51 protein-coding genes (1 of these 51 running past the window's edge) are annotated in these 57,671 nt (G+C 67.5%); 21 read left to right on the forward strand and 30 right to left on the reverse strand.

The features are described from left to right. Positions 1 to 110 precede the first annotated feature (110 nt). A complete protein-coding gene (locus LGY53_RS41605; RefSeq protein WP_225732186.1) occupies positions 111 to 818 on the reverse strand; it encodes a hypothetical protein in 708 nt (235 codons plus the stop codon). After that, positions 806 to 1,699, reverse strand: a complete 894-nt coding sequence (locus LGY53_RS41610) for a hypothetical protein (protein WP_255665062.1) — start codon at positions 1,697 to 1,699, stop codon at positions 806 to 808. The genes LGY53_RS41605 and LGY53_RS41610 overlap by 13 nt, the downstream gene beginning before the upstream one ends. A gap of 139 nt (positions 1,700 to 1,838) precedes the next feature. On the opposite strand from LGY53_RS41610, the gene lspA reads away from it, so the two are divergent. The 3 genes from lspA to LGY53_RS41625 are packed head-to-tail and all read left to right on the forward strand — an operon-like array spanning position 1,839 to position 4,049. After that, on the forward strand, positions 1,839 to 2,429 hold the full coding sequence (gene lspA, locus LGY53_RS41615) for a signal peptidase II (RefSeq protein WP_225732236.1): 591 nt from the start codon (positions 1,839 to 1,841) through the stop codon (positions 2,427 to 2,429). After that, positions 2,426 to 3,352, forward strand: a complete 927-nt coding sequence (locus LGY53_RS41620; protein ID WP_167473869.1) for an RluA family pseudouridine synthase — start codon at positions 2,426 to 2,428, stop codon at positions 3,350 to 3,352. Before lspA ends, LGY53_RS41620 begins: the two co-directional genes overlap by 4 nt. Then, a complete protein-coding gene (locus LGY53_RS41625) occupies positions 3,345 to 4,049 on the forward strand; it encodes a hypothetical protein (RefSeq protein WP_225732187.1) in 705 nt (234 codons plus the stop codon). Before LGY53_RS41620 ends, LGY53_RS41625 begins: the two co-directional genes overlap by 8 nt. Before the next feature lie 41 nt (positions 4,050 to 4,090). Here the strand turns inward: LGY53_RS41625 and LGY53_RS41630 are convergent, their stop codons facing one another. Beyond that, positions 4,091 to 5,023, reverse strand: a complete 933-nt coding sequence (locus tag LGY53_RS41630; RefSeq protein ID WP_225732188.1) for a S9 family peptidase — start codon at positions 5,021 to 5,023, stop codon at positions 4,091 to 4,093. Positions 5,024 to 5,059: 36 nt separating this feature from the next. On the opposite strand from LGY53_RS41630, the gene LGY53_RS41635 reads away from it, so the two are divergent. After that, a complete protein-coding gene (locus LGY53_RS41635; protein WP_225732189.1) occupies positions 5,060 to 5,593 on the forward strand; it encodes a helix-turn-helix domain-containing protein in 534 nt (177 codons plus the stop codon). A 28-nt stretch (positions 5,594 to 5,621) separates the two neighbouring features. On the opposite strand, the gene LGY53_RS41640 is transcribed toward LGY53_RS41635, so the two are convergent. Together LGY53_RS41640 and LGY53_RS41645 are read right to left on the reverse strand one after the other, a co-directional pair. Continuing rightward, a complete protein-coding gene (locus LGY53_RS41640) occupies positions 5,622 to 6,452 on the reverse strand; it encodes a PhzF family phenazine biosynthesis protein (RefSeq protein ID WP_225732190.1) in 831 nt (276 codons plus the stop codon). Positions 6,453 to 6,553: 101 nt separating this feature from the next. After that, positions 6,554 to 8,965, reverse strand: coding sequence for a cation-translocating P-type ATPase (locus tag LGY53_RS41645; protein WP_225732191.1), 2,412 nt, complete (start codon positions 8,963 to 8,965; stop codon positions 6,554 to 6,556). 180 nt (positions 8,966 to 9,145) lie between these two features. Here LGY53_RS41645 and LGY53_RS41650 point away from each other — a divergent pair, with 180 nt between their 5' ends. The 4 genes from LGY53_RS41650 (at position 9,146) to LGY53_RS41665 (ending at position 12,164) form a co-directional block, all read left to right on the forward strand. Beyond that, positions 9,146 to 10,066 (forward strand): ADP-ribosylglycohydrolase family protein, encoded by a 921-nt coding sequence (locus LGY53_RS41650; protein ID WP_225732192.1) that lies wholly within the window; start codon positions 9,146 to 9,148, stop codon positions 10,064 to 10,066. A 28-nt stretch (positions 10,067 to 10,094) separates the two neighbouring features. Next, complete coding sequence (locus tag LGY53_RS41655; RefSeq protein WP_225732193.1) at positions 10,095 to 11,087, forward strand: Rpn family recombination-promoting nuclease/putative transposase; 993 nt, start codon at positions 10,095 to 10,097, stop codon at positions 11,085 to 11,087. A gap of 26 nt (positions 11,088 to 11,113) precedes the next feature. Next, the gene (locus LGY53_RS41660) at positions 11,114 to 11,377 is read left to right on the forward strand and encodes a hypothetical protein (protein ID WP_225732194.1); all 264 of its coding nucleotides are present in this window, start codon (positions 11,114 to 11,116) and stop codon (positions 11,375 to 11,377) included. Between the two features lie 394 nt (positions 11,378 to 11,771). Next, the gene (locus LGY53_RS41665) at positions 11,772 to 12,164 is read left to right on the forward strand and encodes a hypothetical protein (RefSeq protein ID WP_225732195.1); all 393 of its coding nucleotides are present in this window, start codon (positions 11,772 to 11,774) and stop codon (positions 12,162 to 12,164) included. A gap of 56 nt (positions 12,165 to 12,220) precedes the next feature. Here the strand turns inward: LGY53_RS41665 and LGY53_RS41670 are convergent, their stop codons facing one another. From LGY53_RS41670 to LGY53_RS41685, 4 genes are all read right to left on the reverse strand, one after another. After that, positions 12,221 to 12,655 carry a PPOX class F420-dependent oxidoreductase gene (locus tag LGY53_RS41670; RefSeq protein WP_225732237.1) on the reverse strand — a complete coding sequence of 145 codons (435 nt, stop codon included), beginning with the start codon at positions 12,653 to 12,655 and terminating at the stop codon, positions 12,221 to 12,223. A gap of 71 nt (positions 12,656 to 12,726) precedes the next feature. Then, positions 12,727 to 16,011, reverse strand: coding sequence for an arabinosyltransferase domain-containing protein (locus tag LGY53_RS41675; protein ID WP_255665060.1), 3,285 nt, complete (start codon positions 16,009 to 16,011; stop codon positions 12,727 to 12,729). A gap of 178 nt (positions 16,012 to 16,189) precedes the next feature. Then, on the reverse strand, positions 16,190 to 16,687 hold the full coding sequence (locus LGY53_RS41680) for a hypothetical protein (RefSeq protein ID WP_225732197.1): 498 nt from the start codon (positions 16,685 to 16,687) through the stop codon (positions 16,190 to 16,192). A gap of 95 nt (positions 16,688 to 16,782) precedes the next feature. After that, positions 16,783 to 18,093 carry a DNA polymerase IV gene (locus LGY53_RS41685; RefSeq protein WP_374111319.1) on the reverse strand — a complete coding sequence of 437 codons (1,311 nt, stop codon included), beginning with the start codon at positions 18,091 to 18,093 and terminating at the stop codon, positions 16,783 to 16,785. Between the two features lie 150 nt (positions 18,094 to 18,243). On the opposite strand from LGY53_RS41685, the gene LGY53_RS41690 reads away from it, so the two are divergent. Next, positions 18,244 to 19,128 (forward strand): UTP--glucose-1-phosphate uridylyltransferase, encoded by an 885-nt coding sequence (locus LGY53_RS41690; protein WP_225732199.1) that lies wholly within the window; start codon positions 18,244 to 18,246, stop codon positions 19,126 to 19,128. Positions 19,129 to 19,259: 131 nt separating this feature from the next. On the opposite strand, the gene LGY53_RS41695 is transcribed toward LGY53_RS41690, so the two are convergent. From LGY53_RS41695 to pgeF, 9 genes are all read right to left on the reverse strand, one after another. Next, positions 19,260 to 20,177 (reverse strand): SMP-30/gluconolactonase/LRE family protein, encoded by a 918-nt coding sequence (locus LGY53_RS41695; RefSeq protein WP_225732238.1) that lies wholly within the window; start codon positions 20,175 to 20,177, stop codon positions 19,260 to 19,262. A gap of 105 nt (positions 20,178 to 20,282) precedes the next feature. Next, positions 20,283 to 20,822, reverse strand: a complete 540-nt coding sequence (locus LGY53_RS41700; protein WP_225732200.1) for an NlpC/P60 family protein — start codon at positions 20,820 to 20,822, stop codon at positions 20,283 to 20,285. A gap of 364 nt (positions 20,823 to 21,186) precedes the next feature. Beyond that, a complete protein-coding gene (ileS, locus tag LGY53_RS41705; protein WP_225732201.1) occupies positions 21,187 to 24,360 on the reverse strand; it encodes an isoleucine--tRNA ligase in 3,174 nt (1,057 codons plus the stop codon). Between the two features lie 275 nt (positions 24,361 to 24,635). Continuing rightward, a complete protein-coding gene (locus LGY53_RS41710; protein ID WP_225732202.1) occupies positions 24,636 to 24,836 on the reverse strand; it encodes a hypothetical protein in 201 nt (66 codons plus the stop codon). 72 nt (positions 24,837 to 24,908) lie between these two features. Further along, a complete protein-coding gene (locus LGY53_RS41715; RefSeq protein WP_167473853.1) occupies positions 24,909 to 25,763 on the reverse strand; it encodes a DivIVA domain-containing protein in 855 nt (284 codons plus the stop codon). A gap of 69 nt (positions 25,764 to 25,832) precedes the next feature. After that, on the reverse strand, positions 25,833 to 26,135 hold the full coding sequence (locus LGY53_RS41720) for a YggT family protein (RefSeq protein WP_167473852.1): 303 nt from the start codon (positions 26,133 to 26,135) through the stop codon (positions 25,833 to 25,835). 89 nt (positions 26,136 to 26,224) lie between these two features. Continuing rightward, positions 26,225 to 27,031 (reverse strand): cell division protein SepF, encoded by an 807-nt coding sequence (locus LGY53_RS41725; protein WP_225732203.1) that lies wholly within the window; start codon positions 27,029 to 27,031, stop codon positions 26,225 to 26,227. 150 nt (positions 27,032 to 27,181) lie between these two features. After that, on the reverse strand, positions 27,182 to 27,925 hold the full coding sequence (locus LGY53_RS41730) for a YggS family pyridoxal phosphate-dependent enzyme (RefSeq protein WP_225732204.1): 744 nt from the start codon (positions 27,923 to 27,925) through the stop codon (positions 27,182 to 27,184). Next, positions 27,922 to 28,656 (reverse strand): peptidoglycan editing factor PgeF, encoded by a 735-nt coding sequence (gene pgeF / locus LGY53_RS41735; protein ID WP_225732205.1) that lies wholly within the window; start codon positions 28,654 to 28,656, stop codon positions 27,922 to 27,924. Before pgeF ends, LGY53_RS41730 begins: the two co-directional genes overlap by 4 nt. A 560-nt stretch (positions 28,657 to 29,216) precedes the next feature. Here pgeF and LGY53_RS41740 point away from each other — a divergent pair. Continuing rightward, complete coding sequence (locus LGY53_RS41740; RefSeq protein ID WP_225732206.1) at positions 29,217 to 29,858, forward strand: hypothetical protein; 642 nt, start codon at positions 29,217 to 29,219, stop codon at positions 29,856 to 29,858. A 13-nt stretch (positions 29,859 to 29,871) separates the two neighbouring features. Then, positions 29,872 to 30,138, forward strand: coding sequence for a hypothetical protein (locus LGY53_RS41745; RefSeq protein ID WP_225732207.1), 267 nt, complete (start codon positions 29,872 to 29,874; stop codon positions 30,136 to 30,138). Between the two features lie 386 nt (positions 30,139 to 30,524). Here LGY53_RS41745 and LGY53_RS41750 read toward each other — a convergent pair whose 3' ends face one another. The 5 genes from LGY53_RS41750 to LGY53_RS41770 all read right to left on the reverse strand — a co-directional run bounded on the left by LGY53_RS41750 (position 30,525) and on the right by LGY53_RS41770 (position 34,910). Next, entirely contained in the window at positions 30,525 to 31,667 is a 1,143-nt protein-coding gene (locus LGY53_RS41750; RefSeq protein ID WP_225732208.1) for a tyrosine-type recombinase/integrase, read from the reverse strand. A gap of 369 nt (positions 31,668 to 32,036) precedes the next feature. Beyond that, positions 32,037 to 32,456 carry a helix-turn-helix domain-containing protein gene (locus LGY53_RS41755; RefSeq protein ID WP_225732209.1) on the reverse strand — a complete coding sequence of 140 codons (420 nt, stop codon included), beginning with the start codon at positions 32,454 to 32,456 and terminating at the stop codon, positions 32,037 to 32,039. A 48-nt stretch (positions 32,457 to 32,504) separates the two neighbouring features. Continuing rightward, positions 32,505 to 32,729, reverse strand: a complete 225-nt coding sequence (locus tag LGY53_RS41760) for an AlpA family transcriptional regulator (RefSeq protein WP_225732239.1) — start codon at positions 32,727 to 32,729, stop codon at positions 32,505 to 32,507. Positions 32,730 to 32,990: 261 nt separating this feature from the next. After that, entirely contained in the window at positions 32,991 to 33,914 is a 924-nt protein-coding gene (locus LGY53_RS41765; protein WP_225732210.1) for a TRM11 family methyltransferase, read from the reverse strand. A gap of 306 nt (positions 33,915 to 34,220) precedes the next feature. After that, positions 34,221 to 34,910 carry a hypothetical protein gene (locus LGY53_RS41770; RefSeq protein ID WP_225732211.1) on the reverse strand — a complete coding sequence of 230 codons (690 nt, stop codon included), beginning with the start codon at positions 34,908 to 34,910 and terminating at the stop codon, positions 34,221 to 34,223. Positions 34,911 to 35,373: 463 nt separating this feature from the next. Between LGY53_RS41770 and LGY53_RS41775 the strand changes: the two genes are divergently transcribed. From LGY53_RS41775 to LGY53_RS41820, 10 genes are all read left to right on the forward strand, one after another. Next, the gene (locus tag LGY53_RS41775; RefSeq protein ID WP_225732212.1) at positions 35,374 to 36,327 is read left to right on the forward strand and encodes a hypothetical protein; all 954 of its coding nucleotides are present in this window, start codon (positions 35,374 to 35,376) and stop codon (positions 36,325 to 36,327) included. Continuing rightward, on the forward strand, positions 36,318 to 36,725 hold the full coding sequence (locus LGY53_RS41780) for a pilin (RefSeq protein WP_225732213.1): 408 nt from the start codon (positions 36,318 to 36,320) through the stop codon (positions 36,723 to 36,725). Before LGY53_RS41775 ends, LGY53_RS41780 begins: the two co-directional genes overlap by 10 nt. A gap of 1 nt (position 36,726) precedes the next feature. After that, on the forward strand, positions 36,727 to 38,559 hold the full coding sequence (locus LGY53_RS41785) for a hypothetical protein (protein ID WP_225732214.1): 1,833 nt from the start codon (positions 36,727 to 36,729) through the stop codon (positions 38,557 to 38,559). Beyond that, positions 38,556 to 41,579 (forward strand): PrgI family protein, encoded by a 3,024-nt coding sequence (locus LGY53_RS41790; RefSeq protein WP_225732215.1) that lies wholly within the window; start codon positions 38,556 to 38,558, stop codon positions 41,577 to 41,579. Before LGY53_RS41785 ends, LGY53_RS41790 begins: the two co-directional genes overlap by 4 nt. Further along, on the forward strand, positions 41,579 to 44,083 hold the full coding sequence (locus LGY53_RS41795; protein ID WP_225732216.1) for a type IV secretory system conjugative DNA transfer family protein: 2,505 nt from the start codon (positions 41,579 to 41,581) through the stop codon (positions 44,081 to 44,083). Before LGY53_RS41790 ends, LGY53_RS41795 begins: the two co-directional genes overlap by 1 nt. 77 nt (positions 44,084 to 44,160) lie before the next feature. Continuing rightward, complete coding sequence (locus LGY53_RS41800) at positions 44,161 to 45,144, forward strand: replication-relaxation family protein (RefSeq protein WP_225732217.1); 984 nt, start codon at positions 44,161 to 44,163, stop codon at positions 45,142 to 45,144. Beyond that, positions 45,144 to 46,130 (forward strand): bifunctional lytic transglycosylase/C40 family peptidase, encoded by a 987-nt coding sequence (locus tag LGY53_RS41805; protein ID WP_225732218.1) that lies wholly within the window; start codon positions 45,144 to 45,146, stop codon positions 46,128 to 46,130. The genes LGY53_RS41800 and LGY53_RS41805 overlap by 1 nt, the downstream gene beginning before the upstream one ends. Positions 46,131 to 46,215: 85 nt before the next feature. Further along, positions 46,216 to 46,416: a hypothetical protein gene (locus tag LGY53_RS41810; protein ID WP_225732219.1), complete on the forward strand. Its 201-nt coding sequence runs from the start codon at positions 46,216 to 46,218 to the stop codon at positions 46,414 to 46,416. Positions 46,417 to 46,723: 307 nt separating this feature from the next. Further along, a complete protein-coding gene (locus tag LGY53_RS44010) occupies positions 46,724 to 47,371 on the forward strand; it encodes a hypothetical protein (protein WP_305082743.1) in 648 nt (215 codons plus the stop codon). A gap of 195 nt (positions 47,372 to 47,566) precedes the next feature. Beyond that, positions 47,567 to 49,012, forward strand: coding sequence for a cutinase family protein (locus LGY53_RS41820; RefSeq protein ID WP_225732220.1), 1,446 nt, complete (start codon positions 47,567 to 47,569; stop codon positions 49,010 to 49,012). A gap of 55 nt (positions 49,013 to 49,067) precedes the next feature. Here LGY53_RS41820 and LGY53_RS41825 read toward each other — a convergent pair whose 3' ends face one another. The 7 genes from LGY53_RS41825 to LGY53_RS41855 form a co-directional block, all read right to left on the reverse strand. Beyond that, the gene (locus tag LGY53_RS41825) at positions 49,068 to 49,697 is read right to left on the reverse strand and encodes a hypothetical protein (RefSeq protein WP_225732221.1); all 630 of its coding nucleotides are present in this window, start codon (positions 49,695 to 49,697) and stop codon (positions 49,068 to 49,070) included. Between the two features lie 315 nt (positions 49,698 to 50,012). Further along, positions 50,013 to 50,264: a hypothetical protein gene (locus LGY53_RS41830; protein WP_225732222.1), complete on the reverse strand. Its 252-nt coding sequence runs from the start codon at positions 50,262 to 50,264 to the stop codon at positions 50,013 to 50,015. A gap of 104 nt (positions 50,265 to 50,368) precedes the next feature. Continuing rightward, positions 50,369 to 52,066, reverse strand: a complete 1,698-nt coding sequence (locus LGY53_RS41835) for a VWA domain-containing protein (protein WP_225732223.1) — start codon at positions 52,064 to 52,066, stop codon at positions 50,369 to 50,371. A 39-nt stretch (positions 52,067 to 52,105) separates the two neighbouring features. Further along, positions 52,106 to 53,260, reverse strand: a complete 1,155-nt coding sequence (locus LGY53_RS41840) for an AAA family ATPase (protein ID WP_225732224.1) — start codon at positions 53,258 to 53,260, stop codon at positions 52,106 to 52,108. A gap of 817 nt (positions 53,261 to 54,077) precedes the next feature. After that, entirely contained in the window at positions 54,078 to 55,820 is a 1,743-nt protein-coding gene (locus tag LGY53_RS41845; RefSeq protein WP_225732225.1) for a winged helix-turn-helix domain-containing protein, read from the reverse strand. A gap of 118 nt (positions 55,821 to 55,938) precedes the next feature. Further along, a complete protein-coding gene (locus LGY53_RS41850; protein ID WP_225732226.1) occupies positions 55,939 to 56,688 on the reverse strand; it encodes a hypothetical protein in 750 nt (249 codons plus the stop codon). A gap of 5 nt (positions 56,689 to 56,693) precedes the next feature. Further along, positions 56,694 to 57,671, reverse strand: partial view of a hypothetical protein gene (locus tag LGY53_RS41855; protein ID WP_225732227.1) — the 3' portion only. 15 nt of this gene lie beyond the right edge of the window; only the last 978 of its 993 coding nucleotides appear in the window; its start codon lies beyond the right edge, outside the window — the gene reads right to left on this strand; its stop codon occupies positions 56,694 to 56,696.

Genomic DNA, 57,671 nt, shown 5'->3' on the forward strand with positions numbered 1-57,671 from the left:
TGGCAAGGCGGAGGAGGAGCCGATACCGGGTTTGTATCGGCGACGACGACAACGCGGCCAGGCGGCGAGCTGGACCGCGGAGGCGCCGGATGGGACTTCGAGGACGCGCCCTAGGGCCCGGCGATCCCGCGCAGCTTACGCACCTGCGCCGCCGTCAGATCGGCGAGCACACCGGGATCGAGCGGTTGCCGCGCGGATACGACGATCTGCGTCAGCGTGGCGCCGACCTGCACGATCGCCACCGATGAGGTGAGCACCACATCGTCGCTGACCGAACGCACCTGGAATCCGGTCACCGCGTCACCGGCCGACGGCTGGGCGAGCCCGCCGATCCGGTAGTCGATGGGTTTGCTGCCGTCGGTCCCCGAATAGTGTGTGCAGCGCGCGATCACCGCCTGCACCTGCGAAAAGGCCTGGCCCACCAGTTCGTTCGAATAGCTCGCGGCATCGATATCGATTCCGGCGAAATCGGGCCCCATATATTGGACCGCCGCATGCGCCAGCGCACCGGAGGTCTGACTCGCCAAGGGCGAGAGCACCTTCGCGCATTCGGCGGGTGTGGTCGGCGCCAGACCGCCGAGCGAGAGATCGGAATTCGGGTCGGGCAACGCCGTGAACGACGGCGGTAGATCGGTGACGCCGAGCAGCAGGCCGCGCAGCCGCTCCGAATCGTCGATCGGCAGGCCGGACGCCGTCGCCGCGGGCACCGCGGGACCGATGGGCGGCAGTTTCACCTGATCCGCCTGCTGCTTACCACCGCATGCGGCCAGCGTGAGCGCGACGAGCAGCACACCGCAGGCGCGGGCTACTCGTTCCACGTCACCTGTGTGTCGATCGTCTGCTGCAGCACCGCGGCGCTCTGCGGATCCCGGTAGGACTGGTGGCCGCCGACGGTGATCGACCCGGAGACCGGCAGCGGCAGGCCGAGATCCACGATGATGGTGCCGCTGCCCTGCATCACGTAGTCGTTGATATCCAGCACGCCCGCATTGTTCGGCAGATTCCACACGGCGGACTTCGGCTTCTGTGTGACATTCAGTTCGATGGTCAACCGGTCGCCGTCGCGCTTGGTGAGCGTCGCGGTGGTCACCTGGTCGAGGGTCACACCGCCGGACACCTCCTGGCGCACCGTCCACACCGCACCCTCGCCGAGCGGTTCGTCCGGGAATGCGATCGACTGGTAAACCGCTTGGTAGAAGGCCTGTTCCAGGGCGGCACGCGCGGAATTCGAGGTATCCGGATTCGGTGCCAGACGTAGCGCGGTGATGGCGCCGAGCTCGCTCATATCGAAGCCGGCCCGCGAGCCGTCGGCGGCGGTCAACGCCTTGTTCAGCGACGGATCCGGCGTCGAGACCGCGCCGAGGGTGCAGTCGACGCCGTCGGCGCCCGCCTTGGCCGTCATCGGGATGGTGAGTGCGGGCGTCGAATAATCCTGTACCGGTTGATCGTTGATCTGCTGGGAGATCTTGTGGTCGGTGCGCAGCGTCACCTGCTGCACCGTGCCCTCCGGATAGCGCGGCCGCAGCAGCTCGCGCGGTTCGTCGCCCGGTTGCACCACGGTCGCCACCGCCACCGAAATCGGTACTGTCACTTCCTTGCCGACGCCGAGCGGTTCGGTGCTGTCGCTCGACGTCCGTGCCTCGCTCCCGTCGCCGCAGCCAGCGCCGAAGGCCGACAGCCCGAGCGCCAGCACGATCATCAGCACCCCGGAACGGGTTTTCCGGGGTGTGTGGAGGGAAGACAACACCGTCACGGCTCACAGATTACGACCGGTTCCTGAGTAACACCTGGGACATGCGGGCGACCACCGCGGGATGACCCACGCCGCTCGAGCGATGATGGTGGGTGTGAGTGACGACCGGCCGCCCGAGGAGAACACCGTCGAACCCGCCGTGGAGACGGCGCAGCCGCCTAAGCGGCTGCCCATTCTGTTGATCGTTGCCGCCGTGCTGCTCGGCCTCGACCTGCTCACCAAGACGATCGCGGTCGCGCGGCTGACGCCACAGCACCCGGTTCATCTGATCGGTGACGTGGTGCGGTTCACCCTGGTGCGCAATCCGGGTGCGGCGTTCTCCATGGCCACCGGCATGACCTGGCTGCTGACGCTGATCGCGGCCGCGGTGGTGTTCGGGGTGATCAGGATCGCCCGGCGGCTGCGGTCGCTGTGGTGGGCGGTCGGGCTCGGCATGGTGCTCGGCGGCGCGCTCGGCAATCTCATCGATCGGCTGTTCCGTTCGCCCGGCCCGCTGCAGGGTCACGTCGTCGATTTCATCTCGGTCGGCTGGTGGCCGGTGTTCAATGTGGCCGACTCGTCCATCGTGTGCGGTGCGATCCTGCTCGTCGCGCTGACCGTCTTCGGTTTCGAACCGGACGGCAGCCGCACCGGGCGCGGCGAGAAGAGCGAGGCCACGGGCGAGGTGCAGGCGTGAGGGAAACCAGGACCATGCCGGTGCCCGACGGGCTCGACGGGATGCGCGTCGACGCCGGGCTTTCCCGGCTGCTCGGGCTGTCCAGGACCGCCGTCGCCGCGCTCGCCGAGGAGGGTTCGGTGCAGCTGGACGGCATCGCCGCGGGCAAATCCGACCGGCTCGCCGCGGGCGCCTGGCTGGAGGTCGTATTCCCGGAACCCAAGCGGGAGTTGACCATCGAGGCCACCCCGGTGGAGGGCATGAAGATCCTCTACGCCGACGACGATATCGTCGCGGTGGACAAACCGGTCGGCGTCGCCGCGCACACCGGCGTCGGCTGGTCGGGCCCGACCGTGGTCGGCGGGCTGGCGGCGATGGGTTACCGCATCTCCACCTCCGGCGCGCACGAGCGGCAGGGCATCGTGCACCGGCTCGATGTCGGCACCTCGGGTGTGATGGTGGTGGCGCAGTCCGAACATGCGTATACGGTGCTCAAGCGCGCGTTCAAGCAGCGCACCATCGATAAGCGGTATCACGCGCTGGTGCAGGGACATCCGGATCCGAGCAGCGGCACCATCGACGCACCGATCGGCCGGGCCCGGGGCAACGACTGGAAGTTCGCGGTCACCGCCGACGGCAGGCCGAGCATCACCCATTACGACACCGTCGAGGCGTTCCAGTCGGCGAGTCTGCTCGATATCCATTTGGAAACCGGCCGGACGCATCAGATCCGGGTGCATTTCTCCGCGATCCGGCATCCGTGCTGCGGCGATCTCACCTACGGTGCGGATCCGCGGCTGGCGGAGCGGCTGGGGCTGGAACGGCAGTGGCTTCATGCCCGCTCGCTGGGTTTCCAGCATCCGGCCGATGGGCGTTATCTGGAGATCACCAGCGAGTACCCGGCGGATTTGGAGCACGCGCTGGACGTGCTGCGCAATGCCTGAGGTACTGGCGGCGTCCGAGGAGCCGTCGGCCCCTCGGACGAATCCGTTGCGCCGCATCATCATCGGTGTCGGCGTAGCGGCGCTGGTGGCGCTCATCGTGCTGCTGGGGGTGTTGATACCGCCGAAGAACGGCGGTGTGTCCACCGACCGGCTCGGGCCGGACCGCGGTGAGCGGATCGCGGATTACCTTGTCAGGGCCAAGGATTCGCTGAACGGCACCGACGCCGATGAGCACTGGGCGCTGGTGTCGTTCACCGATTATGTGACGCCGCAGCAGATTCCGGCGCACAGCGGCGGCCTGCGGATCTCCGAGGTCATTCAGCACGTCCCGATTCCCGGGGTGCAGACCCCGGTGCTCGGTATCCCGGTCCCGGCGGGTGACGCGGTCGCCGTGGCCGCCGCGGATGCCGCGGCGAGCCTGCTGACCGTCCGCCCGCCGAGCGGTAACGAGCGAATCGACCGAACCGTCGCCGTCACCGCGGCTCGGCTCCGAGCGGGTTGCGCATGCACCCCGGGGCTCGTGGTCCGCGGCCAACTCCCCCGCCTGCGAGAGTTGGCCGCACAGAACGGAATTCGCGCCGTCCAGGCACTCCCCGCCGATGCTGTCTGGGACCGCTTCGCGATCGTTCCGCTACTGCCGGAATGGACCGAGACGGCCACACCGGGACCCGATGACGGTCCAGTTCCGGACAACTGATCCGACGCGGCGTCAGGGATCCGCTGATCATCCATCGGGGATCAAAGTTCACCCGTCCTGAGCCAATGCGCGATATCCGCGATAACCGCCGGGTCGAAGTGCTGCGGCACCTCGTAGCCGGCGGGGGTCGACGGCCCTTCACCCGGGTAGAAGCAGTGATCATCGGCCGGGTACACCCGAAACGTCACGTTGTCGCGATGTGCGAGACCCTTTCGCCACAGCGCGAGATCCGTGTCGACGGTGATCTGATAGTCCCGCTCGCCCTGCAGTACAAGCATCGGCCGATCGAGCGCCGCCGCGGTCGAAACCTGGTCGTACTCACGCAGATCCAACCAATACCCGCCGGAATAGCCGAACGGCAGCTCGGCGGGCGGCGTCGACGGCGAGAGGTCCGGACTCTCGACCATGGCGGCTTGTCGTTCAACCGCGGCCACCGCGTCCTCGGTGACCCCGAGTAGCCCCTTTTCGGCGAAATAGCGGAAGACACGAACGGCGGCGCGCTGCATCGGTTCCGCGTCGGCGGCGAGCAGCACCAGGCCCGCCACCGCCGGTTCGGTCGCGGCGACGCGCGGCGCGAACTTGCCGCCCATACTGTGCCCCGCGACGAAAACCCTTGCGGGATCCACGGTTTCCTCGTCCCGAAGCAGCCGCACGGCCGCGACCGCATGCGGTACATACTCCTGCGTCGGCGTGAAATCGGGGCGCTGATACAGCTCGAGGCGGTTGTAGGTGACTTTGTCGAACCGCACCACGGCGACGCCCTGCTCGGCCAATCCCCAGGCCAGGTCCCGCAGCGGCTTATTCGGCCCCGACGTCTCGTCGCGGTCGAAAGGCGCACCGCCGCTGAGCAATACGACACCCGGATGCGGTCCCGCGCCGCGCGGCAGGGTCAACGTTCCGGCGACCTGTCGATCCCCGTCACCGAGGGTGATATCGCGTTCGATGAAGCTATCGGGACTAGCTACCTTTCTCATATTTGAGAAAGGTAGCAGGTATGAGAAGGTTGCACAATGGACATCTTGGAACTGCTGGGACACCCGGTCCGCCTGCGCATCGTGCACGCGTTGCGCGGCGGAAGGATGCTCACCACCGCGCAGCTCTGCGCGCGCCTGCCGGATGTTTCGAAGGCGACGGTGTACCGCCACGTCGACCTGCTCACCAGCGGCGAGGTACTGGAGGTCGCCGGGGAGCAGCGGGTCCGTGGCGCGGTGGAGCGCACCTACCGGCTACGCCAGGATCGCGCGAGCATAGATCAGGAAACCGCGGCCCGGCTCACCCCCGAGGACCACCGCCGCGGATTCCCGGCGGCGATGGCCGGCCTGCTCGCCGAGTTCAACGCCTACCTCGACAGCGAAAATGCCGATCCGGCAAAGGATTCCGTCGGCTACCGGCAGCACGCCATCTGGCTCGACGACGACGAGCTGAATACTCTCATCACCAGGATGCGCGAGGCCATCCTGCCGGTGCTCGCCAACCAGTACACACCGGACAGAGCTCGATATCTGTTGAGCCCCATCCTGTTTCCGATGGCGGATCCGGACTGATGCCCGACCGCCACCCCGCATCGAATCGCTACTCGCCACCCTGATCCGGCAGCGTCACAACGCCGTCGAGGTAGCGGCGGCAGCGGCCGATGAGCTGCACCCGGTCACCGTGCAGTTCGCCGCGCAGGGTTCCGCCGCGCCTGGACAACTGCCGCGCGAGCAGTTCGGCACGGCCGAATTCCTTGGCCCACAGCGGAACCAGCTGAGCGTGCGCCGACCCGGTGACCGGATCCTCGATAACGCCGAGATCCGGCCCGAAGACCCGGGAGACGAAATCGACGGTGTCGCCGGGCGCGGTGATCACCGCGTCGAAGGCTATCGGCGGAAAAGCGGAGAAATCCGGTTGTGCGGCAAGCACTTCCGCCTCGGTGCCGACGACGATCACCTCGTCGAACCCGGTGTAGGCGCGCACCGCGCGCACCCCGAGCGCGGCAACCAGCTGCGGATTCGGCTCCACCTCGGTCGATTCCAGCGCGGGCAGATCGAGCACGTACTCGTCGTCGTCGGTGCGGTCGACGTGCAACCAGCCGCTGCGGGTGTAGAAGCTCACCCGGTCCGCGCCGGGGTGGATATCCTCCAGCACCTGCGCCGCCGTCGCCATGGTGGCGTGGCCGCACATGTCCACCTCGACCGTCGGGGTGAACCAGCGCAGGTGGAAGGCGGGCCAGTCACCCGGCGGGCCGCCCGCCTCGGGCGGTAATTGGGAGGTGTAGAAGGCGGTCTCGGCGAGGTTGTTCTCCTCGGCCAGGTTTTGCAGCAACTCGTCCGGCAGCCATGACGGCAGCGGCATCACCGCGGCCGGATTGCCCGAAAAGGGGCCATCGACGAATGCGTCGATCTGGTGCAGCAGTACCTCCATAGTGGGAGAAGGTACTCCAACACCGAATCAGCGCTTCGCACAAGGCATCTCGCGGCGTGCCGGGTCAGTTGTCCAGTTGCTGGGTGAGCACGCGAGTTTGCTCACATACCGCCCGGTGTGGGATGCCGCTCCGCGCCGGTGATGCGCGCGCCCACCCACCACGCCACCTCGACCAACACGATTCCCACAGCGCCACAGGCGAATGCGGCCGCCGTCAGCGCGGCGTTCGACGGATCGAGTTTGAAGAAATGTTTGGTGAACGGAACCGTGAACAAGAACACATACGCGGCCACCGACGCACCGATCAGCACGACCTTCCACCACACATACGGCCGCGCCACGATGGCAAGGACCCACACCGCGATCATGATCAGGGTGATCAGCGCCGTGGTGCCCGCCTGCACCTTCTCCGACTCGGTCGCATCCTTCCCGGCATAGGCGAACAGGTAGGCGACGAACGTGCACACGCCGATCACCACACCCGACGGAATCGCCAAACGCATGACGCGGGAAACGAATCCGCTGCGGGCGCGCTCGTTGTTCGGCGCCAGCGACAGGATGAACGCCGGGATGCCGATGGTGAACCAGGCCGCGATCGTCACATGCCTCGGCAGGAACGGATAGCCGAGCGGGTCGTAGCCGAAGATCTTCGACCCGACACCCGCCGCGCCGACCAGAAATGCGAGCAATACCGAATAGACGGTTTTGGTGAGGAACAGATTCGAGACCCGCTCGATATTGCCGATCACCCTGCGGCCCTCGCCCACCACGTACGGCAGCGTGGCGAACCTGTTGTCCAGCAATACGATCTGCGCCACCGCCCTGGTCGCCGGACTGCCCGAACCCATCGCCACGCCGATATCCGAATCCTTCAGCGCCAGTACGTCGTTCACACCGTCACCGGTCATGGCAACGGTGTGACCGCGGGATTGGAGCGCGGCGACCATGGCCCGCTTCTGGTCCGGGCGCACCCGGCCGAAGGTGGTCTCGCGCTCCAGCACATCCGCGAGTTCGCTTTGGTCCTCCGGCAATTCGCGCGCGTCCACCGCATGGTCGCCGCCGGGTAGGTTCAGCGACGAGGCAACCGCGCCGACCGAGACGGCATTGTCACCCGAGATCACCTTGATCGAAACATTCTGCTGGGCAAAGTATTCGAGCGTGTCACCGGCATCGGGCCGCACCTTCTGCTCCAGCACCACCAGCGCGGCCGGCGTCACCCGGCCCGGCGCGTCGGCCGCGTCGACCGGGCGGTCACCGCGCGCCAGGAGCAGGATGCGCAGCCCGGAGGAACCCAATTCCTCTGCGACACGGGCATCTTCGGAGCCCGGGTCGAGCAGGACGTCCGGCGCGCCGAGCAGCCAGTTGCCGTTGTCGCCGTAGGAGACGCCGCTCCATTTCTTCGCCGAGGAGAACGGCGCGTTCGCGGTGCGCGACCAGCCCGGCCCGTCCGGCAGCGCCTCCGCGATGGCCTGCACGCTGGCATTGGGCCGAGGATCGTCGGCGGCCATGGCGGCCAACGCCTTTCGCGCGAGGTCCGGATCACCGTCGCCGAGCGCGCGAATCTCGCTGAGCCGCATACCGTTCTCGGTGAGCGTGCCGGTCTTGTCCGCGCACACCACGTCGACCCGGGCCAGACCCTCGATCGCGGGCAACTCCTGGACGAGGCATTTGCGCCGCCCCAGTCGCACGACGCCGACCGCGAATGCGACCGAGGTCATCAACACCAGCCCCTCGGGGACCATCGGCACCAGCGCGGCGATCATGCCGGTGAGCGCGGGCCGCCACGACTCGCCGCTGGAGAACAGCTGGTTGTAGATGCTCAGCAGACCCGCGGGTATCAGCAGGTAGGTGATGAACTTCAGGATCTTGTCGATACCGGTGCGCAGTTCCGAATGCACCAGCGTGAATTTGCTCGCCTCATCGGCGAGTTTGGCCGCGTACGCGTCCTTGCCGACCTTCGTCGCGCGGTACGCACCGGATCCGGAAACCACGTAGCTACCCGACATCACGGTGGCGCCGACCGTCTTATCGATCGGGTCTGCCTCACCGGTGAGCAGCGATTCATCCACCTCGAGCTGCGCCGATTCCTCGATGACACCGTCGACGACGATCTGGTCGCCCGGCCCGAGTTCGATGATGTCGTCGAGCACCACCTCCTTCGGCGGCACCTCCCGCGCGGCGCCGTCGCGGCGCACCGTCGGCTTGGCCTGGCTGACGATGGCCAGCTGGTCCAGGGTCCGCTTCGCCCGGATCTCCTGGATGATGCCCACCCCGCTGTTCGCGATGATGAGCAGGCCGAACATTCCGTCCACGATCGATCCGGTGGCCAGTACCAGCAGGAACAGCACGCCGAGGATGGCGTTGATCCTGGTGAAGACGTTGGCCCGGACGATATCTCGCACCGAGCGGCTGGCTCGGTCGGGAATGTCGTTGGTGAGCCCGTCGCGGCGGCGCTGTTCGACCTCGGCCGCCGTGAGTCCGGTCGCCCCCGAGGCCTGCACGGTTATCGACATGCTCGCAAGCCTAACGGCGCTGTCGGGCGTAGCCCGTCATTAGCCTGCGCCGGGCCGAGCTCCGCGCGAGGCACTCGCCTGACGATTGGTTGTGGTTGCATCGCGCAACACAGCAACTCGGCAGCGAGTGTTGCACGCGGTACATTGGCGGCCGGCGGCAGGAAATGGGAGGGGAAATCAATGCTGGACGACGCACAGCTGGACCGCGCCGCGGGCGTACTGCTCGGCACCGCGGCGGGTGACGCACTTGGGGCGGGCTACGAATTCACCAATCCGGACCCGGATCTCGCGATCGATATGATCGGCGGCGGGGCCTTCCGCTGGGAGCCCGGCGAATGGACCGATGACACATCGATGGCACTGGCCGTCGCGCTCGCCGCGGAACCCGGACCGGGTATCGATCCGGATGCCGTCGCGGCCGGATTCGTCCGCTGGTGGGATTCGCGACCGAAGGACATCGGCAACCAGACCCGCACGGTCCTGGAGGTGCGTCCGCAATCCGCCGCGGATATGTGGGCTCGCGCCAGGTCGCTGACCGGTCTGACCGGCGGAAACGGCTCGCTGATGCGGACAGCGCCGGTCGCCGTCGCCTACCTGCGCGACGCGGACGAATGCGTCAGGATGGCGGGCGCCATCGGCATGCTCACCCACTACGACGAGCACGCCACCGAGGCATGCAAGATCTGGACATACGCCATCCGCCACGCGGTGCTGTACGGCACCTTCGACGGCGTCCGCGAATACGCCGCGGCATCCCCCGCCGCCGACTACTGGCTCCCGCGCCTCGACGAGGCCGAAACCGGTCGACCCCAACTGTTTCCGAGAAACGGCTGGGTAGTGCACGCCTTGCAAACGGCATGGTGGGCGATTACCAACACCGACCCGTCCGGCCCAGGACAACTCGCCGCCGCACTCGAGAAATGCGTACGCGCAGGCGGTGACACCGACACCACCGCCGCCATCGCAGGCGGACTGCTCGGCGCACGCTGGGGCGCACGCGCCGTCCCCCCACAGTGGCGCAAGAAACTGCACGGCTACCCCGGCCTGCGCGGCGACGACCTGATCGCCCTCGCCGTACGCATCGCCACCAAGAACGCTTGACCTGTCCCGCTCGGCCGACCGAAAGGCTATGAGTGTGTCCGCGTCACAATCGAATCCACACGACTCCTATTTCCGGAGCGTGATCAGCCGACCCGCCGAGGCAGCAAGCGAGCTAACGGAGGTTCTGCCGAAAACCATTGCCGCATATATCAATTGGGAGAAATTGGAACTCCAGTCGCCCGCCTTCGTAGAGAGGCACCTGCGATGCAGCCAAGCCGACGTGGTGTACCGGGCAAGCCTCGACGGCCACGACACCTACGCATACATACTGATCGAACACCAAAGCCGCACCGACAGGTTCATGGCGGTCCGATTGCTCGGGTACATGGTGAACATCTGGGATCACCATCGGACGACGAACCCGAAGTCCCAGCTGCCGATGGTGATCCCGCTGGTAGTGCACAGCAGTCACAAAGGTCGACGTTGGAATACCCATACCGAGCTCATCGAGCTATTCGATCTCGAACCGGATATGCGCACGGCTTCGGGTCCCTACCTGCCACGCTTCCAATTCCTACTCGATGACATCACCGCGATGGACCTCGATACTTTGCTCAACAGTGGTCGGACGCCGTTGACCAAAGTCATGCTGGCACTGCACAAGATCGCCCCCGACATGCCGCACACAGACATGCTGCTTCCACTGGTCGAGAACCTACGAGCCATCGGGAACAGTCCCACGGGCAAGGACGACCTCGACACCATCATGTACTACATTGTTAGCGTCAGCGATATCGATACAGCCGATCTGCAACCCATCGCCGACCTAGTCGGTCCCCGAGCCCAGGAGGCCATCATGACCACCGCTGACCGGCTCCGCGCCGAAGGCGAGGCCAAAGGCGAAGCCAAGGGTGAAGCCAAAGGACGCGCCGAGGCTCTGCGCCAACTGCTGGCCGTGAAGTTCAAATCGGTGCCCGACCGGTTCACCCGCCGCATCGACACTGCGACTCCAGAGCAAGTGCGGACCTGGACGGCCCGAATCATCGATGCCACCTCCCCCGAAGAGGTCTTCGCTCCGTAGGCTGGCCCCGAGTCACGGAGGCCATCGTGACCACCGCTGACCGGCTCCGCGCCGAAGGACGCATCGAAGAGCGCACCGAGACGCTGCTCGACCTGCTGCAAGAGAAGTTCGAATCTGTGCCCGCCGATATCACCGACAAAGTTCACACAGCAGACCCAGATCAACTGCGGACATGGACTCGCCGCATCCTGCGCGCCACCACGCTCGACGAAGTCTTTACTCACCAGATCGGCCCCGCGGAGGCTTCTGACCCGTTCCGCGCCAAAGGCGAAGCCCGGGCTTTGCTTTGACTTCTGGCCTGGAAGTTCGGGCCGCTGCCCGATGAAGTCACCAACACCGTCGGCACCGCCGCGACCAGCTCGAAACATGGATGGACCGATTTCTGGACTCCACGACCGTTGCAGACATCTTCGACCGCAAATTTGGCGCCATCGGCCACCGACAGCCGCTACTCTCGAGCAGGTCTTCGATCATCAACCATCCTGTACCGAGGAGATCGCTTTCCCTAACACTGAAAAGCATTGCGCTGCAAGAGAAACCGTAGGTCGCCACGATTCCGAGATTCTGCTCGCGATGTTGACGCTGAGGTTTGGCCCACTGTCTGCACCGACCATCGACAGCGTCCGCGCGGCAGACACAGAGCAGGTGCGGACATGGGTGGATCGATTCACGTACAGTGCCGACTTGGACGAAATTCTGGTAAGTCAAGAACCGATCACACCTTGTCCGTACGCAGAAACTGCACTGCTACTCGCATTGCTGCTCATGAAATTCGGCGTAATACCCATGTGGCTTGACCACGATGTCCGATGTGCAGACACGGAACAATGCCGAACCTGGATGAACCGACTCCTGGCCGGCGGTAGCTTCGAGCAGATCATCTACGGCGAGGAGCAAGCCAGAGCTCAGCCCGAGTCGCAAGCCAAACTGAGAAACCTGGTCAATACCTGGGAGGAAAAGACAGGTTCAATGGAAGGATTTGTCGATGCGCTATTCGACGTACTGATCAAGAAGTCCGGGCCGAAACCCGGCCCCGCAGACGTCGAATCGAGTGATCCTGATCGAGCCGGACCCTGACCGCCACCACACTCGACGCCATATTCGCTCAGTAAACCGGCCCCGAGCCAAAACCCTCAAACCGCAGGCACCCTACGAATATTCTTCTCCAACTCATGCGGATCCCGGTCCGGATCATCGATCCCGAAGCCGATGATCTTCTCCGGATGGATCCGAATGATCGCCCCGTCCACGTTCGGGTCCGGTTCGAACGCGGAATCCGTTGGCGCGGTGAGCGCTTCGCCGCGGCCACGGATTTCCAGGCAGCGTACCCGCCACGGTTGGGTCGACGGCAGGTCGTCGACGACGAAGGCGACTCGGCCGTTGGCGGCGACGTTTTTGAACTTCTGGCTGCGCGACATGTACCGGCCGCGGATGTCGATCGTGCCGGTTCGCTCGTTGTACCGGTACGACACGGGACTGACCTGCAGTGTGCCGTTCGACTGCACGGTCGCCAGGCGGCCGAGCAGTTGGGTGTTCAGGTATTCGAATTCGGCGTCGGTGAACAGCATGGTGGCCCTTCGGTTTTCGTGGCTCCGGACGACCACCATGCTGCAACCTCAACCTATCTTCAGGTCAAGCGTCACCAGTCGAGGATGGTGTGCGGCGGCGCCCAGGCGCCCGAGCGGCGCACCTGATCCACCGTCACCCTGGCCGGTTCGGCCGTCGCGTCGATGGGCACGAACTGCTCGATCGAACCCCAGTCCCGGTTCCATTTCTCGTCCAGGTACGAGGGCAGTTGGCGCGAGGTGAACAACAGCTGGGTCCAGCCGAGTGGGCCGCCGCCGTCGTGCGCCTCCCACAGGTTGGTGATGGTCGCGCCGTTGCGGTCCGGCAGGATTCGGTACCTGGGCAGATCCGAGACGCCGTCGTGCGTCGGCACCAGGTTCTGGCACGGGAAGTGCAGGCCGACGGCCCAGTCCAGCAGCACCGGCGTCTTCGAACCGAGCAGGCTGTTCAGCGTTTTCGTCTGCGGCACCCGCGGCGGTGTCACCGCGAACCACTGGTCCCGGCTCAGATCCTTGTCCTCGCCGACCAACCGCACCACGTCGGCGTCGCCGGGCAACCGGTTCAGCGGGACCCGCAGGTTGCGCCACATCGGCGACGGACCGATATCGATCGGCACCGTCCGACCCAGCGCGGTGACCTCGCCATTCGGTTGTGACCTACCGTATTCCAGCTCCAGATTCTGTCCCTGATGGACGACGCCCTCGGCATCCACCGAATGGATCCGGCCCGCCACCGCTATCGCGATGATCTGGCCGCGGCTGCCGTTCACCTCATTCGGCAGCCGATACCAGTCGCTGATCAGCGAGGCGGGTGTCTGGTCGCCGTCGCGGTAGCTGCCGAGCACCGGCGTCGTCGCCGGATCGAGTCCGAAGGGCAGGGATACGGTGCTGCCGTTGATACCGCTGCCGTGCGAGGTATCCGATCCGGACCCCGCCGATTTGGCCGCGTCGCGCAGCTGGTCCGGATCGCTCGACACCGAATTCGCGCGGCCGGTGGTCGATTCGACCTCGTCCGAAACCAGTACCGGCGCAACACCGTTCGGACCGAATCCGGTGGATTCGGTGCGGCCGAGCGCGGTGCCGACATCGCCGGAGACCGGGCGCAGCATCGAGGCGTTGGTATCCGGCTCCACCAGCACCTTGTCGGCCATACCGCAACCGCCGGAAACCGCCTCGGCCGCATTGGATTGCGCCAGCGAATACGACGGATATTGCGCCACAGCGGCTTTCGCGAAGGAAAGCAGCATGAACACCACCATGGCCGCCGCGGTCACCGCCAGCACCGGGGTACGCATGATCCGGCCTGCCGGGGAATCCGGCCGCGGCCGCGATTCGGGACGGATGTGGAACCATCCGGCGACCAGCAGCGCGAGCACCGACAGCCCGAAGAATCCGGTGGAGAACCCCTTCCCGTGGAATGACGGCGGCTTGTCCCACCACGGGTTACCCCACGCCGACGCGTACCAGTAGCCGTTCGCCGCCGTGAAAGTCAGTGCGAGCGCGAAGAATACGGCCGCGGCAACCAGTGCCCGGTTGCGCAGCGGGCGCATCACCGCCGGACCGACCGCGACGGCCGTCAGCGCCGCGACGCAGGTCGCCAACCCGGCGAAGACGCCGAACTGATGGTTCCACTTGGTCGGCGAGAACATCAGCAGCACCATCGCGGCCAGGGTGATGCCGACCACCCGGCGCGACGGCCCCGGCGCGGTGCCCGGGATATGACCGCCGCGCCGCAGCATGGTCGCCGCGCAGACCACCAGCCCGAGCAGCATGACGAAGACACCGAATCTGCGGGTCAGCCAGCCGTCGCCGTTGGGCTGGATCAGATATTGGTAGCGCAGGTATTCCGCGAACCAGGTGTCGCCGGGCCCGATTCGGTTGTGCACGTAGAACATCTCGAGCGCCGCGCCGAGCGTGCGATCCGCGAAAACGATGGTCAGAATGACGAATCCGGCCGCGAGCAGCGGTAGCAGCAGCGCCAGGTAGCCGACGTCCTTGGCCCGCCGCAGCAGCACCGGGGTCAGGCTGCGCGCCCCGGCCAGCAGCGCGCCGATACAGATCAGGCCCGACGGCGCGACGGTCAACGTCAGCGCCGCGATGATCACCGCGAGCGCGGCGGGCAGCAGCCGCCTGGTCGCGATGGCCCGCTCGACCGATACCCAGGTGAGCACCACACCGCAGGCCACATACGGTTCGGCGCGCAGGCCGTTGTTGTACGGCAGCCAGAACGCCAGGAATACCAGGGCGGCGGTCCACACCGCGATCTTGTTGCGCCGGAAGACATTACCGAGCCGCGGCAGGATTTCGCGGCTGATCACCCACCAGGTGAGCACCGCGACCGCGAGGGTCGGCAGCCGCACCCACGGGCTCACCGTCGAGATCCGCGCCAGCCAGGAGATGATGTCGGTGTACGGCGTGTAGAACGGGCCTTCGTCCACCGAGAACCACCGGTAGTAGTTCGACATATAGCCCGAACTCTGCGAGGCGCGCGCCATGCCGAGGATGTAGCCGTCGTCGGAAGTGTTGGCGCCGATGAAATGCCAGACCAGCAGCGTCGCGAAGACCACCCAGTCGGTGGGGCGCAGCCGCCACCAGCGCTGCGGCAGGAAACGCCGCGTGCGGCGGCCGTCGAGCCGGTCGAGCTGGTGCAGCGCGACGAGCGCGGCGCCGGTCGCGATCAGGCACAGCATGATCACCGCCAATTTCAGCGGCGTCGGCGAAGTGGAGAAACGGGAGTCGACGGCGATGTGCACGTGCATGCCCCGCGGCACCGCGCCGGTCAGTTCGGTGAATACGCCGACCACCTGCGGCCGCAGATCACCAGCGGTCACCTTGCTGGAATCCGTTGGGCCACCGCCGGTTACCGACACAGCGGCGTTCGCGGCGGAGATATCGATCGCGAGCCCACACGACTGGTCGCGCACCGCGCTCAGCGGCGCCGACCAGAGCAGCGTATTGCGCGAGACCACATCGACCCGTCCGGGCCGCTCCGCGGTGTCCGCGACGACCTTGACGACGAGGCCGTAGTGTTCGACATCCGCCGACTGCCGCGGGATGGTCGAGAGCACGGTGCCGCCGGACGCCGCGAGCGCGGTCAGCGCCGAGCACGGCACCTGCATCGAAAGATCAAGCGGCGCATAGGAAAGCAGTGGCGATTCGACATTCACCGCATTGGCCGCCTGCGGCCAGTCGACACTCGCCGCCTCCTGGCGCACCGGCAGGAACGGCACCGCTGCCGCCAGCACGAATCCGAGCAGGCCGGCAATGATCGCGACCCGTCGAGCCCATCCCCCACGTCTATCGTTATCTGCCGTACCGCGTTCGGAGTCCTCGACGGACGGCTGCCCCGCCCACACCATCGTGTCAGCCACGGCAGCAGATGTTAGCGGTACGACATCGGGCCCAAATACCACGAGACGGTGACCGGGCTCACAAAAACGCGGCAAAACCGCACGCCAACAGGAACTTTCGGAAAAGCTGAGAATTTCCGGCAGTCCGGCTCACCGATACCGAACGGTGAGCCGGACCACACCGGGATCAGGCGGCGCAGGCCTTCGACTGCACGTTGGCCAGCGACAGGATCTGGCAGGCCCACGCCTTCTGGACCTTCCACTTGCCGTCCTCGGCGACGAACGGCACGTCGGCGACGTTCTCCTGGCCGTTCAGCGTGAGCTTGGCCTTCGCGTTGACGGTGTCGCCGAATGCGGTGACGTCGGTGACGACCACCGACGCGCCGGTCTGCTTGTACGCCTCGGCGAGGCGGCTGGGCAGGTCCGGATCGGCCTGGGCGCCCTGCACCATCTCCAGCTTCTCGGCGACCGGCACGTTCGGGTCGAGCGCGCGCTGCAGTTCCTCGTTCAGCTGGGCGACGGTCGGGGTCGGCGGCAGATTCGGGTTCGAAGCAGACGCCTTGACGCTGGTGGTCGCCTTGGTCGGCTTGGCTTCACTCTTCTTGTCGTCACTGCCACAGGCGGTCATGCTCAGGGCGGCGACGATGGCCAGGCCGGCGATAGCGATGCGTCCAGTCTTCTTCAACTGCTCGTCCTTTGCGTTCGGAGTAGGTACGTTTCGGTCAGACCAGGCAGCGACCACCCGAACGGCAGCGCTGCACGAGGTACCCAGGCTACCCGTCAGCGCAGACTGCCGAGCGGATCCGCCCGCGACAAACTGATGTCGTCGGCTGCGAACGTACGCGCCGGGCCCGGCCCTGTCGAGCTGGTCTCGAATCGGACCGTCACAACACCTTGTCCGGCACCCTGCACCCAGCCGTGCCCGAATTCGGGATGTGCGACATCCATTCCGGGATACCAGACCCGGCTCGCGTCCGCTACCTGCGGCGCGGCGATCAATCCGCCCGGACCCGAATCGGGCTGCGGCAGTTCACCTTCCGATAGCGGATCCCGATCCAGCTCGGGAAACAGTGATTCCTGCCGCACCGCGGACAGCCCGCCGTAGCCGACCCCGACGAGCCGGACCGGACCCAGTTCGGCCGGATCGATCGCCGACCGCAGCGCCGCGGTGGTGAGGGTGGCCAGATCGGTTGTCGCGTAAGGCAGGGTGAACGATCGAGTGACAATGGACATATCGGACTTCTTGAGCTTCAGCACCACGGTGCGCGCCGCGCGCCCGTCCTTGCCGAGCCTGCGGTGCGCGGCCGCGGCCATCGCCTCGATCGCCGGGCGCAGCTGTGCGAGCGTGACGATGTCGTGCTCGTAGGTGGTTTCGGCGCTGATCTGCTTGGCCTCGGCGCGCTCGGCGACCGGGCGGTCGTCGATGCCGCGGGCCAGCCGGTGCAGTGCGGCGCCGACGCTGCCGCCCAGGATCGAGACCGCCTCCGCCTCGGGCAGCGCCGCGAACGCACCCACCGTCTCGATGCCCAGCGAGCGCAGCCTGCCCTCGGCGACCGGGCCGATCCCCCACAGCTTGCGCACCGGCAGCCCGGCCAGCAACTGTTGCTGCTCGACCGGTGAAATCACCCGTATGCCATCGGGTTTCGCCAGCCCCGAGGCGATCTTGGCCAGCTGCTTGCCGGTGCCCGCGCCGACCGAGGCGACCAATCCGGTGCGCTCGCGCACCACCGCGCGCAACTCCTCGCAGAACCGATGCACCTGCCCCGCGGTGGCCCCGGCCAATTCCGCGGGCTCGCCGAACGCCTCGTCGAAGGACAGCGTCTCCAGCACCGGAATTCGCGAGCGCAGCGCATCGAATACCTGGGCGCTCACCGCGCCGTACACCGACCCGCGGGCGGGCACCACCACCGCCGTGACCCCGACCAGCCTGCGCGCCTGATGCATCGGCATGGCGGAGCGGGCGCCGAACACCCGCGCCTCATAGCTCGCACCTGCCACCACACCCCGGGCGCCGGTGCCGCCGACCAGGACCGGCCGCCCGCGCAGCGTCGGCCGGGTCAACTGCTCTACCGAGGCGAAGAACGCGTCCATATCGATGTGCAACACCCAGCGGCGGGCCGCGGTCAGCGCATCATCGGTGGTCACACCCGAAATCTACGCGCGGACACTGACAGAATCCGTACACACGAGTGTGATGGGGATCCAAGTTGAAGCTTCCGCCTATATGTGATGATCGGACGCATGAAGATCCGCAAGGCCGTGATCCCGGCCGCCGGTATCGGCTCCCGGTTGCTCCCGCTGACCAAGGCCATCCCCAAAGAGATGCTACCGGTCGGCGACAAACCGGTGATCGAGCACACGGTACGCGAGCTGGTCGCCTCCGGGATCACCGATATCACCATCGTGGTGAGCGGCGGAAAGTCGTTGATCCAGGACCACTTCCGCCCGAACCCCGCACTCGTCGCACAGTTGCGCGCGGACGGCAAGACCGCATACGCCGACGCGGTCGAGGAGGTCGGCGAGCTGTCCCGGCTCGGCCACATCACCTACCTCGACCAGCACGGCCCGTACGGCAACGGCACCCCCGTGCTGAACGCGGCGCGCCACCTCGCCGACGAGCCGATGCTGGTGCTGTGGCCCGATGACGTATTCGTCGCCGAAACCCCGCGCGCCCAGCAGCTCATCGACGCCTACGAGCGCACCAGCGGTCCGGTGCTCGCGCTGATGCCGATGGACCCCAGCGAATCCCAGCGCTACGGCGTTCCGGTGGTCGCCGACGATCTCGGCAGCGGGCTGCTGCGCATCAGCGGCCTGCGCGAAAAACCGAAGCCGGAGGACGCGCCGTCGAATTTCGCGGCCATCGGCGGCTATGTGGTCACCCCAGGCATCATCGAGGAACTCAGGATCCAGACCAAGCGCTGGTACGAACACCGAACGGGCGAGGTGTATCTCACCGACGCGATCAACGCGTACGCGGCCGATCACGCGGTGTTCGGCCAGGTGATCCAGGGCCGCTGGTACGACACCGGCAATCCGGCCGATTACCTCGTCGCCCAATTCGCCTCGGCGCTGGCGCATCAGCAGTACGGACCGCTGCTGCGTCAACTGGCCACCGAGCTCGGTTAGACGTACCTCCGCAGTCGCTCCGGCCGTGCGCGGGCTGCGGACGACCTCGTCGGCAGCGCCCGTTCGGGCTGCCGCGCGATTCGCCGGAACCAATCCGGCGAATCGCGCGGAATACGTTGTGCGTCAGCCGGTTACGGTGCCGGAACGATATGCACCACGTTGTCGGTCATCGCCGGAACGAGCAGGTACTTTCCGCTCTTGTCGAGCGTGAAATCGGCGGGGCCGCGCACGTTGTCCGGCAGCTTCACCTTCGCGACCTCGGTGCCGTCGGCCTTGTAGACGGTCACCTTGCCCGGCACCGGGTTGTCGAACGAAACCCAGTCCGAGACAGCGATATTGCCGTCCGACAGCACCGCGATGCCGTCGAGCAGCCCGTGCACGCCGCCGATCTTCTTCGGCGACAGCGGCGCCTTGCCCAGCTCCAGCCGGAACAGATCGCCGCCCTCGTTGTGCGCGCCGTCGCCGTTGACGTAGGCGACCTTGCCGGACTTCTCCAGCGCGATGCCGTTGGCGCCGGGCACCCCGCTGGTGAGCGTCGCGAACTTCTTGCCCTCCAGGTCGAGTTGGTAGACCGAACTGCGCAGGGTGTCGGTCACCAGCAGAGTCTTGTTGTCCAGCAACGCGATATCGTTCAGCTCGGTCGGGGCGTCGCCGTCGATCTTGGCCTCGAAGACCTGCCCGCGGGTGTTCAGGTCGTAGCCGACCACCCGATCGACATCGGCGACGTAGACCTTGTTGTCCACGAACGCCATACCCTTCGGCGAGTTCAGCGGCGGATCGCCCGCCTTCGGCATCGCCTTCTGCTCGATCACCTTGCCGGTGGCATCGAGCAGGGACAGGAAGCCGTCGCCGTCCTTGGCGACCGGATCCTGCTGCGCGCCCATATTCGAGACGACGTACTTGTCACCGGCGACAAGTACGCTCTCCGGATTTGAAAAGCCTTGGATCACACCGGGTTTCAGATCACCGGCATCATTCTTGTCGCCGCCGCAACCGCTGAGTGCCGCGGCGAGCACCAGCACGCCGAGCGTACTCGGCATCAAGCGCATACGCACTGTTCCCTCATCATCCTCATCATCACGCAGCCGTACTGCCGTGCCGTGCAAGGTATCCGATTCATCGCAGGATTTCCCGGCGGAGGCGCCGGACAGGTCTCAGAACCGCCGAATGGTATAGATGAAGAACTGGCTGAGCGGGGTCAGACCGACCGGCACGCCCCAGTCGTAGGCGTTGAGCACCTGGCCGAAACCGGCGTAGATGCCGACGTGTGAGGCGTCTTCGTTCAGTATCACCACATCGCCCGGCGAGAGCGCACCGAACGGCACCGGGGCACCGGCCTTGGCCTGCTGCCAGGTGGTGCGCGGAATCTGCACGCCCACTTGCCGGAACGCCCACTGCACCAGGCCGGAACAGTCCCATGCGTCCGGGCCGATACCGCCCCAGCGATACGGTTTACCGGTCTGGGTCGACGCGGCGGTGAGTGCGCCGAGCCCGGCGCTGCTCGGCAGCGGCAGTGCGGCCGAGCCGCTGGAACTGCCCGAGCCCGAACCGGAACCTGAGCCGGAACCGCCACTGCCGGAGGCGCTGCCGGTATCGGACCAGGCGGGCCCGGCCAGCACCAGCGTCGCGGCCGTCGCGACCAGGAATCCGATGGCGATGCGGCGCAGCGGCTTACGCGCGGATCGAGTCGGCATGTGCTCGCCCCTTCCGTCGGTGGACCGAGGGCTACTCTCCGGCATCCCGGGCGGCACCCGAGGCGGACCACATCGTCGGACCGAACGGGGCGGCCGGGCCCGGCGAAACCCCGCCTGGCACAGCACTTTTCAGATCAGACACGGCACGAGAAGTAACTCCTATCACAGAAGAGGACTTCTGTAACAAGAGCAACATTCCCGATTGTGCCGCCGACCTCACCGGCTCGCAAGATTTCAGCTAATTCTCAGCATGTGATCTATATCACATTCACTGAAGGCTAGCCACTCTTCCGAAATCGTCGACAAGACAGCGCGATTGGTCGGGGCGGGACCCGCAGTGCCCGCCCCGACCAATCGAACGGCGTCAGTTCTTGGTGACCGATACCCGCACGCCGCCGACCACCTCGGCGGCATTCGCGCCGGGATCACCGAAAGTGAGCGTGGTGGCGAGGATTTCGCCCGCGATCAGGTCGCGATGCGTCTCGGCCCAGGCCTGGCGGTCGGCCGGGACCTGCAGCACAACGGCAATCCGGTCGGATACGTCGAGGCCGAGCGACTTGCGGGTCTCCTGCAGGTCGCGGATCAGGTCGCGGGCCCAGCCCTCGGCCGCCAATTCCTCGGTGACCACCGAATCCAGCACCACCAGGCCGGCGTTACCCGGCAGCGCGGCGGTCGACTCCGGTTCGGCGGCGACCAGGCGCTGCGTGTACTCCTCCGGCAGCAGCGCGATACCGGCCGCGGTCACCACACCGTCGGCGCCCTCGCTCCACTCGCCCGCCTTCACCGCCTTGATCACGGTCTGCACATCCTTGCCGAGGCGCGGGCCCGCGGCCCTGGCGTTGACCACCAGCTCGAAACGGCCGTGCACGGCGACATCGGTGGTCAGATCCACCTTCTTGACGTTCACCTCGTCGGCGATCAGATCCGCGTACGGGCGCAACCGCTCGGCATCCGGCGCGGCGATGGTGACCTCGGCCAGCGGCAGGCGCACCCGCAGATTCTGTGCCTTGCGCAGGCTCAGCACCGTCGAGCACACCGTGCGCACCTCGTCCATCGCCGAGACCAGTTCCGGATCACGCGGCAGCTCGGCATCTTTGGGCCAATCGGCCAGATGCACCGACTCACCGCCGGTCAGCCCGCGCCAGATCACCTCCGAGATCAGCGGCAGCAGCGGCGCGGCCAGCCGGGTGACCACCTCGAGCACGGTGTGCAGGGTATCCACCGCATCGCGGTCCTCCGCCCAGAACCGCGAACGCGACCGGCGCACATACCAATTCGTCAACGCGTCGGCGAACGAGCGCAGTTCGTCACAGGCGCCCGCGACGTCGTAGACCTCCAGCGCCTCGGTCATCGCATCCCGGGTCGCGGCCAGCTTGGCCAGGATGTAGCGGTCCAGCACGTGCGTCGAATCCGTACGCCACACACCGGGTTTCGACGCGTACAGCTGCAGGAAGGTCCACGCGTTCCACAGCGGGCGCAGCGCGTGGCTCACCCCCTCGCGGATGCCGCGCTCGGTGACGATCAGATTGCCGCCGCGCAGAATCGGCGAACTCATCAAGAACCAGCGCATCGCATCGGAACCGTCCCGGTTGAACACCTCGTTCACATCCGGGTAGTTACCCTTGGACTTGCTCATCTTCAGGCCGTCGTCGCCGAGCACGATGCCGTGCGCGACAACGGTTTTGAAGGCCGGGCTGTCGAACAGCGCGGTGGCGAGCACGTGCAGGGTGTAGAACCAGCCGCGGGTCTGCCCGTTGTACTCGACGATGAAATCGCCGGGGAAGTGGCTGTCGAACCACTCCTTGCTGCGCCCACCCCCCTGCCCTTCGGGCCCACCCCCCGTGTTCTCGAACGGGTAGTGCACCTGCGCGTACGGCATCGACCCCGATTCGAACCAGCAGTCGAGCACCTCCGGCACCCGGCGCATGGTCGAATTGCCGGTCGGGTCATCGGGATTCGGCCGGGTCAGCTCGTCGATCATCGGCCGGTGCAGATCCGTCGGGCGCACGCCGAAATCGCGTTCCAGCTCGTCCAGCGAGCCGTAGACGTCGATCCGCGGATATGCCGGATCGTCGGACATCCACACCGGAATCGGGCTGCCCCAGTAACGATTCCGGCTGATGTTCCAGTCCCGCGCACCCTCCAGCCACTTGCCGAACTGTCCGTCGCGGATATGCTCGGGCACCCAGGTGATCTGCTTGTTCAGCTCGACCATCCGGTCGCGGAACTTGGTCACCGCGACGAACCAGGACGGCACCGCCATATAGATCAGCGGCTGGCCGGAGCGCCAGCTATGCGGGTACGAGTGCTCGATCGTCTCGTGCCGCAACAGCTTTCCCGCGGCCTTGAGATCCTTGATGATCACCGGGTTGGCATCGAAGACCATCAGGCCCTCGTACGGCGGCACCATCGAGGTGAACTTGCCACCCGGATCCAGCGGCTGCACCAGCTCGATTCCGTTGGCGCTCGCCACATCCATATCCTCCTCACCGAAAGCCGGTGCGAGGTGCACGATTCCGGTACCGGAGTCGGTGGTCACGTAGTCGGCGGTGAGCACCCGGTGCGCGCGCGGATGGCCGAGGAAGAAGTCGAACGGCGGACGGTACGCCAGATCGGCGAGCGCCGCGCCGTCGTATTCGCCGAGCACCTCCGGTTCGTCACCGAATTCCCTGGCGTAGTGCGAAACCCGTTCGGCGGCCAGCAGGTAGCGCTTGCCGTCGGCGCCGCGCAGCTGCACGTACCGGACATCGGGATGCACGGCGATAGCCAGATTCGACGGCAGGGTCCACGGCGTGGTGGTCCAGATCAACGCATTCGCGCCGTCCAGCTCGTGCAGCGGATGGTCGGCGGGAACGGCGAGCACCATATCCACGGTGACCGCCGGATCCTGGCGCATCTTGTACGCGTCGTCGAGCCGGGTTTCCTGATTCGACAGCGGAGTCTGTTCGTACCAGCTGTACGGCAGAACTCGGAAACCCTGGTAGATAAGGCCTTTCTCATACAGCGACTTGAACGCCCACATCACCGACTCCATGAAGTCGAGATCGAGCGTCTTGTAGTCGTTGTCGAAGTCGACCCAGCGGGCCTGACGCGTCACGTAATCGCGCCACTCACCGGTATAGCGCAGCACCGAGGATTTGCACGCGGCATTGAATTCCGCGAGGCCCATCGCATCGATCTGTGATTTGTCCGTGATACCGAGCTGCTTTTCGGCCTCGATTTCCGCGGGCAATCCATGGCAGTCCCAGCCGAAACGCCGATCGACCCGCTTACCGCGCATGGTCTGGAAACGCGGAACCAGATCTTTGACGTATCCGGTGAGCAAATGGCCGTAATGCGGCAGCCCGTTGGCAAAGGGCGGGCCATCATAGAACACGAATTCCGATGCGCCGGAACGATTTTCGATGCTCCTGCGGAAGGTGTCCGAGGCCGCCCACGCGTCGAGCACACGGCGCTCCAGATCCGGGAACGAGGCATTGGCGCCGACCCCGAGGTCTACGCGCGGGTATGCGCTGTTCGTGGAAGTTTCCTCCGCCATCGCGGTGCGTCTCCTCGTGCCATGTCGATTCAGTGGGCACGGGGACGATGCCGGCGCGTATGCGCCGAAACCGCGGTACCACCCCGCTTGTCCGGCAGCTCCACCGGACCTCTCGTTATGAGCTGTGACGGGCTCACCCGTTCGGTTCTACTGGGCCACCGGATGATTGCCGGTGCGCTGTTCTTCCGAAGGCTCCCCGGTGATGGCCGGATCGACGCCGTATACATGTTTGATTCTAGCCAGCGTGGTCAAAACAACTAGCGGGGACCCGCCCGCTAACGTTTCGCATGCCGTCCGGGAGGTGGCGCGGCATCTCCGTCCGGCCTGCGCATTGATAGGGCACTCACCAGCAACAGCACGGCACCGATGACACATACGATGATGCATCCCCACGCCCAGATCACCGATCCGGTGGTCAGCGCGGTCACGAGCAGGGCGAAACCGATCGCGGCAAGGACGAGCGTCAAGACGAGCACAGTGACCCCCTTGGCGTGCCAGGCGGCTCGACAGGACCTCTAGCTACTCGGACTGCTGGCGGCAGGGCGGCCTTACTTACCGCCCTTGACGAAGGTGGCGGGCTGCAGGTTGTTCGCGGTGTCGGCGGCGCCGAATTCGCCACCGTCCACCGGGACGGCCGAACCACGGTTCTCCAACTCCTCGAGCTGCGATTCCAGATACGACTTCAGGCGCACCCGGTATTCGCGTTCGAACGTCTTGAGCTGCTCGATCCGGCTCTCCAGCACGCTGCGCTGCTGGGTGATGGTCGCCATGATCTCGGTGTGCTTGCGCTCGGCGTCGGCCTGCAGGGAATCGGCCTTCTCCTTGGCCTGCCGTAGCTGATTCTCCGACCGGCTCTGCGCGTCCGACAGCATGGCGTCGGCCTTCTGGCGGGCGTCGGCGATCATCGCCTCGGACCGCGTTCTCGCATCACCGACCAGTCGCTCCGAATTTGCCCGAGCGTTTGCGAGTAGGCCCTCGGCCTCCGCCTTGGCATCGCTGGTGAGCCGATCCGCCATTTCCTGGGCGAGGCTGAGCACCTTGGCCGCTTGCAGATTCGCATCGGCGCCGGGGGCGTCCTTCGGCTGCGCGGCGGGCATCGGCGCGGGCGGCGCCTGCGGCACCGGCGGCTTGATCGGTTCCGGCGGCGGCGGAGGTGCCTGCTGCACAGGGGCTTTCACGGTTTGCGCGACGGGTGCGGGGCCCCGGTTCTTCTTCGCGTCGGCCAGTTCGGCATCCAGTTCGGCAACCCGCTGGCGCAGGTCGGCGTTCTCCTCGATCAGACGTGAGAGCTCCTGCTCGACCAGATCCAGGAAGGCGTCGACTTCGTCCTCGTTGTAGCCGCGCTTCCCGATCGGTGGTTTGCTGAACGCGACGTTGTGCACATCGGCTGGGGTCAGCGGCATCGAAGGATCCCTTCACGCGTCTTTTGGAGATCTAGCAGATCTAGCGAGCAATCTTCTGGGCCCATTCTGTCACACCGGGGCTACTGGTTGCCCGAGCCTGCCCACGATCGACATCAGGATGAAGACGATGAAAAGCAGGACCATAATCGACAGATCCAGGCGAATTCCTCCCAGTGACACCGGGGGTATCAACCGCCTCAGCAGTTTCACCGGAGGATCGGTGATCGTGAAGATCACCTCTAGGATCACGACCACGACGCCGGTAGGGCGCCAGTCGCGGGCGAAGTTACGGATGAACTCGACGATCACCCGGCTGATCAGCAACAGCCAGAAGATGAACAGTACGAAGTACAGCACCGCGAACAAGGCCACGAGTTCACTCTGCCCGAAAATCCGCGCCGCGCAAAATGACCGCGCCGCTGAACGGGCGTCCGGTCCGAATCTCCCCCCAGATCACGAGCTTATTTCTGGTTGTAGAACCCGGTTTCGGCGATGCGTCGGCGTTCCTCCGCCGATACGTCGACATCGGCCGGTGAGAGCAGGAACACTTTGGTCGCCACCTTGTCGAACGAACCGCGCAGCGCGAAGGCGAGCCCAGCGGCGAAGTCCACCAACCGCTTTGCGTCGGCATTGCTCAGATCGACCAGATCCATGATCACCGGATTGCCCTCGCGGAACCGCTCGCCGATGATGCGGGCCTCGCTGTAGTCCCGCGGGCGCAGCGTCGTGATCTTGGACAAGGGACCTCCGTCCTCGAAGATCCCCGGCCTGCGGGCGGGTGCCGGTTCGGGGCGCATGCGCTCCTCCAGCCGCCGCTCCTCGGCCTCGGGATCGACGGCGAGCGCACCCCGGGTGGCTCCCCGCAACACCGGCGCGCCGCCGCCCGCGCGGAACCGGCCCGACGAGGGCGCCGATTCGATGCGGGTGGGACGCCGCGACGATTCGTACCGATCGTCGGCATAGGGTTCGTCGTAGTCCTCGCGCCGGGACACCGGATATCCGGCCTGATACGGCGATTTGTAAGCGGGCTCCGGGTAATCGGTTTCGTCCTCGAAGCGATCCGCACCATACCGGTCATCCGCGTAACGGTCGCCGTAGCCACCGCGCTCCGCATAGTCACGACGCGACCTGCGCGCGCCGCGATCGTCCGCGCCGCGCGCAGCACGGGACTCCCCGGCCCGCGCGTCGTGTTCGGCGACGTAATCGTCTTCGTAGTCTTCGAGCGGAACCATGCCGAAGTACGCCTTGAACTTGTGCAGGGTGCTCATGCTCGCACCTCGCAGGTGGCTTCCCTTACGCCTCGCTCGTTCATTTGGTCGACCTTCCTTCGGCCCCGGTGGCGGCCGGGTGTTGAAGTCTTGCGCAGCCCTCGTCAGTTCCAAGCATATGTGTCGAATGTGACTGATGAGGTTTCTTTGCTACGCCGAGGTTATCGGTCGCGCGCCCATCAAGGCGGTACCGACACGCACAACCGTCGAGCCGTGTTCGATCGCGGATTCCAGATCTCCGGACATTCCTGCGGAAAGTTCCTTCGCATCAGGATGATCGGCGAGTAGCAGCGTGTGCAAAGTCGCAAGTCGCGCAAATGAACTATCAGACTCAGCCCCCAGCGGCGGAATGGCCATCAGTCCCGCCAATCGCAGCCCAGAGGCGGCGGCCACCCGATCGGCAAGCGGCCCAAGGTTTTCGGGGCTTACCCCACCCCGATCCGGATCGTCGTCGAGGCTTACCTGAAGCAGAATACGAACCGGTTCGGTCCGTTCCCCCGCATCGAGCGCGGCCGTCGCCGCGGCGTCAAGAGCCGTTGCCAGACGTTCGCTGTCGACCGAATGCACGGTGTGCGCCCAGCGGGCCACATGGCGGGCCTTGTTGCGTTGCAACCGACCGATCATGTGCCACTGGATATCCCGCAGCCCGGCGAGTTCGGCGACCTTCCCGGTGGCCTCCTGCTCCCTGGATTCGCCGAATTCGCGGCGACCGATGCGGTACAGGATCTCCACATCCGAGGCCGGGAAGAACTTCGTCACCGGCAGCAGGCGGACCGAACCCGGATCGCGGCCGGCCGCGGCGCACGCCGCATCGATCCGGGCCAGCAATGCGTCCAGATTGGCCGACAGCTCGGCCGTACGGCGGTCGACGGCCTGTGGCGCAACCGAATTCATACCCGCTCCCCCGTCTGCATCCAGATCACCCCGCCGAGCCGCCCGGTCGGCGCGCCCCTGCGATGGCTGAACAGCGTGCGATCCTCGATGGTGCAGCGCGGGTCGATGGCGACCGCGCCGACACCGGCCTCGGTGAGCTGCCTGCGGATGCCCGCGCGCAGATCGAGGGCCGGGGTGCCGCGCACCGTCGTCGTCGCGCTGCCAGGCAGATGGGCCTCCACGTCGTCGCGCATATCGGCGGGCACCTCGTACTGGCGACCGGAGGCCGCGGGACCGAGGAAGGCGCCGATGCGGTCCATCCTGGCCCCGACGGACATCATCGCGTCGAGAACCCTTGGCACGATGCCGATCCGGGCGCCGATACGGCCCGCGTGCACGGCCGCGATCACGCCCGCCTCGTCATCGGACAGCAGGATCGGCACACAGTCGGCGGTGAGCACCACCAGCGCGAGACCGGGAACCGTGGTCACCAGCGCGTCGGTGGCCGGGACGGGTTCCTGGCGCGGCCCGTCGACGATTTCGACATTGCGGCCGTGAATCTGTTCCATCCAGACCAGTCGCTCCGGCGCGAGACCGATCCCCTCGGCCAGCCGGGTCCGATTGCGCCGCACCGTGGCCGGGTCGTCCCCGACGTGGTCTCCGAGATTGAACGAGTCGTAGGGCGGGGCGGAGAAGCCGCCCGCCCGCGTTGTCGTCACCCGTCGAACGGTGAGAGTCGGCGCAGAAGTCATGCGACCGAGAGTAATAGGGCTCCCCCGCCTCCCCGCGACTTCTCGCCGGTCGTAAGAGCCGCCGGACTTGATCACCGGGCCCACGGTAGTCTGCCTGGCCCAGTTATGGGCGTACCCGACGAGTTACCGGTGTACTCACTAATCATCCCTGCCCAGGTCAGCACCGGCGTCTGCCACCGCGAACCCCAGCCACTCGCCATTTAGTCACCATAAAAGCGTGGCACATCCAGAAAACAACGGCACCCTGGCATAGCGTCAGGGTGCCGTTGTCTGGAGACGGTCAGTCGCGATGTCGCTTACCAGCGTGAAGCCACTACATTGCCAGTCGTGGGACCACCGGCGACAGATGTTCCTCGCAGGGAACATGTTCCAGATTTGCTGCGTGGGGTCGATTGCGGCGACAGCAGTCGGGCATCCCATAATGCCGAATTCAGTACATCCAGATCTACCGAGTACCTGTTTGGCACGTCTGTTGGACACCAGTTCGCGGTGGCCGACCGTGTCCAGACGCGCACAGCGGTCCGGCACCGATAGACGATTGATTTTCGATGCAAGCGCGAATGATCGAGCTACTAGCTAACAATGCGTTAGCGAACGGCGATATCCCTTACGTGTCCTACATGCCCTCACCCGCACTGCAGACATGGCGCTCCGATCGCTCGGATCGGCTGAGCGAGCTGGTTGCTGCTCATGGCAAGGTTGTGGGTGGGCGCCGCGGGCGCCAGTACGCTACCGAGCAGCTAAACCATGCTCTGTTCGTCGCCTTGGCCGGTGAGTTCCAGGGCTATTGCCGCGACCTACATGATCTTGGTGTATTCGCTTTCACTGATGGGTTGGCACCCGCAGGTGATCCACGCTTGGTGAACGCACGCAGCGCCTACATCCGAAATCGGAAGCTGAGCACTGGCAACGCCAGCCCCAGAGCTCTCGGCTGTGATTTCAAGATGTTCCAGATGGCGTTTTGGCCCGAAATCAGGGCGGTCTACCCTCCGAAGTGCAGTGACTGGAATGATTTCCTGACTAAGCTGAACGACACCCGGAACGCCATCGCACACCGTGATGAGCCGAAGCTCGCCTCGCTGACCGGCCCGCTAACTCTGTCGACCTTCCGAAGGTGGCGGTCCACCCTCAACGTCATCACTTCTGGAATCGACAGGGTCGTCGAGGCATACTTGCAGAACACGATCGGTAAGAGCTGGTGAGGAGGTGACCTGAATGGCGGCCACACCTGAGACGAAGCGGCTGCCCGTACGCGCAAGCATCAAGGGCAAGTCTGCGGCGGTCAAGGCCAAGAAGGCCAAGGTCAAGATGCCGAAGGTCCGCCACTTCAAGACCGGTGATCGTGTGCGGTTCACCTACGGCAAGCGTGAAGTCGAAGGCACTGTCACCAGCATCTTCGGGGACCGTGTCCACGTCGACATGCACTTCACCAGTGAGTCGACACCAGGTCTGTTTCGGGAGAACGAACTGCGGAGGATCTGACCGAAGCCTGCTGGCATATCGAAGGCGTCTACTGGACTCAGGCCCGGTGAGCGCGAAACGCAAACGCGCGGAAATGCCGCATACGGGGTCGGCTCCGAACGGCCGGTGCGGCACAGTTAAAGATCAACGCCCCGCGTCATCTCGGGGCGTTCGCATGTCAGGGGACGTCCGCTACTGCCGCCGGGCGGGCGTTCGGGAACTCAGCATCCGCCAATCGGAGGCGCGATAACTCGTTCCACTTGTGGCACAGCTGTCGGTGGTCCCACGACTAGCGACGCGGTGGTCACTCGACGGCGGCAAACGACACGCCCAGAAAACAACGGCACCCCTGGCATAGCGTCGGGGTGCCGTTGTCTGGAGACGGGGCGGTCGCAACGAAGGTTGCCTTACCCGGTTCGCAACCGTGTCACTTCCGCGATGGCGGGGCCGAGCTTGGTTTCGATCACTGCGGCCATTTCCGGATGCACCCGGCCGCGCTTGACGTAGTGCCCACGCAGGATCGGCAGCGTGTGGCCGAGCTGGTCGGTGACGACAGTGACGTCGAGTCCGGCGTCAACGCCTTCAGTGCCGACCCACTTCCGCATCGAGTGCGGCGTCATTCCCTCCGGCAGCCCGAGCGCGGCAGCGATCTGCCGCCAGTAGCGACCCATCGTCTTCTCGTTGCGCGGCCCGCCGGTACGCGGGTCCAGAAACAACAGATCATCTGGCCAATCGGCGTCATCGGGGCGCGGTGCCGTCCTCAACCGCTTCGCCGCGAGCTGTTTGCGCCGTGCCTTCAACAGGTCCAGGCACCAGGCGGGCAAGAGAACCGGTTTGGCGGCGAATTTCGGATCGGCGATGCCTCTGGCGGTGATGCCGGTGCAGTCCACCCACACATAAGTCATGTGCCCGTTGACTTTTCGGCATTTCACAGCGCCGGTTGGCGTGAGTACGCCTGTGTCCCAGTCGATATCGGATTCCCGGACGCCGAGGGCCTGCCCGTGCCGCCATCCGGTGGCCGCGACCAGCGCGACCCAGTCGGCCACATCGTGGCGCTCGCAGAACTCGGCGACGGTCGGCACTGCGTGTGTCCATCGGTCGGTGTGCTTGCGCGGCCGGGCATCCAGGGTCGGGCACGGTGCGGTGCTGGTGTAGACGCCGACGAGCAGAGCGGCTACGTCGGCAGTTTCGACGAACGCCGCACCGCCGCGCCGCCGCTTGAACGACGCCGGGTCGACCGGCGGATTCTTGGCTCGTTTCACCAGCCCATCCGGGATCGCTAACCCCATTCGCGCCGCGAACCGGAACATCGGTGCGAGCAGGTTTTCGCGGGCGATACGCGGAGCAGCCCCGCCACGCTCGGCCGCGACCAACCGAAGCATCGATTCGATTGTGCCCGTGGTGAAGTGGCCGATGGCACGGCCCCCGTACACCGGCAGTAGGGTCTCGCGCATCATCGGTTTGATATTGTCCAGTGTGGTCGGCAGATGTCCTTGTGCAGCATGATCGATTTGATAGGCGGCCCACATTTCGGCGAAGGTGGACTGCATCGTCAGGGACTCGGCTTCGGTGCGCGACGCGGCGACGAACTCCTCTGCCGCATCTAGGTAAGCGCGGCGCGCGCGTTCTCCCGTACGATCAGGTTTGGCGCGGCCTCGGCTGTCGGTTTCCGGCGGCGAGGACCGGCAGATGCGCTTGTAGGTGCCGTTCCAATCGCGGGGTCGCCCTTTTGCTTCCCACACCCCCGGCTGCGTCGGGTGTGGTTTCACGTTCGGTTCGGGGACTGTGCCGGGATCCAGTTCTGGGCGGCCACGTTTATTCTGGACCATGCCTCTATTCCTTCGTGGGTGTAGTGGGTGTTGGCCTCCGTCGCCCGCTGCGCGAACAGCGGGGTAAAACGGCGGGGGCCAGCTGATTTCTTAGGGTTGTTTGGGGCTTCGGCTCTTCTGTTGATCTGCTCGGTCGCGTTCGAGTGCCGCGCTGAGCAGCAGCACGATCTCGCGGAGGGCTTGCGCTTTGGCGTGGTCGGAGAGCTGGAGGTACATCGGTGCGGTCATGTCGGTGAACATCTGCACAGCGCTGGTGTCGTCAGGTTTGCCGCGTGGGGTGGAACCGAGCGCCTGGGCGAGCTTGCGCAGGGTCGCCGCGTGCGGGACGGCACCGTTTTCCATACCGCTGATGGTCCGGGCGGGGACCTCCGCGATCCGGGCGAGATCTTCTTGGGTGATCCGGCGTTCCTTCCGCTCGGCGGCGATCTGCTCGGCGACCTCCTTTCGCTGATCGAGGGTCAAATCCGCGAATTCGATTCGGGACCAATCCATTTGGCCATGTGGCGTCACAATCACATTTTATAATTCTTCTAGAAAGTTTTGTCGGATTTCTAGTGTTTATCCTGCGCCGCCGCCCCGCCGGGTCAGCCGCTCCTGTTCGGCGATCCAGGCGTCGACCTCGCGGCGGCGGTAGAAGATCTTGCGGCCCAACGCGAACGACGCGGGTCCGTAGCCGATGTGCCGCCAGTAGCGCAGCGTGCCGATGTTGAGCTTGTATTCTTCGGCGACCTCGCGGGCGGTTAACCGCTCCTCGCGCCGGTCGACACGCGCACCGTCGCCCACGTCGTCGACCGGATCGATATCGGGTTCCTGCTCGGGCATGACTTTCTCCTCTCGATCGTGGACCCTGCGCGAGGGCGGGTTCGGGATTCGGCGGACGCTCACTCCATGGCGGTCGCGGGATGCGGGTGGGCCTTTCGTTCGGGTACGGCCAGTGACAGCGGGTGTCGAGCGCGACGGCCCCGGTTCCGGCGGGGATGCGGGAACAGGGGCCGTCGGGCGTGCGAGTACGCAGGACCGGGTGGCTGTGGGTGTCGGGCGGGGTCAAGCGGCTCGTTGCTGAGTGGGCGTGCCGGTATCAGGTTGTGCAGCAACCTTTTTCAGAACGATCACGTCCTCGTGCCCGATGAGGTGGGCGGGGAGCCCGGCCTTGCGCTTTTTGATGACGTAGTCGCGTTGGAAGAAGCTGGTGTGGGCGATGATGTCGTCGGCGGCGAGACGTCCGAGCAGGGCCGCGCAGCGTTCGACCGGGACGAATCCGGCCCTGGTGGCGCAGGTGAGCAGGTACGAGGGCAGGTCGATGAGTTCGGTGTGTTGCCGCCAGGGGCGGGCGGTGATGACGATGTGTCCGCCGGGACGCAGGTAGGGCTCGGTGGCGGTGAGGATGCGGGTGAATCCGGACAGCAGGTGGCCCAGTCCGAGGTTGGCGAGGTTGCCGCGGGCCAGTGTGCTGCCGTAGCGGTGGTCGAATTTGTGCACGCCGTCCCCGGGGGCAACGGTCACGTGACCGTGAGTGGAGTCACCGTAGGGCGGTGAGGTGAGAACGAGGTCGACGGCGCCGAGGTATTCGGCGGGCAGCATGGAGCCGATCGCGCGAGCGTCGCCGGTGTAGACCGCCGAGTCCTGGTCGTACCCGGCCTGGCGGGCCATCTCGAGGTTAGTGCGGGCGATCTCGGCCCACCGGTATTCGAATTCGACGCCCAGGGCGCGCCGACCTGCGTAGACGGCTTCCACGCAGGTGGTACCGATCCCACACATCGGATCGAAGACCAGATCACCCGGGCGGGTGTAGTGGGTGATGGTGTGGGCGGCGAGGGCGGGCAACATTTTCGCCGGGTGGGCGGTGCCGCTGGGATGGTAGCGGCCACGTCGTTGCGCGGGCTGGGTTCGTTGCCCGGTCGCCCATACCGACACCGGCAGCGGGCTGGTTTCGGAGCCGGGATGCGGCGGCGTGTGGTTGTCGTTCACGGGAGTGTCTCGTTTCGTCGGTGGGTGAGTCGTTTCCCGGAGGGGGCAGCCGGGCAGTCGTTGCGGGCGGCTGCGCTTGCCCCAACGGGCTCCGAGCGCGGTCGGTGTGGCCCGCCCGGGGTGGGTGTCAGGTCCGTTTCTTTCATTGGCGCAGGTGCGGGACGGGCGGTGACGGTCGCGCGGCTCGCGGGCCGGTGGGTGCGCCGCTGTGATGGCGACGGCGCGGTTGCGGCCGGGGCGGGAAGGTGGCGGGGATCGGGCGCGGGCTGCCGGGGCGCTGCGGCCTGGTGCTCGGGCGGCGGCGGTTCATGCGGTGGTGTCGGAGTCGAGTGGAGCCAGGTCGTCGGCGGCGCGCACGAACACCGAGATGTCGAGGTGGGTGCTGTGGTGGCGGTGCGCGGGTGGGGTGGCGAGGGCCGGGGCGGTGGCGATGGTGTCCCCGACGATGGGGACGGCGATGATGTGGGCCAGATACAGCAGGTCGGCCTCCTGCGCGGCGGTGACCACGGGTCCGGTCGGGTCGAGCAGTCGCCCCTGGTTGTCGTGGTGGTGGCGGGTCAGGACTGCCAGGACCCCGCCGGGGCTGAGCCTCTGGGCCGCGCCGATGGTGAGCGAGGCCAGCGTGTTGGGGTCGCCCGGATAGGACAGCGGCAGCAGCAGGCTGGCGATGATCAGATCGGCGATGGCGCGGCCCGCGTCGACTGCGGCGGCGTCCGCCCACGCTGGGGTGCGCCCGTGGCGTGCCAGATCGGTGGCCAGGGACCGCATCACCCGGGGAACAGCGCGGCGCTGCGCCGCCGACAGCGCGGCCAGCAGCACCGTGCCATCGGGGCGGGTGAATTCCCGCACGGCACGGGAGAGCACCGGGATCGGTCCGTAGCCGGTGGGGTCCAGCGGTGCGGTTCCGGCGGCCCACACGGTCGAGGGAAGCGGTGCCCGCGTCCGGCGGGTGCTGTGGCTGCGACGCGGAGCACGGGGAGACAGGGAATCGGACATGGGGCGGCTCCTTCGAGTCAGAGGAACTCCTTGCACCACTCCCAGTTGCACGAGCACCCCCGAAATCTGACATCGCTGCCTTGAAACATTTCCGAGCCCGTCGCTGGTTTTAGGCACCTGCTCGACTGCGATCAGATCCGCACGTGCCGAATAGCGGATGAGTGTGGATCGAAGATTTTTTTCGAATTCTCTGACGCCCGGCTTCCGTGCTCTCGCACGAAATCCGGGGCTCGCCACGAAAACGCCACAGAACGCACACAACCGCAGGTAATTCGGTATCCAGCTGATTCGAACTATTCGCTTGGTCCACGACCTCAGAATGTGAAAGGTCAGCTTTCTGGAAGTTGTTTGGTGGCGGTTCGGAAGTTGTTTCGTGGACTTTCGGTGGACTTTTCGTGGCGGGCGTCGAGTGTCCTCGCTGTGTCGGAATTTCGTTTCGAACTCAGTGAGGAGATGAATGGTTATGAATTCACAGAATCTGAGGCGCTCGCGGCAGGGCGGAGATGGTGTTGCGCCGTTGGCGGTGGTGCGGGCGGCGTTCGACGCCCGGTCCGCCGACCCGGTGCCGTGGCCGGTGCAGTACGCCCTCGGACAGGCGGGGCTGGCGAAGCCGGTGGACAGTTGGGGCCAGCTGCGGGCGCTGTTGTGCGATCCCACGATGCCGTCGCAGATGGTCGAGACGGTGTGGGTGTGGCTGGTGCGGCGGGCGCGGCTGCACGATGCTCAGGCGGCGGTGCTGCTGTGTGCGGGAATGGCGTTGCCGATGCTCGGCGGCATGGTCAGCCGGTTCAGCGATTTCGACGCTCACGACCGCCATGACGCCGAAGCCCAGGTTCTGACCGCGTTTTTGGCCGAGATCGGTCGGGTGGACCTGGAGCGGGCGGGGGTGTGGTCGCGGCTGCGGTGGGCGGCCTTTGCCGGCGGCCGATGGTGGGTTACCCGGACCGCCGCTGCCGCGCGGGCGGCGAGCGGGCTCACCACACCGGCCGAGACCGAGTTCGCGGCCGAGCAGCGGCCGGTGGGGATCGCTCCGGACGGGCATCCGGAACTGTTGCTGGTGCAGGCAGTGGTCGAAGGCGTGATCACCGAGACCGGCGCGGCGTTGATCGCGGCTACCCGCCTCGAAGGACGGTCGCTGGCCGCGGTGGCCGCCGAGTGGGGCCAGCCGTACAACCGGGTGTTGCAGCGCCGCTGGCGGGCCGAACGCCGCCTGGTGGCTTGGCTGGGGCAACGGCTGATCGACACCGATCCCGACCATGAGGTCGAGGCGGACGCGATCGACGCGGTGGCCCGTGGACGAGTTTTTCCGAAGCCGATGTCAGAAAACGGGGTGTCCTCTGCAACTACCCGGTGCACGGAGACCGCTGGAGTCCCCGCGCACCCGGCTCCCGTGGAGGTGACTCGCCGATGCGCATGATCACTCGTCTTCCGGCCCCGCCGTCTGTTCGGGGGTGCCCTGAGCGGCCCCGCCGTGGACTGCTGACTCGCACGCTGGTGTGCGCCGCCGCGCTGGGATGCGCGCTGGTGGTCGCGTGCGGCTCGGCGGGCGCGCACCCGGTGTCGGTCTCGGTGCTGGCCGTCGCGGACTCGCTGGACCAGGTGCTGACGAACCTTCGGAATTGGTTGGTCGGGATCCTGGCGTTGATCGCGACGGTCTGTTTGACCGTGGGCGGTGCCCGCTACCTGATCTGCGCGGGTGATCCCAGCGAGGTCGAGCGCGCCAAGACCGCCCTGAAAGCGGCCTGTCTGGGATATGCGCTGGCAATGCTGGCCCCGGTCGTGGTCGCGGTCCTCAAGTCCATCGTGGGCGGCTGAGATGACCGCCGCGATAACGGCCGCCGAGACCGGCGGCTCGCTGGCGCTGCCGCGCCCGCGCCGGATCCTGCTCGCGCTGGCCGCCATCATGGCGATCGGGGTGTGCGGAGCCGGTATCGGCGCGGCCGAACCCGGTAGTGAACCGCCTGCGCCCGCGCCGCCCACGGTGACCGCGCCCGCCACGCCCACGCCGCCCCCGCCTGCGACACGGTGGGTGCCCGCACCAGCCCCTGCGCCAGCGCCGACCCCTCCCACCGTGCCGGGCGTTCCGGCCGAGCCGGGCGCGACCGACAGCAGCAGCGGCGGTGAGGTCGAGTGCGGGGTGCGCCACATCAGTGGCTGCGTCGCGGGCGCGATAGACGGGTTCTTCCGCCGGATAGTGGACGCCGGGCTGAACCCATTGCTCGATCTGCTTTCACGCAGCTTGCTGACCACGCCCGAGTTGTCGGACCTGCCCCGGATCGGCCAGCTGTGGGACTCGTCGTGGCAGCTTGTGCTGGCCATGTACGGGGTGCTGGTGATCGTGGCCGGGATCCTGCTCATGGCACACGAGACCCTGCAGACACGGTGGGGATGGCGCGAGCTGGCACCGAGGCTGACGGCCGGGGTGATCGCCGGGGCGCTGAGCTTGACCCTGGCCGCCCAGGCGATACACCTCGCCAACGCCCTCGCCGCGGCACTGGCCGGAAACGGTATCGACACGGACTCGGCCACCGGAGCGCTCAAAGACATGATGCACGTCGGCGCGGGCACCACGACGAACCTGTTCGTGACGATGATGTCGACCGCGCTGCTCGTGGTGGTGGCCGTGCTGCTGATCACCTACATCATCCGGGTCGCGATCACCGTCGTGCTCGTGGTCGCCGCGCCGTTGGCGATGATGTGCTACGCGCTGCCGGGCCTGGACGGGGTCGCTCGATGGTGGTGGCGGGCGTTCGGTGCGTGCCTGGGGATCCAGGTCGTCCAGTCGCTGGTGCTGGTCTGCGGGCTGCGGGTCTTCCTGTCCCCGGGCGGCTGGTCGTTTTTCGGCCCGACAAAGTCCGGTCTGGTGAGCGTGATCGTCGCCCTCGCCATGGCACTGATCTTGGTGAAGATCCCGTTCTGGCTGCTGGCGGCGCTCAAGATCGGCCATGGGCGCGGGCTGGTCTCCACAGTGGCGCGCGGCTACGTGATCAGTCGAACCTTCGGGCTTCTGCGGGCGAGCGGGCAGGCGAGGCGCACCGCTGCCCGCGCCACCGCGCCGCCCGCAGGCAACGCTCCGCCGGGTGATCCGTATGCGAATGTGCGTGCCACCGCCACCGGTCAGCTGATGCTGCCGTTGCGCGGTGTCCGCCGCGTGCCCCGACCGGCCGCACCCCCGCCGCCCCCAGCCCCCGCACAGGTTGCCGGGGCAGGGACGGGGCGAGGCGAGCAACTGATGTTGCCGTTGCCGCAGTTCCACGGCGGGGTCGATCTCGGGCCGACACCGCGTCTGGGCCGTGATGGGCAATATCGGCTGCCGATCACCGTGGCCCGGGTCCCGCGACCCGCACCCGTCCCGGCACCGCCGGTCCCCCGTCCCGCGCCCGGTACGCGGGGCCGCGCCCGGCAGCTGGCGTTCGACTTCAACGCCGCCGCTGAGCCGGATCCCTACGCCGGGCTGCGCCCGCTGCGCGGCGGCCAGTACCCGCTGCCCCTGGACGTGCGCCGTGTCCCGGCCCCGCCCCGCGCGGCGGTACCGCCGCCGCTGGAACGTTCGCCATCCCCGGCGGTCGGCCGCCAGCTGCATCTGCCGATGCCCGATCTGCCTGTCCGCCGCCGTCACCGCCGTCCTAGTTCTGGAGGTTCTCGATGAATACCGCTCGCATACCCGCCGATGTCGACCGCGCCGACCGGATCCTCGGCCCGTTCACCGCCCGGCAAGTCGTGATCCTGGCCGTCTGTGGTCTGGCCCTGTACCTCGCCTGGATGCTCACCCGGACGTGGGTGTCGCCGCCGGTGTTCGTGGCGTGCGCGGTGCCGATCGGCACCGCCGTGGCCGCCGCCGTGCTTACCACCCGCGACGGCCTGACCGGTGACCGGCTACTCGCCGCCGCCCTCGCGCACCGGCTGCGCCCACATCGCCTGATCGACGCCTGCGACGATGTGCCGACCGCGCCGCGCTGGCTCACCGCCCGCGCCACCCGCCGCCCGAACGCCGCGAACGCGCAGCCGTTGTCGGCGGCCGACGTCCGGTTACCGCAGGCAGTGACCGGCAACGGTGAGGTCGGGGTAGTCGACCTCGGCGCCGATGGCGTCGCCGTGGTGGCGCTGGCCAGCACGGTGAACCTGAGCTTGCGTACTCCCGCCGAGCAGGAAGCCTTGGTGGCTCAGCTCGGGGGCTGGTTGCACACGTTGCGTCAGCCTGTGCAAATCCTGGTGCGTTGCACTCGGCTTGATCTGACCGGCCGGATCACCGCGCTACGGTCGGCCGCCGCGCAGATGTCGCCGGAGCTCGCCGAGTCCGCGCTCGGGCACGCCGCCCATCTGGCCACTCTGGCCGCCGAGGAGGATCTGCTGCATCGGCAGGTGCTGCTGGTGTGGCGCGAACCCCTGCACACCGCCACCGCCGCGACCGGTGGGCTCGGCGGCCCGTCGGCGCGATCGATCCTGGCGGGCGTGGCGGGCCGGGGCCGTGCCGCCCGCGCGGCGAGCACCGCCGCACGCCGCGCCGCCGAAGCGCGTCTGCTGCGCCGCCTCGGCGAGGCCGCCGAGCTGCTGGCTCCGCTCGGGGTCACCCTGACCGCGCTCGACGACGCCCAGGCAGCCGCGATCCTGACCAGCGCCACCAACCCGGGCAGCCTGGTGCCGTATTCGGCCGACATCGCCAGCCCCGCCGCGACCATCACCACCAGTACCAGTCCGGTAGAGGATTCCGATCCCGAGGACACCGAACACGACCCAGGTGTGGTCGGCGTACCCGGGCGCAGCGCCCGCCGTCTGTGGTTGGGGAGCGCGCGCCGCGCTCGAGCGGGGGCGGGGTTCGCGCCGCAGTCGCTGACCATTGGGGCGCGACATCTCGAGGTGGGCTCGGACTGGGTCGCTACCCTCGCCGTCACCGGATACCCGCGCGAGGTCGCGCCCGGCTGGCTTGCGCCGCTGCTGGCCCACCCGGGCCGGGTCGATGTCGCCGTGCACATCGACCCGGTCGATCCGGTCACCGCAGCGACCCGGTTGCGCCGCCAGCTCGCCCGGCTGGAATCCTCCCGGCTGCACGACGCCAGCCACGGCCGCCTTCCCGACCCGCAGATCGATGTCGCGGTCGAGGACGCGGCCGAATTGTCGGCGCGGGTGGCCCGCGGCGAGGGCCATCTGTACCGGGTCGGGGTCTATATGTCGGTGCACGCGGGCAGTGAGGCCGAACTCGCCGAGGAGGTCGCCGCTGTGCGCGCGCTGGCGGCGAGCCTGCTCATCGATACATGTCACCTGACGTATCGGGCGGTGCAAGCATGGACGGCCACACTGCCGCTGGGGCTCGACCCGGTCGGGGTGCACCGCACCTTCGACACCGCCGCGCTGTCGGCGGCGTTCCCCTTCACCTCGCCGCAGCTTCCGGTCGCTGATCCGGTGTCGGCGCATCGCCCCGACGGGGTGCTCTACGGACGCGACGCTGCCGGTGGGCTGTTGTTCTACGACCGTTTCGGTGAGGACGTCCACAATCACAACAGCGTGATTCTCGGGCGTTCGGGCTCGGGCAAGAGCTATTTGGTGAAGTCCGAGCTTCTGCGGTCGCTGCATCGCGGGATCGAGGCCATCGTCATCGACCCCGAAAACGAATACCGCCTCTTGGCCGACGCGGTCGGCGGCACCTATCTGCGCTTGGGCGCACCCGGGGTGCGAATCAACCCTCTCGACCTCGACATCCACACCCGCCCAGACGGCCGCCGCAGCGCACCAGCCGACGCCCTGGTACGTCGGAAGTTGTTCGCGCACACCGTGATCCGGATCTTGCTTGGTGAGCAGACTCCGGCGCAGCGGGCGGTGCTCGACACCGCGTTAACCGCCGCCTACGCCGCCGCCGCGATCACCGAGGACCCGGCGAGCTGGACTCGGCCGGCGCCGACACTGAGCACCCTTGTCGAGCAACTGCACGCCGTCGGCGGCGAGATCGGGGCAGAGGTGGCGGCGGCGCTGGGGCCGTTCGTCGGCACCGGCGCGTTCGCCGGGCTCGTCGACGGCCCGACCACCACCGTCCCCGAGGGCGGGCTGGTCGTGTTCTCACTGCGCGAACTGCCCGACGAACTGCGAACGCTGGGCACGTTGCTCGCTTTGGATGTGACGTGGCGGCGGGTGGCCGATCCGTCGGATCGGCGTCCCCGGCTGGTGGTGGTCGATGAGGCGTGGCTGCTGATGCGCCAACCAGCGGGAGCCGAATTCTTGTTCAAGGCCGCGAAATCGATGCGCAAGCATTGGGCCGGGCTCACCGTCGCGACCCAGGACTGCGGAGACGTGCTGTCCACCGAGCTGGGCCGCGCGATCGTCGCCAACGCCGCCACCCAAGTCCTGCTGCGTCAGGCCCCGCAAGCGATCGAGGAGGTCGCCGCGGCGTTCGCACTCTCGGACGGCGAGCGGGCATTCCTGCTCTCGGCCGGGCGCGGTCAGGGGCTACTCGCGACCGGTCAGCACCGTGCGGTGTTCGCCTCGCTGGCCTCACCGGCCGAGGACGCACTGATCACCACCAGCCCGCAACTGCTGAGCACCGACGACGCCGACACCGGCATCGACCTGCCCGAGATCATCGCACCGGTCACCACCCCGGACACCAGCGACGACGAGGACATGCTCGGCGAGGACGCGACGGTCGACGTGGTGCTCGACCCGGAAGCGGACATGTGATGTCGGCGAACACGGACCAGCCGGGCGGATGGCTCGGGTCGCTCCTGCTGGACCCGGCCCGGGTGCTCGCCTGGGTCACCGAACTCACCGGATGGCCGCCCTCGGGCACCGGTGCCGTCGCGGCCGGTGCGGTCGTGGCCGGGGTGCTCGCCGCGGTCGCCATCCGACGACGGGTGCGCCGAGCCCGCCTGTCCGCCGGTGCTCGCCTGGTACGGATCCTGTGCCCGCCCACGGTCACCCCCGGAGCGGCCGGGGCGCTGTGGGCGCACCTGATCGGGCTGCTGCGCCCACCCTGGAAGCGGTGGTTGTGCGGGCAACCACACCTCGGGTTCGAATACCGGGTCAGCGGGCAGGACGGCGTCACCCTGAGCCTGTGGGTGCCCGCCACGATCTCCTCTGGCCTGGTCGAGCGGGCGGTGGCCTCGGCGTGGCCTGGAGCCCGCACCCGCACCCTCGAACCCGCCGACCCGCCGCTCCCCGCCCCGACCGCCGGGTTGCGCCGGGTAGTGACCGGCGGAGTCCTGCGGCTGGGCCGCGCCGAGGGATACCCGATCCGCACCGACTACGGCAGCGGCGGGGATATCGCCCGGGATTTGCTCACTGCCGCCGCCGACCTCGAGCCCGAACAGGTGGCGTGTGTGCAGATTCTGGCCCGTCCGGTCACCGGTGCCCGGGTCCGCCGTGCGGTCACCGCACGGCGCGGCGGACTCGGTGGCGCGGTGGCCGATGTCCTACGCGGGCTGCAGGGGCTCGCGGCCGAGTTCCTGGATCTGATCACCCCCGGACCGCTGGCCCACTCACCACGAGCACGCGGCGTCTCCGCCGACCCATTCACCCGGATGCAGGATTCGGCCGCGACCCGGGCCATGGTCACCAAAGCCGGTGGCGCGCACTACGAGACGATCATCCGCTACGCCGCTGCCGTCACCGTCCCCGCCGACACCGACCGCGACACGCTCGCGATCGCGCGGGCGGTGGCACGAGGCCGCGCCGACGCCCTGGCCGCTGTATTCGGCGGCTGCGCCGACCACAACTACTACCGCCACCACCGAGCCCGGCGGTTGGTCGCCGCGCTCGACGGGAGGTGGCTCGGGCGCGGGGATCTGCTGTCGATACCCGAGCTGGCCGGGCTCGCCCATCTGCCGTATGACTCCTCGGTGGTGCCGGGCCTGGCCCGCGCCGGGGCGCGAGCGCTGGCCCCTGCCGCGCTGATCCCGCTGGGTGGTGCGCACACCAAACCACTCGGGGTCGCCGACGCAGGGACCGGGAAGCGGCCGGTGGCGTTGCGAGTGGCCGACGCGCGTCATCACACCCATGTGCTCGGCGCGACCGGCGTCGGAAAATCCACCCTGCTGGGCAATCTGATCCTCGATGACGCCGACGCCGGACGCGCAGTCGTGGTGGTCGACCCGAAGGGCGACCTGATCACCGATCTGCTGGCGCGGCTGCCGCGCCGAGCGATCGGCAAAGTCGTGCTCTTCGACGCCGACTCCACAACTCGCCCACCCTGCATCAACCCGCTCGACATCAGCGTCGAGGGGCTGGACCTGGCGGTGGACAACCTCGTCACCATCATGTCGCGCATCTACGCGCGCTGGTGGGGACCACGCACCGACGAAATCCTGCGCGCCGGTCTGCGCACCCTGTGCGCACGCCCCGGCACCCCGACCCTGGTGGACCTGCTCAACCTCTTGAGCGGGCAGGCCAACCTGGAACGGATCACCCGCGACGTCGACGACCCGGTCCTGCGCGGCTTCTGGGCCTCCTACACCCAGCTGTCCGACGCCGCCCGCGCCCAGATCACCGCGCCCCTGCTGAACAAGCTGCGCGGGTTCCTGCTCAAGCCGTTCGTCCGCGACGCGATCGCCGCCGGTCCCTCGACGGTGGACCTGCGCGCGGTCCTCGACCACGGCGGGATCTGCCTGGCCCGGCTGCCCAAGGGCTCCCTCGGGCCGGACACCACTGCCCTGATGGGGTCGCTGCTGGTGGCCCGCACCTGGCAAGCCGCCACAGCCCGCGCCGCAACCGCGCCCGCCGACCGAGCCGACGCCGCCATGGTGCTCGACGAGGCACACAACTTCCTGAATCTGTCGACCCCGGTCGAGGACATGCTCGCCGAAGCCCGCGGCCTGCGCCTGTCGCTGGTACTCGCGCACCAGAACCTCGGTCAGCTGCCGCGCGAGCTGCGCGACGCGCTCTCAGCCAACGCCCGCAACAAAATCATCTTCTCCGCCTCGCCCGAGGACGCCCGCGAGCTAGCACGCCACACCGCCCCCTGGCTGTCCGAGCACGACCTGACCCACCTCGACGCCCACCACGCCGCCGCCCGCCTGCTCGTGGCCAGGCAGCAGACGCCGCCGTTCACCTTCACCACCAGGCCCTTACCCGACGTGATCCCCGGCCGCGCTCGCGAGATCCGCGCCGCCGCACGGGCGACCGACACAGCGACCGACGCGGCTGTGCCACCCGCGCGGCCCGCAGGCAGCGACCCGCGCCTGTCGTGACCCGCCGCCGCAGGCGGCAGACGGTGCCCAACGCTGTTGTGCCACACCGGCATCCATCCCACGGAAAAGAGTCCGCGATGATCATTCGCCCAACCCGGCAAGCCGCCCTGCGCGCACCCGTGCGCTGGAGCACTCCCGCCCGGCTGGTACAGTGCCTGACCGAACGCGACCGCTGGATCCTGCGGATGTGTCACGAGCATCGGGTCCTCACCACACCCCAGCTCGCCGCGCTGGGGTTCGCGTCGCAGAACCTCGCGCGGCGGCGGCTAGCGGCACTGCATCGCTACCTCGTGCTCGACCGGTTCCGGCCGCTGCGCGAGGTTGGCAGCGCCCCCGCTCACTGGGTCTTGGCCCCCGCCGGAGCTGCCGTGCTCGCCGCCGAGGCCGGCGTCGAGGTCAAAGACCTCGGCTACCGCTCTGACCGCGCCCTCGCTGTCGCGCACAGCCTGCACCTGGCCCACACCCTCGGGACCAACGAATGGTTCACCGCCCTGGCCACCGATATCGGCGGCACCCCGGCGGGGACGCTGCTGGCCTGGTGGTCGGAGGCCCGCTGCCGCGCCCTGTGGGGCGACCTGGCCCGCCCCGACGGCTACGCCCGCTACACCCGCGACCGGGCGTGCCTGGACTTCTTCCTCGAATACGACCTCGGCACCATGGCTTTGTCGACGGTGGCGGCGAAGCTGCACGGGTACGCCGACCTCGCCCGCAGCTCGGCCGTCATCACCCCGGTGCTGCTGTGGCTGCCTACCGTCGCCCGCGAGGCCGCCGCCCGGCAGAAGTTGCACGAGGTCTGGACCGGGCTGCCCGATCCCGGTGCGGTACCGGTGGCCACCGCCGCCGCCGAGCTGCTCGACCCGGCCGCGGCGAGCCCGGCCACCCGCGTGTGGCTACCCCTCGACCCAGCCGCGACCGGCGGCCGGGTCGAGCTGCACCGCCTGCCCGCCGCCTGGCCCCACGTCCCCGCCCCGCCCTCGACCGTTCCCGACCCGCCCACCAGCCGCCACGCGATCCTGACACCACCACCCCCGCGTCCCCCTTCCGAAACCGGGACACGGTGATGTTCGGCAAGGCCCTGGCCGCAGGCTCGGCCACCGTCGCGGTCACCGTCGTCGCCATCGCGGCCGTGGTCACCACCGTCGCGGTCTTCGACCAGCCCACACCCGGTGCCCCGGCGGCGGGCGGCGGGAGCACGCCGAGCCCGGACGCGGTCTCCGATATCCCGCCGAACATGCTCGTGCTCTACCGGCAAGCCTCGCGGGTGTGCCCGGGGCTGGACTGGTCGGTGCTCGCCGGTATCGGAAAAATCGAAACTAACCACGGCCGAAGCCAATTGCCTGGTGTCACCTCGGGCGAAAATTCGGCCGGAGCCGCAGGACCGATGCAGTTCCTCGCCCCGACCTTCGCCAATGTTGTTGCTCGGCACCAACTTCCGGCCGGAGGAGCCAGCCCACCCTCCCGGTACAACCCCAGCGACGCCGTCTATGCCGCCGCGTACTACCTGTGCGACTCCGGCGCACCCGCCGACACCTACCGGGCAATCTTCGCCTACAACCACGCCGACTGGTACGTCCGGGAAGTCCTCGACCAAGCCCACCGCTACCGCCTCGACGGTACGGGCGACTGCACCAACCCGCAGGCGGCTGGCCGCGCCGCCATCGTGCTCGCGACAGCGTGCGCGCAGTTGGGGCAGCCGTATGTGTGGGGCGGCAACGGCCCCGAGGTCAATGGCGGCTGGGACTGCTCCGGGCTCACCCGAGCCGCCTACGCCGCCGCCGGAATCACCCTGCCCCGCACCGCGCAAGCCCAGTACTATGCCAGCCCACCCGTGCCCGAGGACGACCTGCAACCCGGCGATCTGGTCTTCTACGGCACCGCCGAGAACATTCACCACGTCGGTATATATCTCGGCGCGGAGAAAATGATCAATGCACCCACATTCGGTAAACCGGTTCAAATATCCGGGTATCGCCTCGGCGATTATTTTGGGGCCACCCGCCCAATGAATCTCGACTCGCCACAGCGAACACAAGACAGCTCCGAGTAGGGAAACTCCGATCGTCTGAAGAGATGCATGTGAAGTACCCACTCGACCGCGAGAGGTAAGAGTTATGCAAAAACGGAAAAACTCCGTGAGCGCGCTGGCGGACTTTCCCTACACGACGCCTGGAAGCGGCTACACCCACCATTACATCGAAGAGGTCGAGATCCGGATCGCCACGGCCGACGCCTGCGGACACGAGGACACCATCTGCCCAGACTGTGCCGAATCCTGGCAGGTCGAGCATCTTTTCACCGAACGGCTCCCTTGGGAACCCCGCGCTCGCGGCTGAGTGCAGTCCCGTCCCGAGCACCCTGACGCCGCCCGCAGCGCCCCGATGGCAATTTTCATCGCTGAATTCATCATCACGAGCCCAGTTATTCCCCCACTGCCGATGAAACGGGGAAATTCACGTCACGCCACGAGACGGGCATATTGTTTTCCACAATCGCTTGACAACACCGGGCGCGCGGAGCGTTGATAGATCCGGCACCCCGAATAATACGGCAGCGCACCGGCGGGGTGATCGTCCCGGCCGGGACATGACGAACAAACCAAAATTTCCGAATTAACCCGGCAATTCCCGTGAGGAGATCGTCATGTCCACTACACCGAAAACCGGCAACAACAGCACCGCCGAAGACGCCGTATGGGCGGCCCTGACCACCCATCCGACCAGCACCGCCGCCGACCTGGCGACAATCGCCGCCGTCAACCCGTCCACGACCCGCAAAATTCTCAAAATATGGGCCGACGACGGCACCGTCACCCGCGTCAGCGACCCCACCAACCCCGCCGCCGCCGACCGCTGGATGATCGCCGAACCCGCCAACCCCGAACCGGCAGCGCCCGCCGCATCGGCCGCCGCCCCGGTACCGGCCCCCGCACCAGCACCCGCCCCGGCACCGACCGCACCCGTACCGCCCGCTGTCGCGGTACCGGCTGCATCGGTCACCGGTGTCGGCATGGATCCGAACGAGGTGTGCCCGACCTGCGGGCGCAGCGGCAGCACCGCCTCGCCTGCCGGTCATCTGCGCAGCCTGGTCGAGACCTACCTGCGCAAGCACCCCGACAAGGAGTTCACCCCCGGCGAGATCGCCAAAGCCCTCGGTAAGTCCAGCGGCGCGGTCTACAACGCGTGTTTCGTGCTGGTGGGCAAATTCGTGGCCGAGTACACCTGCGAACACCCCCATAAATTCAGGCTCCACCCCACGAAAGCGGCGGAGCAACAACCACAACAGCAGTAAGCCCTCGCTGCGCCGCCCGGTTGGCCTTACCCCGCCACCGGGCGGCGCTGCTGTGCGCGCCGGGCACCCGTCGCGGGGTCCGTGAAATTTCTTCGCTCCCGATGTCAGAAAACACCCCCGGATCGAGCCATTGCCAGGTGCGGGACCACACCGGCCCGCACCGAACACACAACTCGACTTCCGGAGGAACGACCAATGAACACCCCTCGTCTGCGTTCGGGCCGCGCCACCGCCGCACCGCGCCGTCACGGCCGCGCCCCGGCCCGGCTGACCGCGTGCACCACCGTAGCGGCCGTGCTGGCCGCTACCACGGCTGCCGCCACCATCGGCATCGGTACTGCCGCCGCCGATCCGGGCTGTGCGCCGTTCACGGCGGTGCTGGTCCCCGGCACGACCGAAACCGGCCCCGCCGCCGACCCCGCCCAGCCCGTGGGGCTACTGCGGCCGATCGGCGATGGCCTAGCGACCCGCTACGGCCGCGACATCGATGTGCGGTATCTGCCCTACCCTGCTGCCGCCGCGCCCTACGCGGCCTCGGAATCGGCGGGCGTGCAAGCACTTTCAAACATGTTGGGCGGGTTGTGCCCGACCACCCGGGTCGTGCTCGCCGGATACTCCCAAGGCGCGGACATCACAGGCGATACCGCGACCGCGATCGGACACGGCACCGGCCCGATCCCGGCCGCGCGGACCCTCGCGGTCGCGCTGATCTCCGACCCCCGCCGCGACCCCAATACCCCGCAACTGGGCACCACCACTCCCGGGCAAGGCGTCGCCGGGCCACGCACCATGGACTTCGGCGCACTCGCCGGCCGAGTCCGCACCGCCTGCGCCGCCGGTGACCTGTACTGCTCGACCTCACCGGACACCGCCCCGGCCTGGACGGCACTCGGACGTGCCTTCACCGGCACCAACACCCCCAATGAGCAGAATCCGACCAACGCACCACAGAGCACATCCACAAACAGCTCGGGCCTGGACGCGGCCACAGTAGTTCACCAGGTTGTCCTCGTCGCCGGTGGGCTGGCCGAGTTCGCCGCGGGCATTCCCACCCTGCTCGATGACCTCGCGCGTCTGCCCGGTGTCGTGCTCGCCGGGGACATCCCCGGCGCGCACCGCTTGTGCGGGGAGATCAACACCCTGTTCTCGCCGCTCGTGCGCATGGCCGCCCGTGCCGACCTGCACTTGGTCGCGCGGGCGCTCGAGCTGTCCGCGCCCCTGGACACCTCCGGTGCCACCGCCATCGCCGCCGAAATCGTCGATATCCTGGCACGCGCCGATATCGCCCGCGTCGCCGCCGATATCGGCACCGCGCAGGAAATCGCCTGGGGCTCGGCCGAGAAACTCGGCCTTGGTGATCCGCTCGGCGCGGGCATCCAATTGATCGGTCTGGTGCCCGTGGCCGCCGATCTCGCCGCTACCGCTGCCGCAGCTCTCATCGGCACCACCAGCACCTCCGGCGCCTCGCTGGCCTCATCGCTGACCGGCAACCCCGACACCACCCGCGTGCTCGGTGATCTGGCCCGGCAAGGGTCCGATGCCGCACGTTTCTACACCAGCGGCGTCCACCAGAGCGGCTACGACACCACCTTGTCCACCATGCTCGGCTGGCTCACCACTCAGATCGATCAGGCCCGGTGACCGCCCGGCACCCTTAACGGCGGCCAAGGGCCGGTGATCTATCGGTTCGAACAGATCACCGGCCCTGCTGGGCACCCACGGCCCGCGCCCCGGTCACAAAATGCGAACGCAGACCGGATCGCCGAGCACCGGCAGCGCGCCCGGTGTTCCAGAGAATCTGCTGGAACGCGTGCGGCGACATCGGCCCGGCGGTGATACCGGCGGCGGGCGGGCACGGCCAGAAGCACAGGCCGCAACGATGGCAGTAGAACGCAGTGCTCCACAGCGCCGAAGCGGCGGGCAAGCCACGAGTGAGGCGGGCGTTGGCAGCGATGCGCCGGGCCATGACCACAAAAGCGATCAGCGCAGGAACCACGAACGGTCCCATGGTGAAGACGCAGAGCATGAGCCAGAAAACGATAGGCGCGCGATGCCCGTCCGAGGTGTTCAACGAAGCGGCGACCGCGATGAACGCGCCCATGATCAGCGCGGGAATCAGCAGCAGCGCGCCGGTCACCGCCGGAGCGGTCAGCGATCTGTGGGGCGGTGTGGGACTCGTGGCCGCCGCGAGCGCGGTGGTGTTTGCGGTGATCGAGTTCACCGCACCGATAACCGGGATCACCCCACCGGACGGGCCGATACCCACTCCGGCGTGGATGCCCGACCCGTAGGCGGTGGACAGGCCGGTCGCCGCGATCGCGGGCATCGTCTGTACCCAGTCGATTCGCCCGCAATTCGGGCACGAGCTGGTACTGGTGTTCATGCGCGTTTCCCCTATTCATTCATCGGGCTTGCCGTGTTGGACAGATGGGTGGAGCCGGTAGAAAACCGATCCCGCGCGGGGGACGATCGCCCAGACACCGACGTCCGCCGAAGATCCCGGCCGACCCGATCGATCGCCACACGTAATCATCGACCTCCCACCTCGGAATCGGTGTCGAGATCGCCCGACAATTTCCCGCGAGAGCGCGCCGGTGGGATCAGTTTCCTGTCCTGGTCCTGGACGGAAGGTCACGAAATTTCAGTTCGGCCCAAACATGGCGGTCCAGCAGTCCGGGCAGATGCGGGATTTGAGGTACTCGCGATCGGGAGGGCTCAGGTGCTGAAGGGCGTCCTGCATCAACATGCGCCGTCCACGCCAGGCGGTGTAGCGGTCACGGTTGACCTGGAACGTGGTGGTCTTGCGGCAGGTGTCGCAGGTGACCTCGACCGACAGATCCAGGGGCGCGGCGCTGTCCGGCAGGGTCGCGTCGTCAGGGGTGTTGGTGGCCATATCGGATCGGATGTGTCCCTTCTTCCGGTCATTCCGGTTGTCTCCCAATTATTTTCGGTGAATCTGATTGCCCCCGCCCCTGCATGGGGGCGGGGGCGGGTGCGCTACGCGCTGCGTACGGCGGTAACGGCGGCGCGGGCGATGGCGGCGGCGGTGGTGGCCGGGTCGGTGAGGGTGTGCACGGTAGCGCCGGTCAACGGGTTGGACCACGGTTCGTCGGGGGTCAGCCACAGCACCGCGCATCCGCTGGCGCGCAACCGGTCGAGTTGCTGTTGGGCGGCAGCGCGCGGTTCGTCCCGGAAGGCACCGTCGGAGATGATGACCAGCAGTCGGGTGTTCTCCGGCCGGGACAACCCCAGCGCGCCGTCGAGGGCATCAATGGCGATGTCGATGGCCTCGTACAGGGCGGTGGCAGCGAAGTCGGTCACCGTCGCCGGGGCGGTGCCGGGGTAGGTCACTGGCAGCACTGTGCGCCCGAAGGTGAGGGTCGCGGTTTGGGCGGGCATCGCGGCGAGGTCGGCGGCGGTGGCCAGGATCCAGGCGGCCGAGGCTACGTCGGCGACGTAGTCCTCCATCGAACCCGACACGTCACAGGCGATTCCGACTCGCAACGGTGGCACCGGGACCGGTTTACGGATGGCACGGGTGAACGGTTCGGCGGTCGGTATGGTCCCGGCCGCGCGCTGGGCCTCGCGGGCCAGCGCCCCGCGCATCCGCAACCGGCCCGGCGGCAGCGCCGAGGTTGTCTTGATGACCGCGCGTTCGCGCTGGCTGGCAGTGGTGAGCGCGCGCCCCAGCATCCGCGCGGCGGCCCGTTCATTGTCGCGGGGTGCGCGGGTGCTGCGCCCGGTCCGTCCGCCCGTGCGCGGGCGGGTGTGGAAGATCTGGTCCGCTGCCAGGTCGGCGCGGTGGGCATGGCTCGCTTCCTCACGGGCGTGCCGGTCGGCAGTGTCGGCGGGATCAGGTGGGAGGCGATGCGCGGCAACGTTTTTGGCGATATCGCCGAGGGTGCCGGTGACAGCAGCGCCGAGCACTGAATCCGGTTGCGGGGTGGTGTGTGGTTCGGGGCCGATCAGGGCGTGCCAGCGCCGCCCGAGTTCGAGCATTCCGGTGCGGTTGGTGTCGGACAACCGTTGCGCTATGCGCCAAAGCGTCCGCAGGCGTCGGAGGGTGTCGCGGCCGAGGACGGTCTCGATCGCGGCGGCGGCGGGCGCGCATTCGGCCGCGTCGAGCACCCGGGCGTCGACACGCGCCAGCATGAGCGCGGCCATCTGAGCGGCGGCGAAACCGGTGGGTGCGAGGGTCGCAACGGCAGCGGGGCCGCCGCTGTCGGCGAAGACCAGCTCGCGGGTACTCGCGCGAAGCCAGTGCCGGTCGGCGGGACGGCGACGCAGCTGGGCAGCCTCGATGCGGGATTCCTCGAGCAGCATGGCCGCACGAACCACCCCCGGATCCGCTGTCGACGGCGGCGCCCAGCGGGTGTGCGCGGCGTGCGCGCATTCGTGGGTGAGCGCACCCCAGATCGCGGCGTACCGGTTACGGTCGGCGGGCCGCCACGGCCGCGCGGTGACCGGATCGATAGTCAGGTTCGCGCCCTCGATGGCTATGGTGGCCAGGTCCGGCATGAACATCGCCAGCTCGCCGTCGGCCGCGCCGGGGGCGATGACCACAGTGAGATCGTCACGGTCGGCGATGGCCGGGGTTTCGGCGGTCATGGCATCGGACAGGGTTTCCCATCCGGTACGGGCGGGAGGTACGGGGGCCGGGGTGGTGGGTGCGGTGGTGACGTGCGGGGCGGTCATGGCTGGCAATCCCTTTCGGCATGGGACGGGGTGGATGGTTCAGGGCTTGATGCGGGCACCCAGCGCCAGCGGCGCGTAGCGGGTGCCGAACTCGGCGCGCACGGCCTCGGCGACGATTTCGCGGTCTTCTTCGGGGGCTGTGCCGATCAGGTTTGCGGCAGCAGTCGCCACGTCCACGGCGGCGGCGATCTTGGCGAACGCGAGCAGTTCCCGCAGTTGCGGAGCCCACCCGATCTCGCCCTTCCCGGCGCGGCCCGCCAGCACTTGTGCCGCGCGTACCGCACGGCGGTCCACCCCGAGCCCGGTGGCCAGTTGGTAGTCCGAGGACACCTCCACCTGGAACGCGAACCGGCTGGCCAATGCATCGCTCAGAATGGCCCCGTGTACGCCGGGGTTGTGTCCTGCCACCACGAAGAATCCGGGCTCGGCTTTGACGATCTCGCCGCCGTTGGCTTTGACCACGATCTCGCGGCGGCCGTCCATTGCGGGGTACACCACGGCCAACACCGATGGTGGTATCAGGGTGGCGTCGTCGATGAACAGCACCGCGCCCGCGCGCATGGCGCGCACCAGCGGGCCGTGCACGAATTCGAACCGTCCATCCGGGGTCTGGGTGTACTCACCGACGAAATCGGCGACGGTGGTATCGCAATCGCCCTGTACGGTGATCAAATCTGGGAAGGCGGCCTCGATCAGGCTGGTCTTACCGGTACCGGGCGGGCCGTACAACAACACTGGCACCCCGCCCGCACGCATCCGGCCCAGAACCTCGACATCGGGCAACCCCGCCAACGTGCGCGGGTGGTACAACTGCCCATTCGGGCGCACCACCGCGCCAGCGGGAACGGTCGCCGGGGTAGCGGGCACGGCAGGGGCGGGGGTTGCCTTACGGCGGCGCGGCGCGGCGCTGGCGGGCGCGGCAGCGGCGGCCGGGGCCGCTGGGACCGGGGCGGCAGTGGCGGCGCGGGCGGTGTTGGCGTTGGCGCGATAGCGGCGCGGCGCGGCGTTGGTTTGTTCGGCGTTCCCGTCGCGCACCAGTGTTTCCAGCGCGTTGCCAATCGCCCCCGATGAACGACCGATCAGTATCGAAATGGCGCGGGGGCCGTATTCGGTGCCGGAATTATCGGCCAGCACTTTTGCCACCATGCGCCGCAACTCACCGTTGCCCAATCGGGTGGTAGCCGGTGCGGTCATTGCCATCTCCTTTTCAGAACGAACGAATTCCCGATGCGCCGATGCGGATCATTTCATGGATGCGGCGTGATCGTCATTCGAATGGATGTTGGTTGCGAATTCCCCGGGGTGCCGTTCGAAGCTAGCTCGACTCGCTGCCCGAACACAACCCGTTCCGCACAATTTTTCGCGGGAATTTCCGCAGGTCATCGCCACATTTTGACAAGCAAGCCGAATAATGCACCACGGGGACGCGTTCACGGCCGGGCCGCGACAGCGGGTCTCAGGTAATAAAGAAAAGAATGACACCCACACAATTGGCACAACAACCCGCCAACCGCCATTACCACAGCACCGCGCCGCCACCTCGCACACCGCCCCGCACCCGCCCTCACGTATCGATACCCCTACCGGGGGTGGGGTGACCCTGGACGGTACGCAGACAGAAAATATGGCCGTGAGCTGGCCGTCTGCTGCCGGGCGGGTGGGGTGATCTGATCACCACACCGAATAGGACACCGAACAGAACACCGAACACACCACGGAATACGCGCCACCCCGCCCATGTGGCGAGCCGATCCACGGGCACAGTTATCGCGAGGGATTCGCCGAACATGCTCACCGGGAACTTTCTTCGCGAATTTCTTCCGAGGCGAATGATTTCGGTTCGGGAATTTACACGAGACAATTCTAGCGAATAACAGGCGTCTGCGGCGAAGCTGCCCCATTCGACGTCCAGTCTTTGGTGCGATCATAACGGCCATGAACTATTGATCACCCTCGCCGGATATTCAGTCACATCGAGCGGCTCGCCTCGTGTTGCGGATCTTCGCAATCACTAGATTTTCCGATGAAGGTGGCGGGCAAGTTCAAGGGTTTCCCGGCTGGGTTTTTCGCCGATTCCGGCGAGGTGGTGCGCGAGTAATTCGACGGTGTGATCGATAGCGTGGTATTCGCCGAGGCGCGCGTGCAGGCGCAGTATGTCGCGATAGAGATGCTCGTTGACGGGGTCGATATTGTCGAGGACGGTTTCGAGCAGGTGCAGGGTCGCGCGGGGATCCTCGGTGACCAGCAGCGCCGCGAGCGCACCCAACGCGGTGGTGGCGTCACGGCGCGCGGCTTGGCGGATCGGGTACAGCCAGTCGGCATCCAGATCCGCAGCGAGCACTCCGGGCGCGGCCAGGTCGAGGATCCGCTGGCACGCGGTGCGGCGCTCGGTATCGGTGACGGCCCGGCGGCGCTGGGCGACAGCGTCGGCGAACGCGGCGTAGTCGGTGCTCACTATGGCGGGGTCCAGGCGGTAGCGGACCGAATCGGCGGCCAGCAATCGGGTCACGGTCACTCCGGTGGCCTTCGCAAGCGTGGCGCGCAACCGAGTCAGGGTGGTGTGCACAGCGTTGGTGGGGCGGTGTGGAGGGCGCTGGCCCCACAATGCCTCGATCAGTTGGCCGCGGGTCAGTCCATGCGGGTGAGTCGCCAGCAACGCCAGCAGCTCCCGGCTCCGCCGCTGCAACCGTGCGGTGATCTCGATCTCCGGCCGCCCGGGATCATCGGTTTGAGGCCGCCACAGCACCCGCAACGGCCCGAACACCCGCACCTCGAGGACCGGTGAAGGATCGGTGGGCACGCCCGGCAGCGCGTTACACGGCGCGGGGAACGCCTGCGGCGACGAAGTACGGCGGGCGGACGACTCAGGATGCGACGCGGTGATCGGTTCCGCTCTCCGTGCCCCCGAGTACTCGCGCCCGGGAGTCGTCGACGACGGGGCTGCCTCCGGCTCGATCAGCGGGGTACTGGTGTCCACAAAATGCCGGTAGCCGATCCCGTACACCCGGGGAGCGCTGTGATGGCGGCCGATGCGTGCTCGGCCGCCGCGTGAGCGGTTCCCTTTGTGCGCTCTCGGCACGGGGCCGGTCACCGTGGTGGTGTCGGCACTGGCGCGGGTCCGGACCGCCGCGGCCAAAGCGCGGGCGGCGGCATCGACACCATCGTGCTCGGCTGCTGGTGCCCCGGCCGTCCATTCGGGCGGTGGGAGGGTGCCCAGCAGTGCCGCGCCGAGGTCGACGCCGGTGCCGGGTAGCTGTGCGCCGATCAGGACCACGCCCAGCCGGGGACACCAGCGCGCCAGTGCGCGCACCGCCGCGCCGAGTTCTGCGGGTTTGATGTCGTCTTGCCGCGCGTGCACCACCACCAGCAGCAGATCGGCCCCTGATACCAGCGGGGCCGCCACCGAATCCGGGGCGGCGATGCCGCAATCGGCGATCACCACCAGCTCACCATCCCGACCCTGAGTCGATGCCGGGCCAGGGCCGATCGGGATCGGATGCGCCAGCGCAGTCCGGACGTCTTCCGGGTGGCGGGGTGCGGCTAGATAGGCGACGCCGCTGGGATGCCGTTGTAGATGCTCGGCCAGGTCGAGCGGACGACCTTCACCGGCCGTCGCGGTGAGGCTGGCCAGCCCCCGTCGCGGGTCGCCGCCGGAACTGGCGGCGAGGGTGCCGCCGCGTGGATCGGCTTCTAGGACAATGACCGCTTCGGGTCCGGGCCAGGCGGCGGCAAGTGCCAGCGCAGTCGTGCTCACACCTGCACCTTGTTGTAGCCCTGCTATTGCGATCAGCATCGCCGCCACCGCCTCTCGTACTGGATACTTCTACTTACGAAACTCGTTGTCCTTCAGCTTGTTTCGGTCGATTCAGCCGTCACAGTGGTGTGATGGCCGTGATGAGCGTGTGCTCGTTGCTCTGGCTGGTCGAGATCTGTTGCCGCCAGAGGTTTTCCGGCTCGCCGGGCCGGTATTCGTGGATCTCGACCGCGTACAGGCCGGTGGTGAGCGGGCTGATGTGGGCGCAGTAGGTCGTGCCCGCCGGGATCGAGTCGATACCGGCTTGTATCTGGGCCGCGCCCGCGACCGCCGCCGAGGCGGCGACGACCTCCCGTGCCCGGCCACCGTTACGCGCGAGGTAGTAGGCGGCCTCGAACTGCGCGATCACCTGCGCGCCGGAAACGGCGTGCAGCTCTCCTGGTCTGGTCACCGCTGCCACGAGACTGTCGACCTGCGTGCAACCGGGCGAGTTGCCGCTCACCAAAGGCGTCGGTGCGCTCGCCGGCCTCGAAGCGGCCGAGGCCACCGAGACCGCGGTATTCGGATGGCCGCTTGAAGCCGAGTGGCTGGCGTTGCCTCCTACGGCGACGAGGACCGCGGCGGCGAGTGCGACCACGGCTATCCCAGCGATCGCGCCGCGTGTTCGGCGTGGACCCTGCGCCTGGGCACCTGCGTTCGGGGCGTCGGCTTGGTTGTTACCGGGTACGCCGTGTTTGGGCGTGGTGGTGTGGGTAGCGAACCAGTGCGCCAGTCCCACGACGGTCACGGGTGGCGGCTCGTCGAGGACGATCTGCTCGGGCTCGCTGTCGCTGTCGATGTCGGTGGTCTCGGTGTTGACGTATTTCATCGCTATTACCGCCGGTCACTGGGAAGTTGGGCCAGGAGCGCCTCTATCGTGTCGGTGGCCTGCGGGACCGCTGCCGCTACGGGCTCGGCTACTTCGGCTGCCAGCGACGCCACGGCCTGCGGGTCGGTGACCGCTTCCTGCATCCACGTCAGCTCCGGCGGCTGCTCCACAGGGTCCGTACCGCTGCTGCCGAGCACGGCTTGGACCTCGGCGCCGGTGCCGGGGTCGGTGAGCCCGGCCTGCTTCACGGCGGTCGCGGCTTGCCGGGTGAGGAAGGTATTCCAGGCGCGTTCGCGCGTGGCGAGCGGAGCGGGCACCCATTCCGGCCGTGGCGTGCCAATCGCGCCGATCCGCAGTGTGTCGCCTTCGACATCTGGACTGGCAGGCGACCCGGGCTCGGCAACTACCTGCACCGACCATGACGTCATCGTTTGCGGTAGCTCGGTGCTCTGCTCCGACACCACCCGACCGGTGTCAGGGCGTTCGTTGTTCCCTGTCAGGCCAGTTGGGCTTGCCGGGCGCGGGGGCGCGGTGACACCGGCTTGTCCCGGCGAATGGGGTTCGTGGTTCAGTCCCGGTTGCCCGGTCGGCACGCCTACAGACGTGGGGGCCGTGCACAGCAGTGCGGCCACGACCGCGAACCCTGCCACCAGCAGCCGGGGAGCCAGCCTCGCCGCAAGGCGAGGCAGCCGCGGGCGATGCCGCGAGATCCGGGTGTCAGGATCGGCCGCGGGCACGACCCCCGCCAGCGCACGTCCACGCAGTGTCGTCCAGACCGCGCCTGCCCGCAGCGAACGCGCGTGGACCGCGTACGCGGCGATTCCCTGTGCTGTCAGGTACTCGCACAGCACCTCGACCCGCCCGAAGACCGGGAGCGCCACCCGTGTCGGTGCGGTGGCGATCACCACGACCGTGTCGGCGGCGATCCGCATCTCCACGGCGACCTCGACGTCCAGTCGTGAACCCCACTCACACAACAGAAT

The sequence above is a fragment of the Nocardia sp. JCM 34519.1 genome (assembly GCF_020361265.1).
In the GTDB taxonomy this organism is placed as follows: Bacteria; Actinomycetota; Actinomycetes; order Mycobacteriales; family Mycobacteriaceae; genus Nocardia; species Nocardia arthritidis_A.

Excerpts from the sequence above, each read along its gene's own strand:
- pgeF (WP_225732205.1), bottom strand. The coding sequence starts at position 28,656 with ATGACTTCTGCGCCGACTCTCACCGTTCGACGGGTGACGACAACGCGG.
- LGY53_RS41670 (WP_225732237.1), bottom strand. The coding sequence starts at position 12,655 with ATGCTGTTCACCGACGCCGAATTCGAATACCTGAACACCCAACTGCTC.
- LGY53_RS41805 (WP_225732218.1), top strand. The coding sequence starts at position 45,144 with ATGTTCGGCAAGGCCCTGGCCGCAGGCTCGGCCACCGTCGCGGTCACC.
- LGY53_RS41830 (WP_225732222.1), bottom strand. The coding sequence starts at position 50,264 with ATGGCCACCAACACCCCTGACGACGCGACCCTGCCGGACAGCGCCGCG.
- LGY53_RS41780 (WP_225732213.1), top strand. The coding sequence starts at position 36,318 with ATGCGCATGATCACTCGTCTTCCGGCCCCGCCGTCTGTTCGGGGGTGC.
- lspA (WP_225732236.1), top strand. The coding sequence starts at position 1,839 with ATGGTGGGTGTGAGTGACGACCGGCCGCCCGAGGAGAACACCGTCGAA.
- LGY53_RS41650 (WP_225732192.1), top strand. The coding sequence starts at position 9,146 with ATGCTGGACGACGCACAGCTGGACCGCGCCGCGGGCGTACTGCTCGGC.
- LGY53_RS41630 (WP_225732188.1), bottom strand. The coding sequence starts at position 5,023 with ATGAGAAAGGTAGCTAGTCCCGATAGCTTCATCGAACGCGATATCACC.
- LGY53_RS41800 (WP_225732217.1), top strand. The coding sequence starts at position 44,161 with ATGATCATTCGCCCAACCCGGCAAGCCGCCCTGCGCGCACCCGTGCGC.
- LGY53_RS41825 (WP_225732221.1), bottom strand. The coding sequence starts at position 49,697 with ATGCCCGCGATCGCGGCGACCGGCCTGTCCACCGCCTACGGGTCGGGC.
- LGY53_RS41835 (WP_225732223.1), bottom strand. The coding sequence starts at position 52,066 with ATGACCGCCCCGCACGTCACCACCGCACCCACCACCCCGGCCCCCGTA.
- LGY53_RS41775 (WP_225732212.1), top strand. The coding sequence starts at position 35,374 with ATGAATTCACAGAATCTGAGGCGCTCGCGGCAGGGCGGAGATGGTGTT.
- LGY53_RS44010 (WP_305082743.1), top strand. The coding sequence starts at position 46,724 with ATGTCCACTACACCGAAAACCGGCAACAACAGCACCGCCGAAGACGCC.
- LGY53_RS41625 (WP_225732187.1), top strand. The coding sequence starts at position 3,345 with ATGCCTGAGGTACTGGCGGCGTCCGAGGAGCCGTCGGCCCCTCGGACG.
- LGY53_RS41745 (WP_225732207.1), top strand. The coding sequence starts at position 29,872 with ATGGCGGCCACACCTGAGACGAAGCGGCTGCCCGTACGCGCAAGCATC.
- LGY53_RS41730 (WP_225732204.1), bottom strand. The coding sequence starts at position 27,925 with ATGAATTCGGTTGCGCCACAGGCCGTCGACCGCCGTACGGCCGAGCTG.
- LGY53_RS41820 (WP_225732220.1), top strand. The coding sequence starts at position 47,567 with ATGAACACCCCTCGTCTGCGTTCGGGCCGCGCCACCGCCGCACCGCGC.
- LGY53_RS41725 (WP_225732203.1), bottom strand. The coding sequence starts at position 27,031 with ATGAGCACCCTGCACAAGTTCAAGGCGTACTTCGGCATGGTTCCGCTC.
- LGY53_RS41740 (WP_225732206.1), top strand. The coding sequence starts at position 29,217 with ATGATCGAGCTACTAGCTAACAATGCGTTAGCGAACGGCGATATCCCT.
- LGY53_RS41715 (WP_167473853.1), bottom strand. The coding sequence starts at position 25,763 with ATGCCGCTGACCCCAGCCGATGTGCACAACGTCGCGTTCAGCAAACCA.
- LGY53_RS41790 (WP_225732215.1), top strand. The coding sequence starts at position 38,556 with ATGAATACCGCTCGCATACCCGCCGATGTCGACCGCGCCGACCGGATC.
- LGY53_RS41645 (WP_225732191.1), bottom strand. The coding sequence starts at position 8,965 with ATGTCGATAACCGTGCAGGCCTCGGGGGCGACCGGACTCACGGCGGCC.
- LGY53_RS41635 (WP_225732189.1), top strand. The coding sequence starts at position 5,060 with ATGGACATCTTGGAACTGCTGGGACACCCGGTCCGCCTGCGCATCGTG.
- LGY53_RS41850 (WP_225732226.1), bottom strand. The coding sequence starts at position 56,688 with ATGAAATACGTCAACACCGAGACCACCGACATCGACAGCGACAGCGAG.
- LGY53_RS41655 (WP_225732193.1), top strand. The coding sequence starts at position 10,095 with ATGAGTGTGTCCGCGTCACAATCGAATCCACACGACTCCTATTTCCGG.
- LGY53_RS41610 (WP_255665062.1), bottom strand. The coding sequence starts at position 1,699 with ATGATCGTGCTGGCGCTCGGGCTGTCGGCCTTCGGCGCTGGCTGCGGC.
- LGY53_RS41770 (WP_225732211.1), bottom strand. The coding sequence starts at position 34,910 with ATGTCCGATTCCCTGTCTCCCCGTGCTCCGCGTCGCAGCCACAGCACC.
- LGY53_RS41685 (WP_374111319.1), bottom strand. The coding sequence starts at position 18,093 with ATGGACGCGTTCTTCGCCTCGGTAGAGCAGTTGACCCGGCCGACGCTG.
- LGY53_RS41785 (WP_225732214.1), top strand. The coding sequence starts at position 36,727 with ATGACCGCCGCGATAACGGCCGCCGAGACCGGCGGCTCGCTGGCGCTG.
- LGY53_RS41700 (WP_225732200.1), bottom strand. The coding sequence starts at position 20,822 with ATGCCGACTCGATCCGCGCGTAAGCCGCTGCGCCGCATCGCCATCGGA.
- LGY53_RS41690 (WP_225732199.1), top strand. The coding sequence starts at position 18,244 with ATGAAGATCCGCAAGGCCGTGATCCCGGCCGCCGGTATCGGCTCCCGG.
- LGY53_RS41640 (WP_225732190.1), bottom strand. The coding sequence starts at position 6,452 with ATGGAGGTACTGCTGCACCAGATCGACGCATTCGTCGATGGCCCCTTT.
- LGY53_RS41695 (WP_225732238.1), bottom strand. The coding sequence starts at position 20,177 with ATGCGCTTGATGCCGAGTACGCTCGGCGTGCTGGTGCTCGCCGCGGCA.
- ileS (WP_225732201.1), bottom strand. The coding sequence starts at position 24,360 with ATGGCGGAGGAAACTTCCACGAACAGCGCATACCCGCGCGTAGACCTC.
- LGY53_RS41795 (WP_225732216.1), top strand. The coding sequence starts at position 41,579 with ATGTCGGCGAACACGGACCAGCCGGGCGGATGGCTCGGGTCGCTCCTG.
- LGY53_RS41840 (WP_225732224.1), bottom strand. The coding sequence starts at position 53,260 with ATGACCGCACCGGCTACCACCCGATTGGGCAACGGTGAGTTGCGGCGC.
- LGY53_RS41750 (WP_225732208.1), bottom strand. The coding sequence starts at position 31,667 with ATGCAGTCCACCTTCGCCGAAATGTGGGCCGCCTATCAAATCGATCAT.
- LGY53_RS41675 (WP_255665060.1), bottom strand. The coding sequence starts at position 16,011 with ATGGTGTGGGCGGGGCAGCCGTCCGTCGAGGACTCCGAACGCGGTACG.